At 42.3% G+C, this 49313-nt stretch carries 44 protein-coding genes and 4 pseudogenes (1 of these 48 only partly in view); 36 read left to right on the top strand and 12 right to left on the bottom strand.

Going from position 1 to position 49313, the window contains the following annotated elements; all coding sequences use genetic code 11:
- From dxs to argR, 4 genes are all read left to right on the top strand, one after another.
- Nucleotides 1–1804 carry the 3' portion of a 1-deoxy-D-xylulose-5-phosphate synthase gene (gene dxs, locus I2D69_RS07355; protein WP_173715645.1) on the top strand. Its footprint begins 80 nt before the window's first position, so the window shows 1804 of its 1884 coding nt (coding positions 81–1884); its start codon lies off the left edge, out of view; it ends in the stop codon at nt 1802–1804.
- A complete protein-coding gene (locus I2D69_RS07360; protein WP_118581011.1) occupies nt 1801–2625 on the top strand; it encodes a TlyA family RNA methyltransferase in 825 nt (274 codons plus the stop codon). The genes dxs and I2D69_RS07360 overlap by 4 nt, the downstream gene beginning before the upstream one ends.
- 56 nt (nt 2626–2681) lie before the next feature.
- Nucleotides 2682–3560, top strand: a complete 879-nt coding sequence (locus tag I2D69_RS07365) for an NAD(+)/NADH kinase (protein WP_148462519.1) — start codon at nt 2682–2684, stop codon at nt 3558–3560.
- Between the two features lie 191 nt (nt 3561–3751).
- Nucleotides 3752–4207, top strand: coding sequence for an arginine repressor (gene argR, locus I2D69_RS07370; RefSeq protein ID WP_118581008.1), 456 nt, complete (start codon nt 3752–3754; stop codon nt 4205–4207).
- 144 nt (nt 4208–4351) lie between these two features.
- Here the strand turns inward: argR and I2D69_RS20905 are convergent.
- Nucleotides 4352–4459 (bottom strand): annotated as a pseudogene (locus tag I2D69_RS20905) (DUF6783 domain-containing protein); the annotation flags it as partial.
- Between I2D69_RS20905 and I2D69_RS20910 the strand changes: the two are divergent.
- Nucleotides 4409–4561, top strand: a complete 153-nt coding sequence (locus tag I2D69_RS20910; protein WP_347708387.1) for a DUF6783 domain-containing protein — start codon at nt 4409–4411, stop codon at nt 4559–4561. The pseudogene I2D69_RS20905 and the gene I2D69_RS20910 sit on opposite strands and share 51 nt — an antisense overlap.
- 46 nt (nt 4562–4607) lie before the next feature.
- Nucleotides 4608–6284 carry a DNA repair protein RecN gene (gene recN / locus I2D69_RS07375; protein ID WP_195379676.1) on the top strand — a complete coding sequence of 559 codons (1677 nt, stop codon included), beginning with the start codon at nt 4608–4610 and terminating at the stop codon, nt 6282–6284.
- 30 nt (nt 6285–6314) lie between these two features.
- Here recN and I2D69_RS20915 read toward each other — a convergent pair.
- Nucleotides 6315–6497: pseudogene (locus tag I2D69_RS20915) on the bottom strand (DUF6783 domain-containing protein); the annotation flags it as partial.
- On the opposite strand from I2D69_RS20915, the pseudogene I2D69_RS20920 reads away from it, so the two are divergent.
- A pseudogene (locus I2D69_RS20920) lies at nt 6474–6524 on the top strand (DUF6783 domain-containing protein); the annotation flags it as partial. The pseudogenes I2D69_RS20915 and I2D69_RS20920 sit on opposite strands and share 24 nt — an antisense overlap.
- A gap of 29 nt (nt 6525–6553) precedes the next feature.
- On the opposite strand, the gene I2D69_RS07380 reads toward I2D69_RS20920, so the two are convergent.
- A complete protein-coding gene (locus tag I2D69_RS07380; RefSeq protein ID WP_195379677.1) occupies nt 6554–7885 on the bottom strand; it encodes a SpoIVB peptidase S55 domain-containing protein in 1332 nt (443 codons plus the stop codon).
- 572 nt (nt 7886–8457) lie between these two features.
- On the opposite strand from I2D69_RS07380, the gene spo0A reads away from it, so the two are divergent.
- From spo0A to xerD, 9 genes are all read left to right on the top strand, one after another.
- The gene (spo0A, locus tag I2D69_RS07385) at nt 8458–9264 is read left to right on the top strand and encodes a sporulation transcription factor Spo0A (RefSeq protein WP_118580999.1); all 807 of its coding nucleotides are present in this window, start codon (nt 8458–8460) and stop codon (nt 9262–9264) included.
- Nucleotides 9265–9355: 91 nt separating this feature from the next.
- Nucleotides 9356–10801: a glycogen synthase GlgA gene (gene glgA / locus I2D69_RS07390; protein WP_118580996.1), complete on the top strand. Its 1446-nt coding sequence runs from the start codon at nt 9356–9358 to the stop codon at nt 10799–10801.
- Nucleotides 10802–11195: 394 nt separating this feature from the next.
- On the top strand, nt 11196–11381 hold the full coding sequence (locus I2D69_RS07395; protein ID WP_148462515.1) for a hypothetical protein: 186 nt from the start codon (nt 11196–11198) through the stop codon (nt 11379–11381).
- A 12-nt stretch (nt 11382–11393) separates the two neighbouring features.
- Complete coding sequence (locus I2D69_RS07400; RefSeq protein WP_118580993.1) at nt 11394–11642, top strand: spore coat protein; 249 nt, start codon at nt 11394–11396, stop codon at nt 11640–11642.
- A 654-nt stretch (nt 11643–12296) separates the two neighbouring features.
- Nucleotides 12297–13373 (top strand): recombinase RecA, encoded by a 1077-nt coding sequence (gene recA / locus I2D69_RS07405; RefSeq protein WP_195379678.1) that lies wholly within the window; start codon nt 12297–12299, stop codon nt 13371–13373.
- A gap of 3 nt (nt 13374–13376) precedes the next feature.
- Nucleotides 13377–13865, top strand: coding sequence for a regulatory protein RecX (locus I2D69_RS07410; protein ID WP_195379679.1), 489 nt, complete (start codon nt 13377–13379; stop codon nt 13863–13865).
- Between the two features lie 190 nt (nt 13866–14055).
- On the top strand, nt 14056–15612 hold the full coding sequence (gene rny, locus I2D69_RS07415; protein WP_118580984.1) for a ribonuclease Y: 1557 nt from the start codon (nt 14056–14058) through the stop codon (nt 15610–15612).
- A gap of 215 nt (nt 15613–15827) precedes the next feature.
- The gene (locus tag I2D69_RS07420) at nt 15828–16430 is read left to right on the top strand and encodes a stage II sporulation protein M (protein WP_173773253.1); all 603 of its coding nucleotides are present in this window, start codon (nt 15828–15830) and stop codon (nt 16428–16430) included.
- A gap of 381 nt (nt 16431–16811) precedes the next feature.
- Entirely contained in the window at nt 16812–17693 is an 882-nt protein-coding gene (gene xerD / locus I2D69_RS07425; RefSeq protein WP_173718393.1) for a site-specific tyrosine recombinase XerD, read from the top strand.
- Nucleotides 17694–18087: 394 nt separating this feature from the next.
- Here the strand turns inward: xerD and I2D69_RS07430 are convergent, their stop codons facing one another.
- Both I2D69_RS07430 and I2D69_RS07435 read right to left on the bottom strand, forming a co-directional pair.
- On the bottom strand, nt 18088–19119 hold the full coding sequence (locus I2D69_RS07430) for a 3-deoxy-7-phosphoheptulonate synthase (protein ID WP_173718394.1): 1032 nt from the start codon (nt 19117–19119) through the stop codon (nt 18088–18090).
- 96 nt (nt 19120–19215) lie between these two features.
- Nucleotides 19216–20652, bottom strand: coding sequence for an MATE family efflux transporter (locus I2D69_RS07435; RefSeq protein WP_195379680.1), 1437 nt, complete (start codon nt 20650–20652; stop codon nt 19216–19218).
- A gap of 203 nt (nt 20653–20855) precedes the next feature.
- On the opposite strand from I2D69_RS07435, the gene nifS reads away from it, so the two are divergent.
- From nifS to I2D69_RS07450, 3 genes are all read left to right on the top strand, one after another.
- Nucleotides 20856–22037: a cysteine desulfurase NifS gene (nifS, locus tag I2D69_RS07440; protein WP_195379681.1), complete on the top strand. Its 1182-nt coding sequence runs from the start codon at nt 20856–20858 to the stop codon at nt 22035–22037.
- A gap of 186 nt (nt 22038–22223) precedes the next feature.
- Entirely contained in the window at nt 22224–22670 is a 447-nt protein-coding gene (gene nifU / locus I2D69_RS07445; protein WP_118580961.1) for a Fe-S cluster assembly scaffold protein NifU, read from the top strand.
- Nucleotides 22671–22958: 288 nt separating this feature from the next.
- On the top strand, nt 22959–25565 hold the full coding sequence (locus tag I2D69_RS07450; protein ID WP_187565774.1) for a cation-translocating P-type ATPase: 2607 nt from the start codon (nt 22959–22961) through the stop codon (nt 25563–25565).
- Nucleotides 25566–25730: 165 nt separating this feature from the next.
- Here I2D69_RS07450 and I2D69_RS07455 read toward each other — a convergent pair whose 3' ends face one another.
- The gene (locus I2D69_RS07455; protein ID WP_195379682.1) at nt 25731–26564 is read right to left on the bottom strand and encodes a histidinol-phosphatase HisJ family protein; all 834 of its coding nucleotides are present in this window, start codon (nt 26562–26564) and stop codon (nt 25731–25733) included.
- Nucleotides 26565–26933: 369 nt separating this feature from the next.
- On the opposite strand from I2D69_RS07455, the gene gap reads away from it, so the two are divergent.
- The 3 genes from gap to tpiA all read left to right on the top strand — a co-directional run bounded on the left by gap (nt 26934) and on the right by tpiA (nt 30231).
- Nucleotides 26934–27953 carry a type I glyceraldehyde-3-phosphate dehydrogenase gene (gene gap / locus I2D69_RS07460; protein ID WP_117851616.1) on the top strand — a complete coding sequence of 340 codons (1020 nt, stop codon included), beginning with the start codon at nt 26934–26936 and terminating at the stop codon, nt 27951–27953.
- A gap of 143 nt (nt 27954–28096) precedes the next feature.
- Nucleotides 28097–29290, top strand: a complete 1194-nt coding sequence (locus I2D69_RS07465) for a phosphoglycerate kinase (RefSeq protein ID WP_118580955.1) — start codon at nt 28097–28099, stop codon at nt 29288–29290.
- Between the two features lie 188 nt (nt 29291–29478).
- Nucleotides 29479–30231, top strand: a complete 753-nt coding sequence (gene tpiA, locus I2D69_RS07470; RefSeq protein ID WP_118580952.1) for a triose-phosphate isomerase — start codon at nt 29479–29481, stop codon at nt 30229–30231.
- A 597-nt stretch (nt 30232–30828) separates the two neighbouring features.
- Here the strand turns inward: tpiA and I2D69_RS07475 are convergent.
- Nucleotides 30829–31278: an Rrf2 family transcriptional regulator gene (locus I2D69_RS07475; RefSeq protein ID WP_118580949.1), complete on the bottom strand. Its 450-nt coding sequence runs from the start codon at nt 31276–31278 to the stop codon at nt 30829–30831.
- A gap of 228 nt (nt 31279–31506) precedes the next feature.
- On the opposite strand from I2D69_RS07475, the gene I2D69_RS07480 reads away from it, so the two are divergent.
- Complete coding sequence (locus I2D69_RS07480) at nt 31507–31839, top strand: nitrous oxide-stimulated promoter (RefSeq protein ID WP_118580946.1); 333 nt, start codon at nt 31507–31509, stop codon at nt 31837–31839.
- Between the two features lie 40 nt (nt 31840–31879).
- Nucleotides 31880–32506 carry a DUF3786 domain-containing protein gene (locus I2D69_RS07485; RefSeq protein ID WP_173771571.1) on the top strand — a complete coding sequence of 209 codons (627 nt, stop codon included), beginning with the start codon at nt 31880–31882 and terminating at the stop codon, nt 32504–32506.
- Here the strand turns inward: I2D69_RS07485 and I2D69_RS07490 are convergent.
- Nucleotides 32428–33075 carry a TetR/AcrR family transcriptional regulator gene (locus I2D69_RS07490; protein ID WP_173771572.1) on the bottom strand — a complete coding sequence of 216 codons (648 nt, stop codon included), beginning with the start codon at nt 33073–33075 and terminating at the stop codon, nt 32428–32430. The genes I2D69_RS07485 and I2D69_RS07490 overlap by 79 nt on opposite strands.
- A gap of 168 nt (nt 33076–33243) precedes the next feature.
- Here I2D69_RS07490 and I2D69_RS07495 point away from each other — a divergent pair, with 168 nt between their 5' ends.
- From I2D69_RS07495 to I2D69_RS07520, 6 genes are all read left to right on the top strand, one after another.
- Nucleotides 33244–34014, top strand: coding sequence for an AAA family ATPase (locus I2D69_RS07495; RefSeq protein WP_195379683.1), 771 nt, complete (start codon nt 33244–33246; stop codon nt 34012–34014).
- 17 nt (nt 34015–34031) lie between these two features.
- Nucleotides 34032–34808, top strand: coding sequence for an ATP-binding protein (locus I2D69_RS07500; protein WP_195379684.1), 777 nt, complete (start codon nt 34032–34034; stop codon nt 34806–34808).
- Between the two features lie 20 nt (nt 34809–34828).
- Nucleotides 34829–35587, top strand: a complete 759-nt coding sequence (locus I2D69_RS07505; protein WP_195379685.1) for a carbon monoxide dehydrogenase accessory protein CooC — start codon at nt 34829–34831, stop codon at nt 35585–35587.
- A 37-nt stretch (nt 35588–35624) separates the two neighbouring features.
- A complete protein-coding gene (locus I2D69_RS07510; RefSeq protein ID WP_173715635.1) occupies nt 35625–35801 on the top strand; it encodes a hypothetical protein in 177 nt (58 codons plus the stop codon).
- A 334-nt stretch (nt 35802–36135) separates the two neighbouring features.
- Entirely contained in the window at nt 36136–38997 is a 2862-nt protein-coding gene (locus I2D69_RS07515) for a glycoside hydrolase family 3 C-terminal domain-containing protein (RefSeq protein WP_195379686.1), read from the top strand.
- A gap of 53 nt (nt 38998–39050) precedes the next feature.
- Nucleotides 39051–39248 (top strand): hypothetical protein, encoded by a 198-nt coding sequence (locus I2D69_RS07520; protein WP_195379693.1) that lies wholly within the window; start codon nt 39051–39053, stop codon nt 39246–39248.
- Between the two features lie 52 nt (nt 39249–39300).
- On the opposite strand, the gene I2D69_RS07525 is transcribed toward I2D69_RS07520, so the two are convergent.
- Entirely contained in the window at nt 39301–39735 is a 435-nt protein-coding gene (locus tag I2D69_RS07525) for a transcriptional repressor (RefSeq protein ID WP_195379687.1), read from the bottom strand.
- A 227-nt stretch (nt 39736–39962) separates the two neighbouring features.
- Here I2D69_RS07525 and I2D69_RS20020 point away from each other — a divergent pair.
- The 5 genes and pseudogenes from I2D69_RS20020 to I2D69_RS07550 form a co-directional block, all read left to right on the top strand.
- Nucleotides 39963–40166: pseudogene (locus I2D69_RS20020) on the top strand (ABC transporter substrate-binding protein); the annotation flags it as partial.
- Nucleotides 40141–40305 carry a hypothetical protein gene (locus I2D69_RS07535; RefSeq protein WP_195379688.1) on the top strand — a complete coding sequence of 55 codons (165 nt, stop codon included), beginning with the start codon at nt 40141–40143 and terminating at the stop codon, nt 40303–40305. The pseudogene I2D69_RS20020 and the gene I2D69_RS07535, both read left to right, overlap by 26 nt.
- Nucleotides 40306–40743: 438 nt before the next feature.
- Nucleotides 40744–41841 carry a YibE/F family protein gene (locus I2D69_RS07540; protein ID WP_195379689.1) on the top strand — a complete coding sequence of 366 codons (1098 nt, stop codon included), beginning with the start codon at nt 40744–40746 and terminating at the stop codon, nt 41839–41841.
- Complete coding sequence (locus tag I2D69_RS07545; protein ID WP_118580916.1) at nt 41841–42620, top strand: YibE/F family protein; 780 nt, start codon at nt 41841–41843, stop codon at nt 42618–42620. Before I2D69_RS07540 ends, I2D69_RS07545 begins: the two co-directional genes overlap by 1 nt.
- Before the next feature lie 352 nt (nt 42621–42972).
- The gene (locus I2D69_RS07550) at nt 42973–44781 is read left to right on the top strand and encodes a Na/Pi cotransporter family protein (protein WP_118580913.1); all 1809 of its coding nucleotides are present in this window, start codon (nt 42973–42975) and stop codon (nt 44779–44781) included.
- A gap of 319 nt (nt 44782–45100) precedes the next feature.
- On the opposite strand, the gene I2D69_RS07555 is transcribed toward I2D69_RS07550, so the two are convergent.
- Complete coding sequence (locus I2D69_RS07555; protein ID WP_118580910.1) at nt 45101–45379, bottom strand: helix-turn-helix transcriptional regulator; 279 nt, start codon at nt 45377–45379, stop codon at nt 45101–45103.
- Nucleotides 45380–45484: 105 nt separating this feature from the next.
- Here I2D69_RS07555 and I2D69_RS07560 point away from each other — a divergent pair, with 105 nt between their 5' ends.
- Entirely contained in the window at nt 45485–45700 is a 216-nt protein-coding gene (locus I2D69_RS07560; RefSeq protein WP_118580907.1) for a hypothetical protein, read from the top strand.
- Between the two features lie 237 nt (nt 45701–45937).
- On the opposite strand, the gene gpmI is transcribed toward I2D69_RS07560, so the two are convergent.
- Complete coding sequence (gene gpmI, locus I2D69_RS07565) at nt 45938–47479, bottom strand: 2,3-bisphosphoglycerate-independent phosphoglycerate mutase (protein ID WP_118580904.1); 1542 nt, start codon at nt 47477–47479, stop codon at nt 45938–45940.
- 264 nt (nt 47480–47743) lie between these two features.
- Complete coding sequence (locus tag I2D69_RS07570; protein WP_118580901.1) at nt 47744–49045, bottom strand: homoserine dehydrogenase; 1302 nt, start codon at nt 49043–49045, stop codon at nt 47744–47746.
- Nucleotides 49046–49313 lie beyond the last annotated feature (268 nt).

Below are 49313 nucleotides of genomic sequence, written 5' to 3' on the forward strand. Positions count from 1 at the left end.
ACGAAGCTTTTTGATTGAATCCGTCAGCAGGACAGGAGGACATCTGGCATCCAATCTTGGAGTGGTAGAACTTACACTGGCACTGCATAATGTACTGGATTTTCCAGATGACAAGCTGATTTGGGATGTAGGCCATCAGGCATATACTCATAAGATCCTCACCGGACGAAAAGGTGAATTTGAGACCCTGCGCAAGGAAGGCGGACTGAGTGGTTTTCCAAAAAGAGGGGAGAGCAATTGCGACTCTTTTGACGCGGGACATAGCTCAGATTCTATTTCTGCAGGCCTTGGTTATGTGCATGCAAGGGATCTTCTTGGAGAGAATTATCATGTGGTTTCTGTGATCGGCGATGGTGCGCTTACAGGCGGTATGGCTTATGAGGCGCTGAATAATGCAGCCGAATTGGATACCAATTTTATAATTGTTTTAAATGACAATAATATGTCAATCTCTCCAAATGTAGGAGGAATGTCAAATTATCTCAGTGCGATCCGTACTGCAGAAGCATACACCGGAATGAAAATGAGCTTGAATAAGGCGGTAAAAAAGATTCCCCGTGTGGGAACCGCTATGGTGGATGCTGTGAGAAGGACGAAAAGCAGCATTAAGCAGCTTTTTATTCCGGGAATGCTCTTTGAAAATATGGGCCTGACCTATCTTGGACCGGTGGACGGGCATAATATGCGCCAGATGATGCGTCTTTTTAATGAGGCAAAGCGTGTGAAGGGACCGGTTGTGGTTCATGTTCTTACAGAAAAGGGACGTGGCTATGAACCTGCAAGACAGAATCCGGATATGTTTCATGGAATCGGACCGTTTGACATCAAGACTGGAAAGCCAACCCAGAAGAAGGTCTGTCCGGGTTATACGGATGTGTTTGCAGATGCTTTGTGCCAGGTGGCAGCAGAAGAAGAGAAGCTGGTTGCCATTACAGCTGCCATGCCTGATGGTACCGGGCTGAAAAAGTTTTCCCAGAGATTTCCAGACCGGTTCTTTGATGTGGGAATTGCAGAAGAGCATGCAGTTTCCTTTGCAGCCGGACTGGCACTTGGCGGAGTAGTCCCGGTGGTTGCCATTTATTCCTCCTTTTTGCAAAGAGCTGTGGATCAGATGCTTCACGATGTGTGCATGCAGAAGCTTCATGTGATCTTTGCAGTGGACAGGGCAGGTCTTGTTGGAGCAGATGGTGAGACACATCAGGGCAATTTTGACATTTCCTATCTCAGCATGATGCCTGGAATGACAGTGATGGCACCGAAGAATGACTGGGAGTTAAAGGAAATGCTTCGCTTTGCTGTGAAAGCGGATGGCCCGGTAGCAATCCGTTACCCAAGAGGTAATGCATATCAGGGGCTGCAGGAATATCAGACAGCTGTGGAGATGGGGAAAAGTGAAGTCCTTCACAGCGGTTGTAAGGTAGCAGTTCTGGCACTTGGAAGCATGGTGGAGATCTGTGCAGAGGTCTGCAGTGAATTACAGAAGGAAGGAATTGATTCTACCTTTGTAAATGTCAGATTTGTAAAGCCATTAGATACAGCTTTGCTGGATCAGCTGGCGCGGAATCACAGCCTGGTGGTAACAGTAGAAGAAAATGTGCAAAATGGTGGCTTTGGACAGCAGGTATGCGGTTATATGGAAGAACATCATCCTGGTATCCAGGTGCTGCCAGTGGCTATTCCGGATCGTTTTGTGCCTCATGGAGGTGTGGACAGTCTTAGGGTACAGCTGGGGCTTAGCGCCAATGCCATTGCAGAGAAGATAAAGAAAATTTCAGGTAACTATTCAGAAGGAATAAGAGAATGAAGAAACGATTGGATATGATGCTGGTGGAGCGCGCTCTTGCACCTTCCAGAGAAAAAGCAAAAGCATATATCATGGCCGGACAGGTTTATGTAGATGGTCAGAAGGAAGATAAAGCAGGCTCCATGTTTACTGAAACGGTGAAAGTGGAAGTCAGAGGAAACACCCTTCCATATGTAAGCCGCGGCGGCCTGAAGCTTGAAAAAGCAATGAATGAATTTGATGTAAGTCTTGAGGGGAAGGTGTGCATGGATGTAGGCGCCTCTACAGGCGGTTTTACAGACTGTATGCTTCAGAATGGCGGTGTGAAGGTATATTCTATTGATGTGGGATATGGCCAGCTGGACTGGAAGCTTCGCAACGACCCAAGAGTTGTGTGCATGGAGAAAACCAACATTCGCTATGTGGTACCGGAGGATATCCAGGAGAAACCTGCATTTTCCTCTATTGATGTTTCCTTTATTTCCCTGACCAAGGTACTGGGACCTGTGAGAAATCTTCTTACAGAGGATGGCGAAATCGTCTGCCTGATAAAACCCCAGTTTGAGGCTGGCAGGGAAAAGGTGGGAAAGAAAGGGGTTGTCCGTGATCCTGCTGTACACGAGGAAGTGATAGAGAAGGTGAGGGATTTCGCCATGAGTATTTCCCTCGAGCCATGCCATCTTTCTTTTTCTCCGATCAAAGGACCAGAGGGAAATATTGAATATCTTCTGCATCTGAAGAAAAGACCGGAGGGAACGGAGGTTCCGGACAGTCTTACTGTGAAAGTGGAGGATGTGGTTGCACAGGCACACGGAGCATTGGATAAACCGGCAGAAAAATAGTATGCAGTTGAATGCTGTTGCTTACAGGGGACAGTAAACAGATACAGGACTTTGGTATGAATAAGTTTTATATTATAACCAACAATGAAAAAGATAAAAATCTGGAATTTACAGACCGGGTAGTGGATTATCTTGGAAAAAGAGGCGGACACTGTGAAGTTCAGCTTGCAGGAAGACAGACTGCAGGTCCGTTCCACTATACGGATCCAAGAAAGATTCCGGAAGAAACACAGTGCATTATCGTACTTGGCGGTGATGGAACCCTTCTTCAGGCTGCCAGAGACATTCAGGCGGCTCACGATAAGAAGCGCAGTCAGATTCCCCTTCTGGGAGTCAATCTTGGAAATCTGGGCTTTCTGGCTGAGGTGGACAGGCAGTCTGTATACCAGGCTCTTGACAAGCTTACGGAGGATGTCTACGAGGTGGAAGAGAGAATGATGCTCTCCGGGACTGTTTACCGGGGAGACAGGGTCATTGGCAAGGATATTGCCTTAAACGACATTGTAATTGCAAGGGAAGGTCCCCTTCGTGTTGTAAGATTTAAAAATTTTGTCAATGACGAATATCTGAACTCTTATAACGCTGATGGAATTATTATTTCCACACCTACAGGTTCGACAGGATACAGCCTTTCTGTTGGCGGTCCTATTGTTTCACCAAGTGGAGAGATGACGATTATGACACCGATCGCGCCACACACTCTGAACAGCCGAAGCATTGTTTTCCCAGCGGAGGATGTGATCACGGTGGAAATGGGAGAGGGACGTCACCAGGATTGTGAAAAAGGACTGGCTTCTTTTGATGGGGATTCTGAAATTCCAATGATCACAGGAGATAAGATTGTGATCCGAAAGGCAGAGGTGAAAACCAGGATTTTGAAGCTGAATCATCTTAGTTTTGTTGAAGTGTTGAGACAAAAAATGAGGGATAGCTGATTCTTATTAATGTATCAGAATACAAATATTATTATAAGTATTGATTATAGTATGGGAATTTTATTGATAATATCATTTTCAGAATGCGTTGCAAAGGTTCATTCAGAGCTTGTTTGAAAAAGGGGTATTGTAAGTGACAGCCTTTTTTAACAGACTTCAGGGCAGAAAATCTTTGCAGGGGAGGTTAAGAAGTGAAATTAGCAAGACATGAGAAAATTATCGAACTGATAAAAGAATATGACATAGATACACAGGAAGAGCTTGCAGCCAGATTGAATGAAGCCGGTTTTAAGGTGACACAGGCTACGGTTTCACGAGATATCCGTGCACTGAAAATGACCAAGGTTGCAGGAAAAGACGGGAAATCCCGCTATGCCATCCTGCAGGATACACAGCCAGGGCTTGGGGACCAGTATACAAGAGTGTTAAATGATGCGGTTGTGTCCATTGAGGTTGGACAGAATCTGGTAGTGATCAAAACAGTTACCGGAATGGCAATGGGAGTTGCCACAGCTCTGGATGCCTTGAAATGGCCGGAAATCCTGGGCTGTATTGCAGGAGATGACACGATTATGTGTGCCTGCAAAAGCTCTGAGCTGGCGGAGGGTGTCATGGAGAAGCTGGGCAGTATTTTGAACAGAAGATAAAAATGGAAACAGTTTGCATGACCGGAATTTTCAATCGGGTTTCAGAGCTGACTGAGAACATAAAGTGGATCGGGCAGGAATTTCCTGCTCGATTGTTACTATCTGAAGGGCATGTGTGGCTTTGAAGCATAGCGTTGCCTGACATTACATATGGGCTTTAGAGCGTGTTTGAAAAAGGCTTTCTGCAAGATGTGCGTCACAATTTGTGGGAGATTTCGCCCGGATGAGGGCGCCGTAGTGGGCTACGGCAACCGAATTCGGGTGAAATCTCCCGCAAAGTGGGGCGTGCAGATTGCGGGAATGATTTTTCAAACACGCTCTAGGCCTGTTTATAAGGGTATGAGAAAAGAGTAAGGAGTTACTGTCCATTTGAATATACAGTAACGTAAGGAGGTCAACCTTGTTAGTACATTTACACGTAAAAAACCTTGCACTCATAGATGAAATTGAAGTGGAATTCGGACCAGGGCTGAATATCCTCACCGGTGAGACTGGTGCCGGTAAGTCCATTCTTCTCGGTTCCATGCAGCTGATCCTGGGAGGAAAGACATCCAGAAGCATGATCAGGGAAAATGCGCCCTATGCACTGGTAGAGCTTTTATTTCAGGTTGAAAATACGAAAGCAAAAGAAGCACTTGCCGCACTTGATATTTATCCGGAGGACGGACAGATCCTCATGTCAAGAAAAATCATGGACGGCAGGAGCATTAATAAGATAAATGGGGAGACAAGCACTGTCAGCCAGATGAAGGCCGCTGCAGCCTGTCTTCTTGACATTCACGGGCAGCATGAGCACCAGTCCCTTCTCTATGAGGAGAAACAGCTGGAAATCCTGGACGCTTATGGCCGTGAGAAAATCTTTCCGGAAAAAGAGAAGGTGAAAGCTGCCTATCAGGAATATAAGAAATGTCAGGCAGAACTGAAATCCCTTGATATGGACGAAGAGCAGAAGAATCGGGAAATGGCTTTTCTGGAATTTGAGATCAATGAGATTGAGAAAGCATCTCTGGTTCCAGGAGAAGACGAAGAATTGGAAAAGCAGTATCGAAAGCTCTCCAATGGACGCAGAATTATCGATTCCCTGCAAAGTGCCCATGCCCTTACCGGATATGACGGACAGGGAGCCGGGGAAGCAGTGGGAGAGGCTCTTCGGGAGCTTTCCAGAGTGACAGAGTACGATGAACAGCTGGAATCCCTTTCCCAGACCTTAAGCGAAGTGGACGGACTTCTCAATGATTTTAACAGGGAGCTGTCCTCCTATATGGATGACATGACTTTTGATGAATCCGTATTTTATGAGACAGAGCGCCGCCTGGATCTGCTCAATGGTCTGAAAGCCAAATACGGTCAGCGTATCGAAGAAATCCAGGAATACCAGAAAAAACAGCAGGAAAAGCTGAACAAACTTCAGAAGTATGAAGAAATTTTTGAGGATGCCAGGGAAGAACTGAAAAAGGCAGAGAAAAAGCTGGAAACAGCCTGCAGCCGTCTTTCGGAAATTCGTAAAGAATACAGCCATCAGCTGGAGGAAAAGGTAATTCAGGGATTAAAAGACTTAAATTTCCTGGATGTACAGTTTGCCATCACGTTTTCCAGAAGAAGCAGTTTTACAGAGAATGGTTATGATGAAATTCAGTATGAAATTTCTACAAATCCGGGAGAAAGTCTGAAGCCCCTTGGTAAAATCGTATCCGGCGGTGAGCTTTCCAGAATTATGCTTGCACTGAAGGCAATCCTGGCAGACCGTGACCAGATCGAAACATTGATTTTTGATGAAATAGATACGGGAATCAGTGGACGTACTGCTCAGAAGGTTTCTGAGAAAATGGCAGTGATCGGGCATCATCATCAGGTGCTCTGCATTACCCATCTTCCCCAGATCGCAGCCATGGCAGATTCCCATTTTGAGATCGAGAAGCAGGTTGAAGGCACCAAGACCACCACTCAGATCCATCCCCTTGATGAAGAAGCCTCCATCCGCGAACTGGCCCGTCTTCTTGGGGGTGCCCAGATCACTGGCGCTGTGCTGGAAAATGCAAGGGAGATGAAAAAACTGGCCAGGGAGTGCAAGGCATAATTCCTTTTTGTAGATTGAGAAAATGAGTTTTCAAACATGTAAGTTGAAATCCTCTGTGAGACAGGCTCCTGTCTGACAGGGGATTTCTGAGTATATCAGAAGCTTTTTCAGGCAGGCTCCGGAGCGAGTCTGAAAAATCATTCCCGCAATCTGCACGCTCCACTTTGCGGTATATTTTGCCCGAATTCAGTTGCCGTAGTCCGCTACGGCGCCCTCATCCGGGCAAAATCTCCCACAAATTGTGACGCACATCTTGCAGAAAGCCTTTTTCAGACACGCTCCAGCATGTTTTCAATAAAAATTCCATACCCACTTGCCGCATCCTGGACAAAAACGTGGGTTACCGCACCGATTACTTTTCCATTTTGCAGGATGGGACTGCCTGACATGCCCTGGACAATGCCGCCGGTGGTGTTAAGAAGCCGCTGATCGGTGATATGGATGACGAAACTTTTGTTAGTGTCCTCGTGGTTCATGTCGATTCTGGTGATTTCTGCATCGTATTCTTTTACTCCATTACCTACATCACACAGAATGGAAGCCGGACCGGTCTGTACTTCCTGTTTGTAGCCGATTTTCATCTGGCGGAGGGAAATTGGCAGAGAATCATTTTCGGAAAAACTGTCTGCAAAATCCCAGAAAGAAGTTTTGGACTGGTTAAAGCTTTCAGAAGCATTGACCGTATCATCTGAAGCAGAAGCTGCGGCCTGGAGCTCTGTAATATTATTGCCAGAACTGCTGGTGAAACTGCCGTAAATTCCATTTGAACTATTTACACGAATCTGTCCGATCACATTGTCATTTCTGTAACGGATCAGCCCGGAAAGTTCTCCGGGACTTCCTTTTTCTCCTTTTTGCACTCCGAGGATCTGGGCACAGTAAAGATTTCCTCCCTTTATTGACAAAAGATTTCCTGTGTCGATATCGCTGATTCCATGGCCAAGAGCACCGAAATTTCCGTCTTTTGTTACATAGGTAAGGGTTCCGATTCCCTGGGTGTCATCCCGGACCCAGATTCCAAGCTTGTACTTTCCGGAAGCATCCTGTGCCGGGGAGAGAGAGACCGGAATGGTACTGTTATTTCTTCGCACGCTTACCGTAACAGGCTTTCCATCAATAGTTTCCAGATCGTTAATTAAATCCTGCTTGCAGGATATTTTCTGCTCATTTAGTGCAACAATATAATCGCCAGGCTTTAAAATATTTTTTGCCGGATCCTGCATCTGCCCATTTTTAGAAAGGATTTCTCCGGTGTCGATCACAAGAACTCCGTCTGTTTCCATGTAAATCCCCACTGTGCTGCCGCTGACCAGAATGGTGTCTGCCTCTGTTGGTTTCACTTTAATATTCTTGAAAGCTATTTTTCCAAAAAGTCTGCAAGGCAGTTGGTAGCTGCCTTCCCCGGAAGCAGTGATTGTATCTCCGAAAGATACAAAAGGAAGATTGGAAATCTGGGAAAGGTCAAGTCCTGAATTTTTGTCAATGTGTATTTCATCCGGAATTTTCCGGTCCAGATAACGATATCCCAGAAATACCATTGTCAGAAGGTCAAGGACAAGACAGAGCAGGATAAAATGTTTGTATTTTCGTTTCTGGTACATGTTTTCACATCCTTTTCTTTTGTTTTTCACTGTGCTGGTACAGCAAATATTAAGTAACCGCTATAGTGACTTGTCTGATTTTTCATATACTGTGTCAATATAGCAGAAACTTAATTTTCACTGTACTAGTATGGAGAAAAATCATGATTTCACTCTTGTATTTTTATGAACCTGTTCCATATCTTTCAATCATAAAACGCGAAAAAAATAAACTGTGTTAAATTGAGAGTCGGTGTAAAACGCTGTCTTAATATAAAAATCCCCTCAGAAAAAATGAAATTATTGTCGTTAAAAGACGCAAAAAAGCTCGAAACTAATCGAACGAAAATGCAGTAAAAACGGCAGTTTCGGCTTGATTTCCCCATGGCAGTTCCACTATAATAGACGTTGTTACAGCAAAGGAAAATTTTTCTGAAAAATGTGCAAGAGCAAACAGGGCCCTGCTGTTTTGTACAGGTGATAGGAAGATATTGGGAAGAAAAACGCGTTTGCTTCCTGATATCAGAAATATAGCAACTTTCCGGCTGTGGATTGCCGGAGAATTTTCAAAATAGTAGAAGGAGAATGGCCTCATGGAAAAATTGAATGTGGCAATTGCGGACGATAATGAGAAAATGGTGGAGGTACTGAGTAAGATCATTGATCAGGACGAAGAACTGAAACTGGTTGGAAAAGCACATAATGGAGAAGAAATCTGTAACATCATAAAGGAAAAACAGCCTGACGTGGTTGTACTGGATATTATCATGCCAAAAGTAGACGGACTTTCAGTGATGGAGCGCTTCAGTCACGATGAAAATTTGAAAAAAGTGCCGTCATTTATTGTGGTTTCGGCAGTGGGACAGGAGCGGATCACAGAGGACGCTTTTGATCTTGGAGCAGATTATTTTATGCTGAAGCCTTTTGACAACAAAATGCTGCTGAACCGAATCAAACACATCCGCCGGGCGGGAGAGAGACGCGTCAGGGAAATGAACCGTCCAAGACAAAAGGAAGAGGAAAATACTTACAATTCAGGAAATCTGGAAACGGATGTGACAGATATCATACATGAAATCGGAGTACCTGCACATATTAAAGGTTATCAGTATCTGCGGGATGCTATTATTTTATCCGTAAATGACATGGAAATGCTGAATTCTATTACAAAAATTTTATACCCAACCATAGCCAAACGCCATCAGACAACGCCAAGCCGCGTGGAGCGGGCTATCCGACATGCCATTGAAGTTGCATGGAGCCGTGGAAAAATGGATACCATTGACCAGCTGTTTGGCTATACAGTGAGCAATGGGAAAGGAAAACCTACCAATTCCGAGTTTATTGCACTGATTGCTGACAAAATCAGACTGGAATATAAAAATCGTTCTTTCCAATGAGCCGAATTTGGGGTATAATAAAAGACAGAAGCAGGTTACTGGCATTAAGTGGCAGTAACGCTATTTGCTATTACTAAGGAGGGTTTTTTGAATGAAAAGAATTCTTTTTGCAACATCAGAGGCAGTGCCTTTTATTAAGACCGGAGGATTGGCTGATGTAGCCGGCTCACTGCCGAAATGCTTTGATAAACGTTATTTTGATATTCGCGTGATCTTACCGAAATATGCCTGCATGAAGCAGGAATGGAAAGATAAAATGGAATATGTCACACACTTCTACATGGATCTTGGATACAAGAACTGTTATGTAGGTATTCTTCAGATGGAGTATGATGGCATTAAGTTCTACTTTATAGATAATGAGTATTATTTCAGTGGACCGAAGCCATATGACAGTGCTCCGTGGGATCTGGAGAAATTTGCATTCTTCTCCAAGGCAGTGCTTTCCGTACTTCCGGTAATTGATTTCCGCCCGGACATTATTCACTGCCATGACTGGCAGACAGGTCTTGTTCCGGTTTATCTGCACGACAGCTTCCAGCAGAATCAGTTCTTCTGGGGAATTAAGACCATCATGACCATACATAACCTGAAATTCCAGGGTGTATATGATGTGAAGACGATCAAGGAGCTTACAGGACTTTCCGATTACTATTTTACACCGGATAAGCTGGAAGCATACAAGGATGGCAACTTCCTGAAGGGTGGTATTGTATTTGCAGATGCTGTTACTACAGTAAGTAATACATATGCAGATGAGATCAAGACACCGTTCTATGGCGAAGGTCTGGACGGACTGCTCCGTGCACGCTCCAACAGTCTGCGTGGTATTGTAAATGGTATTGATTATAATGATTTTAATCCGGAGACAGATATTAATCTGTCAGCTCGTTATAATGCTACCACTTTCCGTAAGGAGAAGGTTAAGAATAAGATCCAGCTACAGAAAGATTTAGGACTTGAGCAGGATCCGAAGGCTATGATGATCGGTATTGTTTCCCGTCTGACAGATCAGAAGGGATTTGACCTGATCGCTTATATCATGGACGAGCTTTGTCAGGATAGTGTACAGATTGTAGCTCTTGGCACAGGAGATGAGCGCTATGAGAATATGTTCCGTCACTTTGACTGGAAATATCATGGCAAGGTTTCTGCACAGATTTATTACGATGAGAGCATGTCTCACAGAATCTATGCAGCTTCTGATGCATTTCTGATGCCGTCATTGTTTGAGCCATGCGGTCTGAGCCAGCTGATGAGCCTTCGTTATGGTACTCTTCCAATCGTCAGAGAGACAGGTGGTCTGAAGGATACGGTAGAGCCTTACAATGAATTCGAAGGAACCGGAACCGGATTTTCATTCAGCAATTACAATGCACATGAGATGCTTTCCACGATCCGCTATGCAGAGCACATTTACTATGACAAGAAGCGCGAATGGAATAAGATGGTAGACCGGGCTATGGCAAAGGATTTCTCATGGAGTAATTCCGCACGTCAGTATGAAGAGATGTACAACTGGCTGATCGGGGAATAAGGATTCTGTAAGAAATATGCCATTTAAAGTACGGATATAGATATATATGGTACATAATATATACGGTACATAATAAGATGAAATTCGGACATACTACTTTCTGTAAAGTGTCCGCCTCAGGATACAGGAGAGATTAATTTTCTCCTGTATTTTGTATATATGGACATTTGAAGGCTGTCGAAAACAAAGGTTCCATACTGTTGGTTTTCGCTACAGAAATATTTTAGTTACTGTTCACTGGTAACATTCCGCGAGGTGTTTTTTGTGAACGTAGTTCACAGAAAACCCGAGAAGTGCGGCGAGAAATCATGCAAATGCATGATTTCTGTGCATCGCGAAGCGCGTTGCTGTGAACGGAGTGAACAGTAACATATTTTAACAGGAGGCAGGTTATATGAACCAAATTTCAGAACTGGATCTACAGAATTTACGTCACCTGATCGGCGGATTTGACACCACCCATTGTAAAATGGAGGAGTATGCAAGTAAGGCTACAGATGCCCAGGTAAAACAGTTTTTCCAGAAGTCTGCTCAGTCGGCAGTGGACTGCAAAAATCAGCTTATGCAGTATTTACAGTAGGAGGTGCCGCAGATGAATGAAAAAGTGATGGTAGCAGATACCCTTGCCGGAATTAACGGTGAACTGACCCGTTATGGGGAGATGATCCCTCAGACAGAGAATCCTCAGCTGAAACAAACCTTAAAACAGATGAGAAATCAGTGCGAGATGTCCCAGGAGGAGATTTACCAGATTGCCCGTGCAAGAGGCTATTATGTGCCGGCAGCTCAGGCAACAAGGGAAGAAGTGGATCATGTCAGAAGCGTGCTTAGCCAGGGATAAGAGGGGCTAGTGTTACTGGTCACGGAGTGAACAGTAATGGGATAGTAAATAACATCCGGGTTGCAGGAAATAATTCTTGTAATTCCGGATGTTTTGCTATATAGTAGAATTACTGACAGGAAAACGACAATATAAAAGTCGTATACGATTCATTTCAAATTTACCGGAGTTTTGTCTGTCTCCGGGTATACAAGAATTTCACACCCGTATTCCGGGATGATTCCACCGGTGAAAATAACTTTACAGTTCGTTTGGCTTAACGTGAAAAATAAAATTATTATATGGCGAGTAGGGGCTTGACAAGTGAACTGATTTAAGATAGTATGTACTACAGAGAAACGAACATAGGTTCGTATTTGCGCAAGCAAGAAGATCCTGGCTGCTGTTCACTGGTAATGTTCCGCGAGGTGTTTTTGTGAACAAAGTTCACAGAAAACCCGAGAATTGCGGCGCGAAATCATGCTTTGCATGATTTCTGTGCATCGCGAAGCGCGTTACTGTGAACGGAGTGAACAGTAACAGATCCTGGCTGCTGTTCACGGATAAGGTTCTGCCAGGTGCCTTTTGTGAATGGTAACAGGTTATACAGTCCGGTTAATGATTACAGAAATTACTACGGACTTGTCTGATTATTAAGAATAGGAGATCGGAATAATGATAAATGAAGAGAAGAAGAAAGCGCTGGAAGCGGCTCTTGGACATATTGAGAAGCAATATGGCAAGGGCTCTGTAATGAAACTGGGTGAGTCCAGTGCCAATATGCAGGTGGAGACTGTTCCTACCGGTTCCCTGAGCCTTGACATTGCACTTGGGGTAGGCGGTGTGCCGAAGGGACGTATTATAGAAATCTACGGACCAGAGTCCAGTGGTAAGACCACTGTTGCATTACATATGGTAGCCGAGGTTCAGAAAAGAGGCGGAATTGCCGGTTTTATCGATGCCGAGCATGCTCTTGACCCTGTATATGCGAAGAACATCGGCGTAGATATTGATAATCTTTACATTTCCCAGCCGGATAATGGTGAGCAGGCTCTGGAGATTACAGAGACCATGGTTCGTTCCGGTGCAGTTGACATTATCATCGTGGATTCCGTTGCAGCTCTGGTTCCCAAGGCAGAGATTGATGGTGACATGGGAGACAGTCATGTAGGTTTGCAGGCACGTCTGATGTCACAGGCACTTCGTAAGCTGACCGCTATTATCAGTAAGTCTAACTGCGTTGTGATCTTTATCAACCAGCTCCGTGAGAAGGTTGGTGTTATGTTTGGTAACCCGGAGACAACTACTGGTGGACGTGCCCTTAAGTTCTATTCATCCATACGTCTTGATGTACGCCGTGTAGAGACATTGAAGCAGGGCGGCGAGATGGTTGGAAACCACACCAGGATCAAGGTTGTTAAGAATAAGGTTGCTCCGCCATTTAAGCAGGCTGAGTTTGATATTATGTTTGGTACCGGCATCTCCAAGGAAGGGGATATCCTTGATCTTGCTGCTGAGAATTCCATTGTGAATAAGAGCGGTGCATGGTATGCATACGAAGGAAATAAGATCGGCCAGGGACGTGAGAATGCCAAGCTGTTCCTGAAAGAGCATCCGGACATCTGCGATGAGATTGAACGCAAGGTTCGTATCCATTATCACCTTCTTCCAGGTGAGGAGGAAGAGCAGCTGGATGTGAAGCAAGAAGAAACTACACCAGAATCTGACGCTCCGGCAGCAGAAGAGGAATAAAATATGGCGGTTACACCTGAAGAGCAAAAGAATGCCAGAAGAAAGGCAATGCTTCTTCTGGAGCATATGGACCGTACAGAGAAAGGCCTGTCTGACCGGCTGCGTCAGGCAGGCTTTTCAGCAGAAGCCACAGAGGATGCCATGAACTATGTGCGTTCCTATGGGTATCTGAACGATTACCGCTATGCCATGAATTATATTTCCTTCCGCATGGGAACCAAGAGCCGTCAGAAGATTCTCCAGGAGCTTTCAGGGAAAGGAATTGACCGCGAGACTGCCCTTGCAGCCTGGGAAGAGGCAGCAGAGATTGAAGAGCCAGATGAACTGGCCATTCTCCGAACTACAGTAGAGAAAAAGTGTCAGCCTGGTACTGCCCTGGACGAGAAGGGGATGCGCCGCCTCCAGGGATTTCTTCTTCGAAGAGGTTTTTCCTATGGAGATATTTCCCACGTGCTGGAAGACATGAATATTACCTGTGAGAGAAGCTATTGATAAATTGCCGGATTCTTTCTGTGCATCGCGAAGCGTGTTACTGGTCGCGGAGTGAACAGTAACGCTAGACGTTTCTTTGGAAATTTAAATTTTGTTTTTGTGTAGAAAAACTTGACATAATTCTAAAAAAAAGATAAACTTGTATTGTTGTGATTGCACAATGAAAACTAAATATTGAGGAGGTGCTCCTGTGACAACAATTATTGTTGCAGTTGTCGCTGTAGTAGCCACTCTACTGATTGCAGTTCCTATTACTAGTAAAGTTTCTGTGGATAACAAAGTTAAGAAAGACGCAGAAACGATTGGGTCAGCTGAAGAAAAGGCCAGAGGCATCATTGATGAAGCCTTAAAAGCGGCCGAAACAAAGAAACGTGAAACTTTATTGGAAGTAAAGGAAGAATCTCTCCGTACAAAGAACGAACTGGAGAAGGAAACCAAGGAACGTAGAAACGAACTGCAGAAATATGAGAAGCGTGTCTTATCGAAGGAAGAAACCGTTGATAAGAAAGCTGAAGCAGTTGAGAAGCGCGAGGCAGAGTGCACAGCGAGATTTGCTGAATTGCAGAAGAAAGAAAAGAGAGTAGATGAACTCGAGCTGAAAGGAGTACAGGAACTGGAACGTGTTTCCGGTCTGACCTCCGAACAGGCAAAAGAAGAATTGCTCAGATCTGTGGAAGACGATGTTAAAGTTGATGTTGCCAGACTTTACAAGGAACTTGAGAGCCAGGCGAAGGAAGAGGCAGGAAAGAAAGCCAAGGAATATGTGGTAAATGCCATTCAGAAATGTGCGGTAGACCATGTTGCCGAGACTACTATTTCCGTAGTGCAGCTTCCAAGCGATGAGATGAAGGGACGTATTATCGGACGTGAGGGACGTAATATCCGTACTATGGAGACCCTGACAGGTGTAGACCTTATCATTGATGATACTCCTGAGGCAGTAGTTCTCTCATCATTTGATCCTATCAGACGTGAAGTGGCAAGAGTAGCACTTGAGAAACTGATCGTAGATGGACGTATCCATCCGGCCAGAATCGAGGAAATGGTTGAGAAGGCACAGAAAGAAGTTGAAACTCAGATCCGCGAGGATGGCGAGAATGCAGCTATGGATGTTGGAGTTCATGGTATTCATCCAGAGCTTCTGAAACTTCTTGGACGTATGAAATTCCGTTCAAGTTATGGACAGAATGCGCTGAAGCATTCTATTGAAGTAGCACAGCTTTCCGGTCTGCTTGCCGGTGAAATTGGTGTAGACGTGCGCATGGCGAAACGTGCCGGTCTGCTTCATGATATCGGTAAATCTATTGACCATGAAGTTGAGGGATCCCATATTGAGATTGGTGTAAACCTTTGTAAGAAATATAAGGAATCACCTATTGTGATCAATGCGGTAGCAGCACACCACGGTGATGTGGAGCCAGAGAGCCTTATTGCCTGTATCGTGCAGGCAGCAGATGCGATTTCCGCGGCGCGTCCAGGTGCCAGAAGAGAGACACTGGAGACTTATACCAACAGACTGAAGCAGCTTGAGGATATTACCAATCAGTTCAAGGGGGTTGAGAAATCCTTTGCAATCCAGGCTGGTAGAGAAATCCGTGTTATGGTAGTTCCTGAGCATGTGAATGATTCTGAGATGGTACTTCTCGCAAGAGACATAGCGAAGCAGATTGAGGCTGAGCTTGAGTATCCGGGTCAGATCAAAGTCAATGTGATCCGCGAGAGCAGAGCTGTTGATTATGCCAAATAATCGGAGTTAATTTACATTAAGAAATATTAAGAAACCGCTTCCGCATTTTTCATACTATATGAAGGATGCGGAGGCGGTTTTTATTATGAAAGTCCCGGACGGCAGCCATGAACGAGCTATGCTTGCATGGGCTGATTCATGGAAAATCAAAAAGAATTTTTTTATGTAATTCATAATCAAATCATCGCTTGCGTACAATGGTACAGGGTGAATATATGGAAAATTTACTCAGTATCAAAAAGAAAAGTTTTTTTCCAGGACTGACTTTGCTGCTTGCAGGATTTCTTGCAGGAATGCTGATCCCGAACTTTATATACCGTTTTTCCTGGAAGCAGCAGGCATTTTCCGCAGTGTACCTTTTGGAAACCTATGGGAAAACAGAAGCAGGAGGAATCGATTATCTTTTGCAGATTCTCTGGATGCGCGGTGGGATTTTTTTCCTTTCTCTAATCTGTGGTTTTACTGTATTTGGAGTCCCTATGGCAATTATGGCGATGCTTTTTACCGGAATTGGACTGGGAATCGTATTTTCCATGTCTATTCTGCAGTTCGGACTTACCGGAGGCGCAGTTGCCGTAGCACTTCTTTTTCCGCATTATCTGATCTATCTGCCATTATGGGATTCGGTGTATCAGATGGTCTACAGGGAATCTATGGGAATCTGGCGCAATCATGGAATTTTTCCACAGAAAGTAAGCGCTTATCTCCTGAAAGTGCTCTTATATACAGCTTTATACGGTGTGGGAATTCTTTTGGAATGGCGTGTAAATCCATGGATTTTAAACAAAATTCTGGATTTTTCGAAATTTTTTGAATGAGAATAATATGAAAAATACAAGATATAGTATTGGTTACCATAAAAGCGACGCTATTTTGTAAAATGGGCAAAAAAAGCTTGTTTTTATACGATTTTTGGCCGAAAAAAAGGTTTGATTTTATGTCAATTACAAAGTATAATACAAATACATTTTAAGATCAGTTATTGTGGGGAGGTAGCCCGTTCCTGCAATAAAGCGTGAAAGAGCAAATGCAATGGACAATAGGAATTCCGGGCGAAATCTCCCACAAATTGTGACGCACATCTTACAGAAAGCCTTTTTCAAACACGCTCCAGAATCTTTTTCAAACATGGTCTAAAGCAGTATGATCATGGACTATATGAAATGAATTTATAACAAAAGAGACAGGAAGTAAACAATATGGAACAGGAAATACGCGAGTTTATTGAATACTTACATAATACGAAAAAAACATCCCAGAATACAGAGGTTTCCTATCAGCGGGATCTGAACAAGATGGCTGCATACCTGGAAATGAAGGGGATTATGAAAGCGGAAGATGTCCGTGAATTTGATCTTATGGGATACATGGATTATATGGAGAAAGAGAACTTCGCGTCATCCACTATTTCAAGAAGTGTTGCTTCCATGCGTGCTTTTTTTCAACACATGTTTGCACTTAGGAAGATGGAAGAGAACCCCACAGATAATCTGAAATCTCCAAAGGTAGAGAAGAAGCTTCCGGAGATTCTCAGTATTCAGGAAGTTGACGATCTTTTGAAGCAGCCAGATCTGACTACGCCTAAGGGAATTCGGGATAAGGCTATGTTAGAGCTTTTATATGCCACTGGTATGCGTGTCAGCGAACTGATCCATCTGGAGACCACAGATGTAAACCTTCAGCTTGGCTATGTGGTTTGCCAGGAGAATAAAGAGCGTATCATTCCGATTGGAAATGTAAGCAAGGAAGCGTTGAATCTTTATCTTGAAGAGGGACGTAAGGTATTTGTGAAAGATGATTCAGAGCATGCGCTGTTCACAAATTGCTCCGGTAAGGCCATGAGCCGTCAGGGATTCTGGAAAATGCTGAAAGGCTATGCCCAGGAGGCTGGAATTCACAGAGATATTACGCCACATACATTGAGACATTCTTTTGCAGTACATATGCTGCAGAATGGAGCAGACATCCGAAGCGTCCAGGAAATGCTGGGACATTCCGATATTTCTACGACTCAGGTATATTTAAGCATGAATATTAACCGGATGCGAGATGTGTATATGAAAGCACATCCAAGACATTGAGAAGATCGAATAAGATGATAACTGTCCATGGGAGAGACCTGTGGGCAGTTTTTTATGTAATAGGAAATTCCGTTGGAATTTCCTATTACATAAAAAGCCCTACCGGGCAGGATCGCACTGCGGCGGAAAGGTAGTTGTCGCTCGAGGCGACCCGCCGCAGGCGGAGAAGCCTGCAAGCAGGATTCTTTTTTATGTAATGAAAATTCTGCAAAGTAAGATTCTTTCTTGTATTATAAAAATGTTTGACCGAAAATTCTATCGAAAGATATTAGAGCGTGTCTGAAAAATCTCCCGCATTCCGAAATCAGAATACAGGAGATAAATAAATTTTATTTTTGAAAATATACCGCAAAGTGGGGCGTGTAGATTGCGGAAATGATTTTTCAAACAGGCGCTAGCACATCTCAGCGATTGTATAAAGCAGCTTCTCAGATTCTTCCCATCCAAGACAAGCATCTGTAATGGATTTACCATATACATGGTTTGGTCCGATCTTCTGATTGCCTGGCTCAATGTAGCTTTCGATCATAAGACCCTTTACCAGCCCACGAACATCAGAATCAACCTGACGGCTGTGAAGAACTTCTTTGGCAATACGGATCTGCTGCTCATACTGCTTGTTGGAGTTGGAATGGTTGGTATCCACGATGGTAGCCATGTTCTTCAGGTTCTTAGCGGAATATTTCTCGAAAAGAAGACGAAGATCTTCGTAATGGTAGTTCGGAATAGCCTCTCCGTGTTTGTTTACAGCACCACGAAGAATGGTATGTGTCAACTCATTTCCAGTAGTTACAACTTCCCATCCTCTGTAGATAAATGTATGGCTGCCCTGAGCTGCAACAACAGAGTTCAGCATAACACTGAAGTCACCACTTGTAGGATTCTTCATTCCCGCCGGAACATCCATACCGCTGACAGTGAGACGGTGCTGCTGATCCTCAACAGAACGTGCTCCTACAGCAACATAGGAAAGAAGATCGGAAAGGTAACGCCAGTTCTCTGGGTAAAGCATCTCGTCTGCACAGGTAAATCCGCTTTCCTCAATAGCGTGGATGTGCATTTTACGGATGGCAACAAGACCGGCAAGCATATTAGGTTTTTTCTCCGGATCTGGCTGGTGAACCATTCCTTTATAACCCTCTCCGGTAGTACGGGGTTTATTTGTATAAACACGAGGAATGATTAAAACTTTATCCGCGATCTTGTCCTGAACTTTACGAAGTCTCAGCAGATAGTCGCATACAGCATCTTCATTATCTGCAGAACAGGGACCAATGATTGCAAGAAATTTATCGGATTTTCCGGTGAATACGTCACGGATTTCCTGATCACGTTTCTCTTTCAGTGCCTTGATCTTTGCATCAATGGGATATTGATTGCGGATCTCGTCGGGGGTTGGAAGCTTTTTGATGAATTCAAATCCCATGGTATTTTCTCCTTTTATCGGCCAAATTTGCTTTCGATTCACTATTATAGACCATGATGGAAAAAATGTCGATAGGCAAATTGCGGGAAGCCTTTTTCAAACATGTTCTAGCCTGTTTAGATAAATGAAATGAAGCAAGGTGAGAATCAGTTGGGAAAGGAGCATTCCGTAAAAATATCCACGGATTCCAAGCACAGGAATGGAAAAGAAAACAAATCCAATTCGGATACACACTCCTGCAATATTGTGAAAAAGGCAGGCATCCGGGCGTCCGAGACCGTTCAGAATACTTTCCAGTGCAGTATTTGTATAAAGAAAAGGGCAGATAAAAGCCAACGTCCTTATGTAAATCCCCGCAGTTTCACTGTGAAAAAGAAAATTTCCCAGTGATTTTCCGAAAATAAAGAAAAAGAATGTACAGAAGCCTCCGAAGAAAAAGCAGTTTTCGCAGGTGCGGCGGATCATATGACGGATTTTTTTTTCATGACCGAGGGCCTGTAAACCAGCCACAGAAGGCATCAGCATAACAGAGGCAGAATTTGTCAGTGTTGCCGGGAAAAGAATCAGCGGCAGCGCCATTCCGGTAAAAATCCCGTAAACAGACAGGGAATCAGTCTGATTTATTCCAGAAAGAAGCAGTCTTTGGGGAATAAGAACCATCTCAATGCCAGAGAGCAAGGTAAGCAGCAGCCGGTTTACAGAGCAGGGAACTGCAATCTGGGCGATTTCTTTTATAAGAGAATTTAAGGAAGTGGCAGTATTGTTTTTGACAAAAGCTGGTTGTATATGTGAAATATATTTTACAGCAGAAGGTGAATCTCTGTGAGCACCTTTGCTCATACAGAAAAATACTCGTAAAATACGTCGAAACAGTCCGGTGACTGGTTTGTAATTTTCTCTGGAAAAATCCAGTCCAAGCGCCAGCATACATGCTGCAGTGGCTGTAAGCTCACTGAAAAGTGCGCCTCCGGCCGCTATTACAGGGGTAATCTCTTTTTTCTGGGAAATCAGAATCAGGTAGATCACGTAAGTGCTGCCGATCCGGGAGGTCTGCTCAAGAAGCAGGATAAAAGCTGGAATTCCAGTCGTTTTTCTGGCATAATAAAAGCTGTTTACGCATGAATGCAAGGCTGAAAAAGGAAAACTAAAGGCAAGAATACGAAGCAGAACCGCAGTACGCGGCTCTTTTAACAAAACAGAAGCCACAAAATCTGCATTCCAATAGACCAGAAAAGATAAAAGTCCGCAAAGTGCCATCGAAAGAAATGTTCCAAGAAGCAACGCATCTCTGGACTCTTTTTCTTTTCCAAGGGCAGTGAAAGAGGCACACAGCCTGGAAATAGCAGCCTGAATGCCCATACAGCAGGCTGCCAGTACGATTGCGTGAACCGGAAGCGTAAGCTGGTAAATTCCCACTCCCTGTGCACCAATAGTATGAGATAAGAATATTCTATAGAAGAAACCCATCAGGCGGCTGACAAGGCCGGTAAGAGTAAGAATCAGGGTTCCTCTGATAAAAAGTTTGTCAGACATAAGAATCCGCCTATCCTCTTCATCCTTTTAATTAGTTTATGCTGTAAATGTGCCTTGACAGAACTGTTATTATCTGGTAAAGTGGGATAGAAATCCAAGCGAAATACTAGGAAATAGAAAAGTACCTAAGGAGATAGATGAAATAACCCTTTCCCGGGAGTCTTTCATATCGAATTGATACCAATAAACCAGGAGGAAGAAAAATGGGAAAAATGATATATCTGGATAATGCGGCTACTACCAAGACCGCTCCGGAAGTAGTAGAAGCAATGCTTCCTTATTTTACCGAAATGTATGGAAATCCATCCAGCATTTACGACTTCGCATCCAAGAGCAAAGAAGGCGTCAGCAAGGCAAGAGGCCAGATCGCAGATGTACTTGGTGCCAAGAAAGAAGAAATCTATTTCACAGCTGGCGGTTCAGAGTCTGATAACTGGGCACTGAAAGCCACCTTTGAAGCATATAAATCCAAAGGAAACCACATCATCACAACCAAGATCGAGCATCATGCAATCCTTCACACCTGCGAATATCTTGAGAAAGAGCGCGGAGCGAAGATCACTTATCTGGATGTAGATGAGAATGGTATTGTGAAGCTTGACGAGCTTGAGAAAGCTATTACACCAGAGACGATTCTGATTTCTGTTATGTTTGCGAACAATGAGATCGGATCTATCCAGCCGATCAAGGAAATCGGTGCAATTGCCAAAGAGCATGGCATCCTTTTCCACACAGATGCAGTACAGGCTTTTGGACAGGTGCCGATCAATGTAGATGAGTTAGGAATTGATATGCTCAGCTCCAGTGGACATAAGCTGAATGGACCGAAGGGAATCGGTTTCCTTTATATCCGCAAGGGTGTTAAGATACGTTCCTTTGTACATGGTGGAGCGCAGGAGAGAAAGCGCCGCGCAGGTACAGAGAATGTTCCTGGAATCGTAGGTTACGGCGTTGCTGCAGATCGTGCAGTCCGCACTATGAAAGAACGTACAGACAAAGAGATTCAGGTAAGAGATCATTTCATTGAAAGAATCCTGAAAGAGATTCCGTATGTGAAATTAAATGGTGACCGCACCAAACGTCTTCCGAATAATGTAAATGTAAGCTTCCAGTTCATCGAAGGAGAGTCCATGTTGCTTATGCTTGACAATTATGGCATCTGTGCATCCAGCGGTTCCGCCTGCACATCAGGCTCCCTGGATCCGTCCCATGTACTTCTGGCTATCGGACTCCCACATGAGATTGCACATGGTTCCCTGCGTATGACCTTAAGCGAGGAGACTACCATGGAAGATGCTGATTTTGTAGTAGATAAGCTGAAAGAAATCGTAGCTTACCTGCGATCAATGTCTCCATTATATGAAGATTTTATAAAAAAACAGTAACTGTTCAGTACCTTCACAGTTACACGTTTCGCGATGCACAGAAATCATGCTTTGCATGATTTCGCGCCGACATTCTCGGGTTTTCTGTGAACTACGTTCACAAAAAACACCTCGCGGAATAGTGCCTGCTGAATAGTTAAAAAAAATAAAAAATTTGATTAAAACACTTGCCAGGAGGAAAAAAAGATGTATAGTGAGAAAGTAATGGATCATTTCCAGCATCCACGTAATGTTGGAGAAATAGAGAATGCAAGCGGTGTCGGTACAGTAGGAAATGCCAAATGCGGCGATATTATGAGAATTTTCCTGGATATCGATGACGAGACACATATTATCAGAGACTGCAAATTCAAAACCTTCGGCTGCGGTGCCGCAGTAGCAACCAGCAGTATGGCTACTGAGATGGTAAAAGGTAAAACTATTGAGGAAGCCATGAAGCTTACCAACAAGGCTGTTATGGAGGCTCTTGACGGACTTCCGCCAGTGAAAGTACACTGTTCTCTTCTTGCAGAGGAGGCTGTACATGCTGCACTGTGGGATTACGCACAGAAGCATCACATTGAGATCGAAGGTCTGAAGAAACCGAAGTCTGACATTCACGAGGGTGAAGAGGCAGAGGAAGAAGAGTATTAATAGTTACTGCGAACTGCAGTAATTATAAAGTGTCGTCATCGATACAAAAGAATAATATTTTTTACAGGAAACCGAATCCTTAAGCAGATTTATTTCGTTACAGATAAATAGGTGGTAAAGATGAGGCAGACCGTAAAGAGAATTCATCAGGGCGGATGTTATCATCTGCCCTATTTTAATACAATGGCACGAACGGTTTTTTGACCTTTTGACACTGGTATCATACAATGGGAAAAAGAGTAAAACGGAAACATCCTTAAATAAAACATAAGAATGAAGGAAGTAACGATGACAGGACTGACAAACGAACAGGTACAACAAAGAATTGAAGAGGGGAAAATCAATGTCAATGAGAATCCCAACACAAGGAGCTATAAGCAGATCGTAAGGGAGAATGTGCTTACATTTTTCAACTTTCTGAACCTGGCTCTGATGATTATGGTATTGCTGGTTGGTTCCTATAAGAACTCCATGTTCATGGGAATTATTGTGATCAATACGGTGATCGGAATCATCCAGGAAGTGCGTGCGAAAAAGACGCTGGATAAGCTGGCTATCCTTACAGAGAGCAAGGCAGTGGTCTTGCGTGAAGGGAAAAAATGGTCCATTTCCACGGAGAAGCTGGTTCTGGATGATATCCTTTTTCTGAAAACAGGAGATCAGGTGCCCGCAGATGCCAGGGTGCTTGAGGGCAGTATTGAGGTCAATGAATCCCTGCTGACAGGAGAATCTGACAATCTTCAGAAAAATGAAGGGGACGAGCTTTTTTCTGGAAGTTTTGTTACATCCGGAGAGGCCTGCTGTCAGGTTATCCATGTAGGTAAGGACAATTATGCTTCCCAGATCACCAGCGAGGCAAAGGAATTTAAACGTCATAATTCCGAGTTGCGCAACTCTCTGAATGCGATTTTGAAGACCATCAGTGTGATCATAGTTCCTATGGGAATGCTGCTGTTTTATAAGCAGTATTATATTGCTGGAAACGGAATCAGAGATGCAGTAGTTAATATGGTAGCAGCTGTCCTCGGAATGATCCCGGAGGGACTGGTGCTCCTTACCAGCGTGGCGCTGACGCTTGGTGCGCTGACGTTAACCCGTAAGAATACCCTGGTGCAGGAATTGTATTGTATTGAGACTCTGGCGAGAGTGGATACCCTCTGTCTGGATAAAACCGGAACCATCACAGCCGGTACTATGTGCGTGGAACAGGTACAGCCCTATGTGGAAGGGATGGAGATCAAGGCTCCGGAAGCAGAAAATGAGAATATAAGCGAAAGTACAATAAATGGAACAGCGAATCAAGCTCAGAAAGTTCCAGAAATGGCAGCTGCAGAGGCGCAGTCTGAAGTATCCGTGGTTGCGGCACAATTGCAGATAGGAGTTGTTATGGGAACTACTGAACAGCTGTCAGCACAAGATTCACAGGGCAATGTCAATACTGATTTAGCCATCAGCGGCGCCCAGCCAGAATTGACCATGGGTGAGATCGAACGTGTCATGGCAAACATGATGTCCGTTTTAAAGGACAAGAACGCCACCGCAGATGCACTCCACAAACGCTTCTCCAGAAGAACGGACATGCCGGTAGATCATTGCATTCCGTTTTCCTCAGATCGCAAATACAGCGGTGTAGCCTTTAAAACAGAAGGAACTTATCTGATGGGTGCTGCCCAGTTCCTTTTCCCGGATGGAAATGAAAACTTGATCAAGCAGTGTGCTGCTTATGGAAAAGAAGGCTTACGTGTTCTGGTGTTGGCGCATAGCCCAAACCTGAATCGGGAGAATGAGCTTCCGGAAGGGTTAAAGCCGGTTGCGTTATTTATGCTTACTGACATTATCAGGGATAATGCCCCTGAAACTCTGGCATTTTTCAAAGACCAGGGCGTAGATCTGAAAGTGATCTCCGGTGATGATCCTGTGACTGTTTCTGCCATTGCAAAAAAAGCAGGCCTGGAGAATGCAGATAAATATATTGATGCCACCACTATCACCACACCGGAGGATATGGAGCGTGCCGTTGCAGAGTGTTCCGTATTCGGCCGTGTAACTCCGCAGCAGAAGAAAGAGATGGTGCTTGCCCTTCAGAAACAGAAGCATACAGTTGCCATGACCGGTGACGGTGTGAACGATGTTTTGGCACTGAAAGAGGCAGACTGCAGCGTGGTTATGGCAGAGGGAAGTGATGCTGCCAAGAACATTGCAAATGTAGTGCTCATGGATTCCAATTTTGCCGCTATGCCGGAAATTGTGAACCAGGGACGCCGTGTGGTGAACAACATCCGTACCGCAGCCTCCATGTTCCTGATCAAAACTATTTTCTCTGTGCTGCTGTGTCTGATCACTATTTTCTGGGGCGATAGCTATCCGTTTGAGCCAATTCAGATGTCCCTGATCAGTGCCTGCGCAGTGGGTATCCCAACCTTCCTGCTCGCCCAGGAAAACAACTTCAACAAGATTGAGAGTGGTTTTCTGCGTTATGTATTTATGAATGCATTCCCAGCAGCAGTCACCATTACGGGATGTGTATTTACCATTATGCTGGTCTGCCAGAACGTTTACCATAGCAATGTAATGCTGAGTACAGCCTGTTTCCTGGTAACCGGATGGAACTACATGGCAGCTTTGAAGACGGTATACGCGCCTCTAAGCAGGTACAGGAAAATCATTATTTATGGTATGCAGTTCATTTTTTTCTTCGCAGCCGTATGTGTGCAGAACCTGCTGGCACTTGGCTCCCTGGAATTCGGAATGATCATCCTGGTATTTATCCTGATGACCTTCTCTCCGGTTGTAATCGAAGTTATCACAGAATGGTGCAGATCTTTGTATAACAAGGCACATGAGAAGGAAAAGAAAGGAATTATTTCTCTGTTTTTGGAGAAAGTGCAGAAATAATGACTGACCTGATCTTGAGTGGCAATCAAAAATAATACCTCAAGCTGAATTTGAAAAGAAACGCAAAAAATGCTTCATCGCTTGTTATGACGATGAGGCATTTTTTTAACATGCTCTAAAAGCCGGGCTGATTTCTTCTGCCGGGTATGGAAAAACAGGGCTTCGTTATAACTTTACAAAGTTTGGTTTCCGATCTTTAAATACTGTATAATATTCAAATCCACATTCTTTCAGCACCTGCGCAGCCCTATCAAAAGCGTATCCTATTTTATCCGGTGTATGCGCGTCAGCACCAATGGTGATGATTTCGCCCCCTAGTTCTTTATAACGCCGGATGATATCCGTACATGGGTTTGGCTCTCCAAGACCGTAGTGATAACCGCCGGTGTTGACTTCCAGTCCTACATTTGTGTCTGCCAGTTTTTTCAGAATCGCATCCAGAATGTTCCGATATTTTTTATAAGAATAAAACTGGTTTTTGTTTGGACCGTAGCGGACAATATAATCCAGATGTCCATAAGTGTCCATTTCATGAAATGCATCCAGATTCTCCAGAATGGATTCGAAATATTCAAGGTAGGCCTGTTCCTCGTTCCTGCTCTGGAAAAATTCCGGGTAGTAGGGGTCGGCACCGTGGACTACGTGAGAAGAACCAATCACGAAATCGAAAGGATATTCTTTTAAAAGATTGTGAAAATATTGTTTAAGATGAAGCTGCAAACCGATCTCAATACCGAAATGGATGTGAATCTGATTCTTGTAAGTCTCTTTCAGTTCGTTGAGTTTAGTGTAATAGGCGGGAATATCCAGGGCAAATTCCAGGTCATCCGGAGTTGGTGGATAGTCTGGATCCAGATGCTCTGTAAAGCAGATTCCCTTAAACCCCAGTGCAATGGCCTGGCGGATCATATCCGCAGTGGGAGTGCCGGAATCTGCGGAAAATTCAGAATGCATGTGGCAGTCCCACAAAACTCCGGGAGAGTTGGAAAGTATTTTCATAATAACCTCCTTATAAGTTATAAACCAAGCAAAGTATTTTAAAAATATATTTTCTGTAAATATAAAGATATATTTTATGGATAAGTGTACAGCGAAGGAACATGTGAAAAAAATTCTTCCTACACGAAAAAGAAAGGAAAAAACGTGCATAAATGCTGCCGCTGTGTCATAAAAGGGACTTAACGGTCTCATTTGAGAGCAGTATATCATATCAGAGAATATTTGTGGTAATTTGCCTGTTATTTTTTTGAAAATAGGCTTGAATTTTTGTTCGGAATTAGGTACAATACGCTATAGGTTGATGTTTCTTTCACAAAGATTGAAGCACTCACATAATTTTTACCATTTAATTCATAGGAGGAATTTATCATGGCAGTAAAAGTTGCAATTAATGGTTTTGGACGTATTGGTCGTCTTGCATTCCGTCAGATGTTCGGTGCAGAAGGATTTGAAATCGTTGCTATCAACGACTTAACATCTCCTAAAATGCTCGCTCACTTATTAAAATATGACTCAACTCAGGGAAGATATGCTCTTGCAGATACAGTAGTAGCTGGAGAGGATTCCATCACAGTTGACGGAAAAGAAATCAAAATTTATGCAAAAGCTAACGCTGCTGAGCTTCCATGGGGAGAGATCGGTGTAGACGTAGTTCTTGAGTGTACTGGATTCTATACATCCAAAGACAAAGCTCAGGCTCATATCGATGCAGGTGCTAAACACGTTATCATTTCCGCTCCGGCTGGAAACGACCTTAAGACAATCGTTTACAATGTAAATCATGAGACTCTTACAAAAGAGGATCACATCATTTCCGCAGCTTCCTGTACAACAAACTGCTTAGCTCCAATGGCTAAAGCACTTAATGACCTTGCTGCAATCAAATCCGGTATCATGTGCACAATCCACGCTTACACAGGCGATCAGATGACACTTGACGGACCGCAGAGAAAAGGCGATCTGAGAAGATCCCGTGCAGCTGCAGTTAACATCGTTCCGAACAGCACAGGTGCTGCTAAAGCAATCGGTCTTGTTATTCCAGAACTGAACGGCAAACTGATCGGTTCCGCACAGCGTGTTCCAACCCCAACAGGTTCTACTACAATCCTTACAGCAGTTGTTGAAGGAAATGTAACTAAAGAGCAGATCAACGCAGCTATGAAAGCAGCTTCTAACGAGTCCTTCGGATACAACGAAGATGAGATCGTTTCCAGCGATATCGTTGGTATGAGATTTGGTTCCCTGTTCGATGCTACTCAGACAATGGTTCTTCCACTTGAGAATGGCACAACAGAGGTTCAGGTTGTTTCCTGGTATGATAATGAGAACTCCTACACAAGCCAGATGGTTCGTACAATCAAACACTTTGGTAAACTGCTTAACGCTTAATCAGAAGCAGAGTAGGGTTTTCAAATGCTGACAAGCCATGGCCTGACAGCATATGAATAAGACTCAGAGAAGGGTCCGGTCTGAATAGGACCGGACCCTTTTGTCTGTATAAAAAGTTAAATTTTATAAGGAGGCATAACAAGATGCTGAATAAGAAATCTGTTGATGACATCAACGTAAAAGGCAAAAGAGTCCTCGTAAGATGTGACTTCAATGTACCTCTGCAGGACGGTAAGATTACAGATGAGAACCGTCTGGTAGCAGCTCTTCCTACAATCAAGAAGCTTGTTGCAGATGGTGGAAAGATTATCCTTTGCTCTCACCTTGGAAAACCGAAAGGAGAGCCGAAACCGGAGCTTTCTCTTGCACCTGTTGCTAAACGTCTCACAGAGCTTCTCGGACAGGAAGTGAAATTCGTTCCAAGCCCGGTTGTTGTAGATGACACTGTAAAAGCAGCAGTAGCTGACATGAAAGACGGCGAGATCATTCTTCTTGAGAATACCCGTTATCGTGCAGAAGAGACTAAGAACGGTGATGAATTCAGCAAGGAACTTGCTTCTCTTTGCGATGTATTTGTAAACGATGCATTTGGTACCGCTCACAGAGCACACTGCTCTAACGTTGGTGTTACCAAATATGTAGATACAGCTGTTGTTGGATATCTGATGCAGAAAGAAATCGATTTCCTCGGAAACGCTGTAAACAATCCTGATAGACCATTCGTAGCAATCCTTGGCGGTGCTAAGGTTTCCAGCAAGATCTCTGTTATCAACAACCTTCTTGACAAGGTGGATACTCTGATCATTGGTGGTGGAATGTCCTATACATTCTCCAAGGCTATGGGCGGACACATTGGTGTTTCCCTTTGCGAGGATGATTATCTTCAGTATGCATTAGACATGATGAAGAAGGCAGAAGAAAAAGGCGTTAAGCTTCTTCTTCCGGTTGATAACAGAATTGGTGATTCCTTCTCCAATGATTGCAATATCCAGGTTGTAAAACGTGGTGAGATTCCGGATGGATGGGAAGGAATGGACATCGGACCAGAGACAGAGAAACTTTTCGCTGACGCTGTAAAAGATGCCAAGACAGTTGTTTGGAACGGACCGATGGGCTGTTTCGAAATGCCGAACTTCGCTCATGGCACAGAGGCTGTTGCCAAAGCTCTTGCTGATACAGATGCTACAACTATCATCGGTGGTGGTGATTCCGCAGCAGCTGTTAACATCCTCGGCTATGGTGACAAGATGACACACATCTCCACAGGTGGCGGTGCGTCTCTTGAATTCCTTGAAGGAAAAGAGTTACCTGGTGTAGCAGCAGCTAACGATAAATAAATAGAGCACTTAATGAAAGCAAGCTGTAAGCGCAGCTTGAATTATGTGCGAATTTGGTTCGAAGGAACTTAATGAGAGCAGGCTAACGGCGCAGACCAGCTGACTTTCATATATGGTGATGCCGCCTGCCGGCGACATGTCCGTTTAGTGAATCGAACTTCCTTATCATACAAAAGGAGATATATAAAATGTCTAGAAAGAAAATTATTGCCGGAAACTGGAAAATGAACATGACTCCAAGTGAGGCAGTTAAATTAGTAGAAACTTTAAAACCATTAGTAGCAAACGATGACGTTGACGTAGTATTCTGCGTACCGGCTATCGATATTCTTCCTGTAGTTGAGGCTGCAAAAGGCTCCAACATCCAGGTAGGTGCTGAGAACATGTACTTCGAGGAGAAAGGTGCTTTCACAGGCGAGATTTCCCCGAACATGCTTACAGACGCTGGTGTTAAATACGTAGTTCTCGGACACTCTGAGAGAAGAGAGTACTTCGCTGAGACAAGCGAAACTGTAAACAAGAAAATGCTCAAAGCATTTGAGCACGGAATCACTCCAATTATGTGCTGTGGAGAGACTCTTGATCAGAGAGAGCAGGGTGTAACTATGGACTTTATCCGTCAGCAGGTTAAAGTTGGTTTCCAGAACGTTACAGCTGATCAGGCTAAAACAGCCGTTATCGCTTACGAGCCGATCTGGGCTATCGGAACTGGCAAAACAGCTACAACTGAGCAGGCTCAGGAAGTTTGCGCAGGAATCCGTGCTTGCATCGCTGAGATCTATGATGAGGCAACTGCAGCAGCAATCCGCATCCAGTACGGCGGATCTGTAAACGCTAAGACAGCTCCGGAGTTATTTGCTCAGGCAGACATCGACGGAGGTCTTGTAGGCGGTGCATCCCTGAAACCAGAGTTCGGCGATATCGTAAACTATAACAAATAATAAAATAATAGCTAATTTTTAGCTAATGTGTCCAAGCGAGAAGTAATTAAACGCCCCTAAACACAAGGATGATTGGTAAATATTACCAATTGAATTGTGGGTAGGGGCGTTTTATAATTTACCTACTATCACCTTTTGGTATCACTTTTGGAAGGAAAAATCACTGTCATTCAAATAAGCAGAAATAATGAAATTAGGTATCGTTATTACGAGGCCGATTTCATAAATGTCCATATAAGTTGTTAAATGCCTTTAGACGCTGATAGCTAGAGCATTTAGCGGATTTCCGACTTGGATAAAACTCTATATAAATTCATGTAATTTTTTGAAAAATGGCCCACTTTGTGGCCTACTAACTTTTGATCGAAGTCCTAATATGGTAAGAAGAAGCGCCTGTAGGAACGCTTCTTTTTTTCTGTACAGGAAAGACCGCCTGTGGTGCGCTGCTGAATTTAAAAATGCCCGCACGGAGGCGGGCATGATAACAAGAAAATCCCTGGATTAGAAAATATAAAAATTTTACTCGCCAAATCGTTATCAGATTCTTCATCATTTAGAAGATAATCCATATCTGGAAGTCCATTCTCGTTTCTCCTGCTATATAATATTTTGTAAATCATTTTGCATGGATGTTCGCTGATAATAAGTATTTATGATATCCTGTAAAGTAATTGTATTCATCTTTTCTTCAGTGTTTTTTTGAATTTCATTATAGAATCCCTGCAAGGACAACTGAATATTAATGCCAACGCCACAATCAGGGTTGGTATGAGTATCTAAATGAAGTAGCGGTTTCTCGCCCTCCACTGCTTTATAAATATCCAGCAACGTAATCTGGTCTGCTGGTTTTGAAAGAGAAGGACGGGCATGTCCGGCTACACTGGTCATAAGTTCGGCCTTTTTTAGTTTTAACATGAGCTGGCGTACAAAGCCGGGATTTGTATGGACACTTTCTGCAATTGAGGCACTGGAGAGTGAGTTTTCCTGGTTGATAGCAATCAGAACCATTACATGGACAGTATCGCTTAATTTCGTTGAGTATTTCATGATAAGAAACTCCTTGTAGTATGATATAATGATTTTGGTTTCACGTTTTTGAGGCGAAAATATTTCTGGTTTGTCAAAAACATCCCAAGTTCTCAACAGCTCTTTTTAATGTGTTGAGAAATTGTACATATTTTTTATTTTGATGATTGTAAATAATATAATTACAACTATAATGAAATTTAAAGGAAAAGTCAACATAGTAATAAAACTTACGGAGGATTGTATAATATGCTGATTGTGGACAAATTAAAAGGAAATTTATATACCAGAATCAAAAAACATATGACTAAAAAAATGTATCACCTTTATTATCGTGAAAACAGGGAAGCTTCACAGTCTAAAGAAGAATATGAAGCAAATTTATTAAGAGCATATCGACATTTAGACGCATGCAGATTCAAAAATAAGGGATGGCCATGTCCAACATGCCCAAGTTGCTGTTTTTGTGGAAAAGATTATGAAACTATGACTGAGGTAATGGATTTTGTCCAGGAATGGATAAAAGAGAATCCGGATAAAGCCAGATTTATGAAAATACCAAAATCCTTGCATAAACATTGATTATTATATGATGCGATAAAATATCAACAAAGGAGAACTTATGGAATACAAAAATCAAACAGAAAATCGTGCATTTCAGGAAATGTTGCAGGCAGCAGTAAAACGGCTGCAAAATCGCTCCGGAGAGGATCTTGCTGCAAAAAGTGGGGCTGTTTTTCAAAGCAGCCGAAATGTGCTTGAAGTACAGAGCTTTTACGAAAAGATTGAAATTCAACTCCCTGAGTTTCGTATTAACTCAGACATGGACGAATGGCATTATCTGACATTGCTGCATTATCTGGATATGGCCGATGGAACAGAAGGTTCACAGAAGCTCATTACTTTTGGTAACCTGAAAGATGGATTGATTCGAGGAACCAAGTTTGACCGGACCGCAGAGCAGAAACTGGAAAAGCTTTTGCGGGATAAAGATCCTGAGAAAATTCAGAAAGCATGTAAAAACCTGGGTGCAGAATTTACAGAGACAAAGGCGGATTTGTGTGCTGTTTTTCCAGTTCTGCCAAGATATCCGGTAACTTTAAAGATATGGTTTGCAGATGAAGAATTTCCTGTATCTGGCAAAATATTTCTTCAGGATCATGCCGATCATTATCTAAGTGTAGAAGATGCGGTAACAGTTGGAGAAATTTTGCTGCAAAAATTATCGGAAGCATTTTCTTCCCTCTGATCATGAATCAGAAAACTTTCCAGTCCGGCTTTGATAAATTTGTCAATTGTTGTCTGGATCTGTTTCCAGTCATTACAGTGATTGCGAAGCATCAGTCTGTTGATGGAAAGGCAGCCATTCATTTGAAAATAAAAAACCGATTCTGCCTGTTCAAAGGTTAGGAGGCTGTGTGACATGAGCCAGGTCACATAGCCTTCTTTTGTATTTTCTGCTAATTTTTCCAGAAGAATAGGGGCAATTGCATCATCCAGAAACAGTGCCCTGTATTGTGATTCCATCTGTATTATCTGACAGAACGGATAGGAACAACTTTTTTGATTTAGACAGAATAAATGTTCTACAGTTGTTAACATATCCTGAGTCATATCATTAAAAATATCTGATAATACATCATGGATATCGTAGTAATGAAGATAAAAAGTGCCACGGTTGATTTCAGCATTTTGGCAGATTTCTGTAACTGAAATTTTCGTAAAACTTTTCTGCTTTAACAATTCTAAGAACGTATCTTTTATGGTTTGCCTGGTATAGCGGGTACGGCGATCTTGTTTTCTCGTTTTTTCTGACATTATATACTCCTATATTATTTGGTATCATATGATTCCTCAACAATTTTTCTGATGTGTTGAGTAGCCATACAAATCTCATAGATTGATTATTGTAATTTATATAGTAACAACTATAATGGGATTTAAAGAAAAAGTCAACAGATTGTTCAGAATTTTAGGAGGAAAAACATGGGACATGTAATTGCTGTATCAGGAAAAGGCGGTGTAGGGAAAACAACCCTTTGTGGATTGTTGATTCAATATTTATGTGAAAATAGAAAACATCCGGTTTTAGCTGTAGATGCAGATGCAAATGCGAATTTGAATGAAGTGCTCGGCGTTGAACCTGAGATTACACTCGGAGAACTGAGAGAAGAGATTGAACGTGCAGGAGTTGATCCACGATATCAGATTCCGGCAGGAATGACAAAACAGGCTTATCTGGAAATGCGTCTTTCCGATGCAATTGCAGAAGAAGACGATTATGATTTGATGGTAATGGGGCGAACCCAGGGACAGGGCTGCTATTGTTTTGTAAATGGTCTTGTGCAGACCCAGGTTCAGAAACTGCAAAGCCATTATCCATATATTGTGGTTGATAACGAAGCAGGTATGGAACATATCAGCAGAGGAATCCTGCCAATGATGGAAGTTGCGATTCTTGTAAGTGACTGTTCCAGAAGAGGTGTTCAGGCAGCCGGACGTATTGCAAAGCTGATGAAGGAATTAAACTTTAAACCACAGAAAACCGGATTAATCGTGAATCGTGTTCCAGATGGAAAACTGGATGCCGGAACTCTGGAAGAAATCCGAAATCAGGGACTGGAACTGTTAGGGGTTGTACCACATGATGACCAGGTATATCAGTATGACTGTGCTGGAAAACCAATCATACGGCTTCCGAAAGATTCTCCTGTAAGAAGTGCACTGGGAGAAATTGTAAAGAAGATAGGATTGTGAGTTGGAGGATTGAAAGTTTGAAGATTACAGTATGTGGCAAGGGTGGCTGTGGAAAAAGTACAGTATCAGCGCTGCTTGCCAAAGAATTTGAACGAATGGGAAAGACTGTTCTTGTAGCTGATTCTGATGAATCAAATTATGGACTGCATCGCCAACTTGGTGTAAAGCTTCCAAGGGATTTTACAGAGTATTTTGGTGGTAAGGAGAAAGCTTTTAAAACAATGATGGCAGGAGAGATTCTTGATACTGTGAAGTTGTCTGCATTTGCAAAAAAGTTCTATTCGGAACCATTTACATTGAATGAGATACCCAAAGAATATATTTCACGAAACAATGGCGTGATGCTTATTTCCAGTGGAAAAATACATCAGGCAAATGAAGGCTGTGCCTGCACAATGAATAGTATTTTAAAGCAATTTATCAAACATCTGACGGTAGGAGAAAATGAAGTTGTATTGTTGGATATGGAAGCTGGCGTAGAGCATTTTGGACGTGGTGTAGATAACAGTGTGGATTTAATCTTAATGATCGTAGATCCTTCTTTTGAATCATTGAAATTGACGAAAAAAATCCAACAGCTAGGGGACAGCATTGGGAAAACTGTATTTTTTGTGTTAAATAAAGTAAATGAATTGGTTTTGCCAACAATGTTGGAGTCTATTGACGATCAGAGTAAGGTGTTGGCAGTTATTTCAACAGATACAGAAATCGCAAGAAAGGGATTGGTTGGAGATGAACTAATGATGGAAATTCCGGAAATTCATATGCTTGCAAGGAAAATTTTGAAGCAATAAATGAGAGGAAGTAATAAGAAATGAAAATAGCCGTAACAGGAAAAGGTGGTGTAGGAAAGACCACAATCGCTGCAACTCTTGCAAGATTATATGCAGATGAAGGAAAAACAGTGTATGAAGCGGATGCAGATCCGGATGCGAATCTGGGACTGGCACTAGGTTTTTCAGAGGAAGAACTGGCAGAGATTATACCAGTCAGCAAAATGAGAAAGCTGGTGGAAGAACGGACCGGAGCGGATAAAAGCAATACATTTTACAAAATCAATCCAAAAGTTGACGATATTCCGGAGAGATATTCGAAATTTCGTAATGGTGTCAGATTATTGATTCTTGGAACAGTAGAAACAGCCGGAAGCGGCTGTGTCTGCCCGGAAAATGTAATGCTTAAACGGATCATCAACAATCTTATTCTGCACAGAGAGGATGTTGTGCTGCTGGATATGGAAGCAGGTTTGGAACATCTTGGAAGAGGGACAACAGAAGGCATGGATCAGTTTATCGTTGTGATAGAGCCAGGAGCCAGAAGTGTTCAGACTTATAGAAACGTAAAGCGTCTGGCAGAAGAACTGGGGGTAAAGAAAGTAAGAGTTGTTGCAAATAAAATCAGGGATGTAAGTGATGAAGCATTTGTGAAAGACAGAATACCGGAAAGTGATTTGCTGGGATTTGTTCATTATAATCCGGAAATTATGAATGCAGACAGAGAGGGAGTTTCTCCTTATGATTTCAGCCAGACAGCAGTAGATGAGATAAAAAAAATAAAAGAAAAATTAGGTTAAGAAAATAATAGAATATATACAGGAAAAAGGTGAAAAAATGGGATTTTTTTCAGGATGTATGGATGCCAGAAGCATGACTTCAATTAAAGAAGTTAAATGTCCGAAATGTAGTGCAGATATAGAAGTATTTGTGAGAGATGGAAAAACAGTTGGCGAAAGTGTATGCGATAACTGCGGATATATGATAAAAGAAAACCAGATTGCACAGCTGTAATTTGTAATATTACATCCACTTAACGCAAGAAAGAAGCAGTGATATACTGAAATAAAAGTTATTTATAAAATAATAATAAAAATCTGGAACAATATTGTGTGATTGAACAGTTGCAAAGAATGCAATTGTGGAAGATGAAGAAATTTACGTAAAACAATTAACAGAGTATATCTGGAAATATCAAACGGAAAGGGGAAGATCAATAAAGGTTACGGTATTTGGTATTTGCTGCATCTCGTGCCAAAAACGGTACGAAATAATAACCATGTTATAGTAATGACAACAGGAAATGATACTTTAAAAAGACGAGAGAGTCAAAGGAGGGAAAAAGAGAATGATCAGTGTTGAAATGGAAGATGTTCTGGCGGTATTACAATTATGCAAACCGTATATTATCGGTATTGCTGCCGCACTTGTAATTGGAATCGTAATTATGATCGCATGCCGCAGAATGTCCAGGGACAAAAGATTTCTGATAAGAGGGGAAGCTGCGATCGCAATGGTTCTTGCAGTTGCTGTCTGCGTAAATATGATCTGTTTTGGACCAATGGCTACGTTGATCGGACTGGCAACGGGAAATGGAACTTTAAGTGATGAAACAAATGAAGAAGCTGCAGGAGTAGCAGAAGAGATAATGGAAGACGGAATTGTTCTTCTGAAAAATGAAAGCCTGCTTCCTTTAAATGAAACAAAAAAACTGAATATTTTTGGATGGGAATCTATTAATCCGGCTTACGGAGGAGCAGGTTCCGGTGGAATTAATGATCTGTATGATATTGTCAGTCTGAATCAGGGACTTGAAAATGCCGGATTTTCTATTAACCAGGAACTGGTTGATTTTTATAACAATTATGGTGCAGATAATCCGGAAATGTCTATCCAGAAACAGAGCTGGACATTACCGGAGCCACCTGTAGATACTTACAGTGATGAGCTTATTAAAAGTGCGAAAGAGTATTCTGATGTGGCAGTTGTGGTTCTTTCCAGAAAAGCAGGTGAAGGTCATAATGATATTCCTATGGATGTAAGAAAAGCAGCATATGATAATAATTCTGATGAATATGATGATTTTCCTGAGGGAGAGCATTATTTACAGCTTTCACAAACTGAGAGAGATATGGTGGATATGGTTTGCTCAAACTTTGATAATGTCATTGTAATTTATAATGGAGCAAATCAGTTTGAACTTGGTTTCGCAGATGAATATCCTCAGATTAAATCTGTTGTATGGTGCCCAGGAACGGGAAATGTGGGATTTAATGCACTTGGTAAAGTATTTTCAGGTGAAGTCAATCCTTCCGGAAAAACACCGGATACATTTATTTATGATATGACGACTGCTCCGTGGTGGAATAATGCAGAAAAAACAGAGTATACAAATCTGGCAGATATGGCTGTTGAAGGAATGAACGCAGGAACTGCGCAGGTGTATGCTCCGGCATTTACCAATTATGTGGAAGGCATTTATGTAGGATACAAGTACTATGAAACAGCTGCACAGGAAGGTGCGATTGATTACGACAAGACTGTACAGTATCCATTTGGATATGGCCTGAGTTACACAGAATTTGAACAGAAAATGGGTGAACTGGAGGAAAAAGACGGACAGATTTCTGTAGATGTAGAAGTAACCAACTCCGGAGATGTTGCCGGAAAAGATGTAGTAGAAGTGTATTATAAACCGCCATATACAAATGGAGGAATTGAGAAATCTTCTGCAAATCTGATCGAGTTTGCAAAAACAGATCTGCTTCAGCCGGGAGAATCTCAGACCGTTACAGTTACATTCAGTATAGAAGATATGGCCTCTTATGATGAGAATAATGCAAAAGCGTATGTTCTTGAAAAAGGCGATTATGTGATCTCTATCAACAGCGATTCACACACTGTGCTGGATCAGAAAACTTATACTGCAGATACTGATGTAGTATATGAGGAAGAAAATAAAAGAGTATCAGATGATACTGCAGCAACAAATGTATTTGAAGATGCAAAAGGCGATGTGACATATCTGTCACGTGCAGATCATTTTGCAAATTATAAAGAGGCTACAGCAGAACCGGCATCTGCAGAGCTGGGTGAGCCATATGCTTCTGAATATCATCTGAACAGTAATTTTGATAAGACTACATATCTTAATGATGAGGATGTAATGCCGACAACGGGAGCAGATAACGGACTTACATTAGAGGATATGCGAGATGCTGATTATGACGACCCTCGTTGGGAAAAACTTCTGGATCAGCTTTCTGTTGATGAAATGGCAAATATGATTGCAATGGCTGGTTATCAGACAGCAGCCATGGATTCTGTGGGAAAAGTGGCTACACTTGATTTCGATGGACCGGCAGCAATTAATAACAACTTTACAGGGGTTGGTTCTATTGGATTTCCGATTGAAGTTGTGATTGCTTCCACATGGAATAAGGAACTTGCACAAACCTGGGGTGAATGCATGGGCAAGATCAGTCAGGAAATGGGTGCAGAGGGCTGGTATGCACCAGGAATGAATACTCATAGAACCGCATTTGGTGCAAGAAACTATGAATATTTCTCAGAAGATGGAATTCTTTCAGGAAATATGGGAGCAAAAGCAGTAGAAGGAGCAAGAAAATACGGAGTTTATTCTTACATTAAACATTTTGCTATGTATGAAGGTAATGCCAAAATGGTAAGTGTCTGGTCGAATGAGCAGGCAATCCGGGAAATCTATCTGAAACCATTCGAGATTTCTGTAAAACAAGGTGGAGCAAATGCGGTTATGGTTTCCTGGAGTTTCCTTGGAGATAAATGGACTGGAGAATGCAGTAACCTTATGAATACAGTTCTCAGAGATGAATGGGGATTCAGGGGAATGGCGCTTACAGACTTCTTCCGAAACAATGGTCATGGATTTATGAATGCAGATGCAGCTTTGGCGAATGGAGTAGATGTAATGTTGTCTACATTCAATGGAGAAGAGAACAATGTAGCCAATCCAGAGCATCCAACATCTGTACTTCAGATGAGAAATGCCTGCAAAAATGTCATGTATACAGTTGTAAGCAGTTGGGCTTATGATGGAGAACACGAAGAAACAGGTATGGAAAACTGGAAAAAAGCAGGAATTGGTATCGACATTGTAATAGCACTTTTCATGGCAGGAATGGAAGTACTGGTAATTAGAGGATATAAGAAAAGAAAGAATGCTGAATAAGGATGAAAGTGGGATGGAAAACAATTATGAAACAGTAAAAATTGGTTGAAAAGATGACAATAGAAGAAAAGGCAGCGATCCTCAGTGGAAAAACTGTCTGGCAGACCAGAGAAATTGACAGGTTTTCCATCTCGTGTTGTGCTGCTGAAACAAAGGAAAATGACCGTCTGATTATGAGTGCTGAGGATGTATGGAATGTTTCGCTGACAGCACCAGAGGCGAATATTCTCTTGTGTGCCATTTTTCTGTGAAAAAGAAGGTTTTCCTATGTGCAGAACCGGCAATACACTCAGGAAAAGATAGTCAGCTCTGTGGATAAGAAATTTTTTTGTTTTCACAGTCCTGACAGATGCCATGAAGCATATCTCCGCTGCAATGCAGCCGGAAGCCATGATCTTTATACAAATGCTCTTTAAATTCATCCATAAAGTCACAGTCAAGATGCACAACCTTGCCACATCTGATGCATTTCAGATGTAGGTGTTCTGTGCATTTTTTTTCTTCTCCTGCAAACTGAAACACAGCTTTATCACTGTTCAGATCCGGATATTTGATTACAATATGCTCGGCGCAAAGCTTGTCAAGATATCGGTATACAGTTGTTGTATTTACCTTAATTCCTTCAGTTTTTAAATATTTTTCAATATCAGCCACACTGACAGTGACAGCCTTCTGGGACTTCAAATACTCCAGAATAATCTGTCTTGTTTTTGTAGTATAGGGTTTTCGCTCAGCCATTTTCTTTATTCCTTTCATATGTGCTTTTTTCTATTGTATCTTTTTATTTCTCCTAAGTCAATTATGCTCCAAAAATGCAAATAGTTTGCAAATATTATTGACAGCTGATATTCTATGCGTTATTTTAATAAACGCAAACGATTTGCATTTGTTTTAAGCGGATGAGATAATATGCTTTTGAAATTTTATTTTTAGGCACATCAGGTTTGTGCAGAAAGGATTTTATTATGAGAAAAAAATTATTAACTAGAACAGCACTTGCAGCTACAATAGCACTTGGCATTGGTTCTTTTAATCTGGCATATGCAGCAGAAACTGAGGATACTTCTTCTGGAAAAAAACTAAATGTTATGGCAAGCTTTTATCCTATGTATGATTTTGCAACAAAGGTTGGAGGGGATAAGATTGAGGTTACCAATATGGTACCTGCCTTCTGATTTGACGCAGGATGCATGGATAAATGTAACAGGTACATATCACTATGACAAACATAAAGGGATGGAAATTACTGTCACTGATATAGAAGACGCAGAGCCGTCAGAAGAGGAATATGTTTATCCTGCTTATTAAACAGAGATAGCTTGATTCAAGAAAACTATTTATAAGGTATATATTTTGCTCCATCAGAATGTTTGAAACAGAGCTTTGGGGCCTTTTATCTATCATTTATTAACTCCGGAAATAGAAAATAATTTTGTGTAAATGCAAACTATTTGTATTATAGATGCTGGCGCGGGACAGAAAAAAATGCCGTTACTGTTCACTCCGTTCACAGTAACGCGCTTCGCGATGCACAGAAATCATGCTTTGCATGATTTCGCGCTGCAACTCTCGGGTTTTCTGTGAACTTTGTTCACAAAAAACACCTCGCGGAACGTTACCAGTGAACAGTATCAAAATGCCAACAATATTTGCAAATAATCTGCAATTTACATTGACCAACATCGAATAAAAGCGTACAATGCGATATTGGCAGAAATATTAATCTGGAAGGAGAAAATAAATTCAATGAAATTTTGTCTATCTCATAAAAAATATCTTTTAGCTGGCATTTATATTATCTGTGTTATATTTACCTGTTTTAATGCCAGATTCTATCACACTCCTCTGGCAAAAATATGTTTTGTATCAGAAATGGAAACCATGAGCAGAGAAGGAACCAGAGGTGCAGAAGAACACTATTATACTCAGAAAATTACAGCCCGGATATTGAACGGTGCATATAAAGGTAAAGAAATTACACTTTCTAACGAATACACTTCTTCACAGGTTCAGACGCAGAAATACCATAAAGGAGATACGGTACTTCTGAATGGGTCAAAAGACAGACCTGGAAAAACTATACGTTCTGTAAAACGTGACATCTATCTGGTCGTACTGGTGGGTGGTCTGATTATTCTTCTGATCTATATTACGAGAAAACAGGGGGGTTATACGATCGTATCAGTGATACTGAATACATTGATTTTTGCGTACGGATTTCAACTGTTGGGAGATGGAAAGAATATTCTGAGAATATGTAATGTAATTGCACTTCTTTTTTCGTTGACTACATTGATCTGTCTGAATGGAATTCACAGGAAAACATGGGCTGCTGTTCTTTCGACTTTATGTGTTCTTTTCCTGATTATGATGCTGTTTGATTTTTCTATTCACAGGTATGGAGATTTAGATTATTCTAATCTGGAATACCTTGGAAGCATGAGTAATTCAGCCGACATATTCTGGACAGATATTATGCTGACAGGGCTTGGAGCGATTATGGATGTAACAGTCACTATAAGTGCAGCAACTGGTGAAATTGTTCGCAAAAATCCATCAGTTTCTATAAGAAAGCTGATACATTCGGGAAGGGAAATCGGATATGATATTATGGGAACCATGATAAATGTACTGCTATTTGTTCTTGTAAGTGGCATGATTCCAATGTTTATTCTTAAAATGAATAATGAGATCAGATTTATAACGCTTGTAAGATATCACATTCCATATGATATCTGTCGCTTTCTGATAGAAAGTATTGGAATAGTGTTGGCAATACCAGTATCTGTTTTAATTGCTTCGATTATTATGAAAATACCATCACTGAAAAGGAGTGGAAAATAATGATTCTTTTTCTTACATTAGTGCTGCTTTTTTTGATGATTACAATTGGAGGAGAACGTGGAGCTGTTTCAATCATGGCACTGGCAGGTAATATTATTATTCTGTTTTTTTCGGTTATATTGATGTCAGCTGGTTTTCCCGCACTGCTTCTGATACTGGCGGCAGGAGCAGGTGTCTGTTATAATTCTCTGTTTTATCAGAATGGAAATAATGTCAAAACGCGAGCTGCCTTTCTGGCTACACTGTTTGTAATGCTGATTCTGTTTATTCCGATTTTTGCTATTACGTGGAGAACAGGAAGCTATGGCTTAAATGAACTTCAGATTTCAGAAGAGGATTTTATGTACTATTACAACACAGATATCAGTATTAATATGCTTCATGTGGCTGTTTTTGTAAGTGTTTTCAGCACTCTGGGAGCTGTCATTGATACTGCACTGTCTGTGACGTCATCTGTGTATGAAGTCTGGACTCATAAAAACAGTCTGGTAGAGAAAGAACTTACTTCAACAGGGTATCAGGTGGGAAAAGAAATTATAGGCACAACAGTAAACACGTTGCTTTTTGCATATCTTGGAGGGAGTATTTTATTGTTTTCCTATGTGCAGACACAAAAATATAGTCTGGAAATCATTCTCAATTCCAGATTCCTCTTTCAGGATGTTGCGATTATGCTATTTGGTGCTATTGCCTGTCTTGTTGCAGTTCCAGTATCAATTAAATGCATTATCTGGCAGATCAGACATATTAATCCAGATAAAAAGCAATTAAACGCTTAAATTACATGGTAATCAGAAGATGGGAATTTCATATATAGTGATGTCACTGATAAGAGAGATGCCGGTTGTGTGTAAGATTCTTGCATAATGGTATCTACTTATCGTCAGTAAGCTGAATAGAAATAAAAATTACCATATATTTCGTCAGATTATACAGAAAAATGGAAATTTTGAACCGCAAAAAATTACAATTTGAAATTAATCAAATATTGTAATCAGCCTATGATTATGGCATAATGATTAAGGATATGTAAAAATTGAGAAAAATCCACGTTAACAAAAGAAAATACTTTGAAAAGAAAGGTCGCCTCTGCAGAATTGGCAGAGGGAAACGACAACAGAGGATTAGAACATGGCAATTTTTTCAATGGTTTTATCTTTGCTGTGCGGAGTATCATTTTTCCTTTTTGGAATGTCGCTGATGGGAGACGGACTGAAATCCGTTGCTGGTAATAAGCTGGAAGCATTCCTTTACAAAATGACCAATACCCCGCTGAAGGGAGTAGCACTTGGAACAGGTGTTACCAGTGTAATCCAGTCATCATCCGCCACTACCGTTATGGTAATCGGTTTTGTAAACTCCGGTATGATGAAGCTGAAACAGGCAATTGGTATTATCATGGGCGCAAATATCGGAACCAGTATTACAGGATGGATTCTGTGTCTGTCTTATATCCAGGGCTCCGGTGGAATTGCAAGTATTCTTTCTACAGCCACTATTTCAGCAGTAGTTGCTGTAATCGGTATCATGCTTCGTATGGTCTGTAAGAGATCTGTATACCGAAATATTGGAAACATTATGCTGGGTTTTGCCATTTTGATGAATGGTATGCAGATGATGAGTGGAGCAGTTTCTCCTCTTCGTGAAAGTCCTGTATTCATTGATATGCTGACAATGTTTTCCAACCCAATTGCAGGTATCCTGGTAGGTATTGCATTTACCGCAGTGCTTCAGAGTGCATCTGCAACAGTTGGTGTGCTGCAGGCTCTTTCCGTAACCGGAATCCTCACCTTTGCAAGTGCATTTCCAATTGTTCTTGGTATCGGTGTTGGTGCTGCATGTCCGGTACTGATCTCTGCAGTTGGAGCGAATAAGAACGGTAAGAGAACAGCTCTTGTATATTTGCTGAATGACTTATTCGGTCTGATCCTGTGGTCCATTGTATTCTATACCTTGAATGCGTTCATTCATTTTGGATTTTTGGATATGATCATGACTCCGGTATCCATCGCATTTTTGAACACCATTTTCCGTGTGGCTACCGTTGTGGTGCTTTTCCCGTTTATTTCCAAGCTGGAGAAACTGGTTTGCTATCTGGTTAAGGACAGCGCAGAGGAGCTGGAGGACGAGGCAGACTTCGATCTTCTGGAAGAGCGTCTGTTAAATTATCCTGCACTTGCAATTGGACAGTGTCATCGTGCTATGAATGGTATGGCCAAGAAGCTTCGTAAGAATGTAAACAGAGCTATGAACCTTCTGAATGATTATCAGCAGGATAAATATGATAAGGTACAGCGTAAGGAAGACCTGATCGACAAATATGAGAGCCGTCTTGGAGAGTATCTGATCCAGCTCACCAAACGTGAGATGAACACCGCCCAGACGCGCCAGACCTCCCTTTATCTGCACACAATCAATGACTTTGAGAGAATTGGCGATCACGCTTCCTACATCGCACATATGTCCAACGAAATGCATGACAACCACACGAACTTCTCTCAGACAGCATGGGATGAGCTGAATGTAGTCATGGATGCAGTCCGTGAGGAAATCAATGTGACCTGCAATGCATTTATGAACGATGACAGAGAAGCCGCACAGCGTGTTGCACCACTTGGCGTGGTAATCACCAGACTTTGTGATGAACTGAAGATGCGCCATGCAGAGCGCCTCAGCCAGGGCAAATGCGGACTGGAAGAGGGAACTGTGTTCAGCGATATTCTGAACAGCTTTGGACGTATTGCTTCCCACTGTGCAAGTGCCATGACAGCACTTATGAAAAGTGGGGAAGAGACAACCGATATCCACATTCACAACTCCAGGATTTATCCTACAGATAGTCTGGAATATTACACTTATTTTAAGGAATACAGACAGAAGTATGATATTGGCACAGAAGTGGAGCATAAGCTGAGTATGGAGCCGGAAGAGGTTGAATAAATAATTTTTAAGATAAAAACACCGTCAGATGAAAATTCGCAGATAAAATGCGAAAGTCACCTGGCGGTGTTTTTTATGCAGCAGGGTTCTTTATGGAAAAATTAATACCCTGGATTAACTAAAAAACAATATAAAAAAGAACAAAATGCTCTAAAAATAATTCCAGACTCTCTCCACTCAGCCGAAACAAAGAATTAGGCATCCGTGCAAAAAAATAAAAATGTAAGTATTTTTATTCTTTTTCAAAAAAACGTGTTTATCAGAGCTGAGACACGTATAGTTTATGTATGGTTTATACTGTGGGAGTCTGAAGCACCAGTTATTTCGATGGAGTGTGAACAGGATGTGATGCGGCTGCCTCTTTTTGGGCTGTTTTCGCATCCTCAATGATATCAGGGTTATTGGGTACGTATTCTACTATATCATCCAGATCACAGTTAAGAACAGTGCATATTCGGTCTAATGAAAAGATTTCTACATTTTCATTGTCCCGAAGTCTGCGCAATAACCTTTTTTCGATTCCACACTCATTAATGAGATAGTACTGTGAAATATGGCGTTTTTTCAATGTCTCCCAGAATCTGTCGTATTTTATCATCACTCAAATTCCTGTCCATTTTGTTCTTGCCATATCTCTATTATGGGTTTAAAATGAAAAACATAACAGGGTGATTATAGTCACCCTATCTGGGAGGACTAAGATATGCGAAAAGGATTAAAAATAGCAGGTTCCACTGTATTTGCAGCTGCATTGTCTTCGTGTCTGTTTTACTGTATGGTAGCAGGGGCGAAATCTGGCGCTGTGGTATATGTGGTCATGGCTGCACTGTTGTCTGTTATTATTTCGGTAACTCTGTGTGCAGGGTTTCATTATATCCGCCATCTTCAGAAGCTTTTGAAGGAGCTCAGTGAGAAGTAGTTTTTATATAAGAAGTAGTAAACAGTGGAAGTACGATTTAGATCGTGTTGTTGTATAAGGGAAACAATAATTCAGAAAGAGCTGGCGACAATAGGTATCAGGAATAATAGAACAGCTGTGATGGATGGAAAATCTGTCAGAGCTGTTCTTTTTGTGCCATAATAAAAAAGGACATAATAAAAAAGGCGCTGGCATTTAAGCCAGCACCCTTTAAAGCAACAGAGATGTATAAGCGGATTATTTCTCCACCAGAAGTGATTTACCAGTCATCTCAGCTGGCTGCTCCATGCCCATAAGCTGGATCAGAGTCGGGATGATGTCTGCCAGGCAGCCGTTCTCACGAAGAGTATATTTCGGGTCTGCATTAACCAGAATGAACGGTACCGGATTGGTGGTATGAGCAGTATATGGCTCGCCTGTCTCATAGTCTACAAGCTGCTCTGCGTTACCGTGGTCAGCACAGATGAACATCTGTCCGTCAACCTCCTTCAGAGCCTCTACAGCCTTTCCTACGCACTCATCAACAGCCTCAACAGCTTTGATAGCTGCAGCTTCAACACCTGTATGACCAACCATATCCGGGTTGGCGAAGTTGATGATGATCACATCATATTTCTCAGATTTGATTGCTGCAACAAGCTTCTCGCAAACTTCCGGAGCGCTCATCTCTGGCTGCAGGTCGTAAGTCGGAACCTTCGGGGACTTCACAAGGATTCTGTCCTCGCCCTTGTTTGGCTCCTCAACGCCACCGTTGAAGAAGAAGGTTACGTGAGCATATTTCTCTGTCTCAGCGATACGTGCCTGAGTCATGTTGTGAGCTGCAAGGTACTCGCCGAATGTGTTGTGAAGCTGAACCTTGTGGAATGCAACCAGCTTATTTCCAATGGTGTCATCGTAATCTGTGAAGCATACATATGTGAGGTCAAGGCGTTTCTCTCTTGCGAAACCTGTAAATTCGTCATCGCAGAATGCTCTTGTGATCTCACGTGCACGGTCAGGACGGAAGTTGAAAAATACAACAGAATCTTTATCAGAAACAACGGCAACTGGTTTGCCATCTTTCTCAATGACTGTTGGAAGAACGAATTCGTCTGTCTTGCCGTCGTCATAGGATGCCTGTACAGCCTCAGCTGCGTCGGTTCCCTTAACACCCTCGCCCTTGGTAAGTGCGTTGTAAGCAAGCTCAACACGATCCCAGCGGTTGTCACGGTCCATTGCGTAATAACGTCCGGAAACAACACCAATCTCACCTACGCCAAGCTCATCCATCTTCGCCTGGAGCTGCTGGATATATCCTTTTCCGGAAGCCGGAGGGGTGTCACGGCCGTCCAGGAAGCAGTGTACATAAACTTTATTAAGTCCCTCTTTCTTAGCCATTTCAAGAAGACCAAAAAGGTGAGTAATGTGGCTGTGAACACCACCATCAGAAAGAAGACCCATGAAGTGGATCGCGGAATCATTTTCTTTGGCATTCTTCATAGCTGCAAGAAGTGCTTCATTTTTGAAAAAGTCTCCGTCCTGAATTTCTTTGGTGATTCTGGTAAGCTCCTGGTATACGATACGGCCTGCACCCATATTCATATGACCAACCTCGGAGTTACCCATCTGGCCGTCCGGAAGACCTACAGCCAGTCCGCTTGCATTACCTTTTACAAAAGGATATTCAGCCATCAGCTTGTCCATGACAGGTGTGTTCGCTTCGTATACAGCGTTTGCGTCATGTCTTTCATTCAGGCCATATCCGTCAAGAATCATTAAAACCGTTGGTTTTTTGCTCATAATGTGCTCCTTTATATGATAAAATTTCCCTTTTGTTGTTCCTTATATATAGTATCAAAAATCTGGGATTTTTCAATCACAATTTTTTTTATTTCTGGAAACTATTTTTAGCAGTATTTACTATGGGAGTTCTGATGAGAAAGAATTCTGCCTTGGCAGGCTTTTTATATAACAGCTTATTACATAAAAAAGGCACGAACGAATCGTGCCTTTGACTGTATGCTTAAGATAAACATATGTACAATATAAATTTGATTTTTCTAATTACTTCCTATAAACTCGGATAGTCTTTGAAATACGCTTTACCGAAGACTTATTGGAAAGCTCCTGTACCGCTGTCTTAAAGTCACCCTCACGAACCTTGGAAGTGATCACAACAACCTCTGCAAGATGGTCGTCCTGATTCTGGCTGTCTTTCTGGATGATCTGGGCAATGCTTACGTGATATTTGGCGAAAACCTCCGTCATTTCAGCAAGTACACCACAGCGGTCTTCTACATGAAGGCGAAGGAAGTAACGGTTGTAGGTATCTTCCATTTTTTTCACAGGAAGCTGTTTATAGCAGGTGCATCCGATACGGCCGCAGCACCCTGCTTCCATATTGCGCACAATATCAAAAATATCTCCAACTACGGCGCTTGCAGTAGGAAGCTCACCTGCACCCCGTCCGAAGAACATGGCGTCCTCTACAGCATCTCCATGGACAAAGACCGCATTATAGGAATCATTAACGGTTGCAAGAGGATGATCATTTGGAATCAGCATCGGGCAGACGTAAGCTTCTACACCGGACTCAGTATTGCGGGCAACACCAAGAAGCTTGATGGCACAGCCCATCTCTTTTGCATAGCGGATGTCCTTGGCGGAAATTTTTGTGATTCCTTCGATATAAACATCATCAAATACCACTCTGGAATTAAAAGCAACGCTGGCGAGAATAGCCACCTTGCGTCCTGCATCAAGTCCATCAATATCCGCAGTAGGATCCGCTTCTGCATAGCCAAGCTCTGTGGCAAGTGCCAGTGCATCTTTAAATTCCATATTCTCCTGGGACATTTTTGTGAGGATGAAGTTGGTAGTACCGTTTACAATACCCATAACCTCGCTCATGTGGTTGCCTGCCAGGCACTGCTTCAAAGGACGGATAATAGGTATTCCGCCTGCTACAGCTGCTTCAAAGAGAAAATCCACATGGGAAGCTCTGGCTGTGTCCATAAGTTCTTTTCCGTGGACGGCAATCAGATCTTTGTTTGCTGTTACTACGTGCTTGCCTGCGTGAAGAGCATCCAAAATATAGGTTCTGGCAGGTTCGATTCCGCCGATCAGTTCGATTATAATGTCAATGGAAGGATCTGCTTTAATATCCTCCCAGCTATTGGTAAGGACAGCCGGATCATCTACCTTGCCAGCTGCCTTTTCCAGGTTGCGGACAAGTATTTTGCGTATTTTAACCTTGCAGCCGATCTTGGCTGTCATTTCTTCTTCCTGGTTCTTCAGAACCTTGTAAACACCGGTTCCAACTGTTCCAAGCCCAAGCAGGGCTGCGTTTATAACTTTTTCTCCCATGGGGAACTCCCTTCTTAAAAATAGTAGTGCTGCCGTTTGATCGTGGTTCCCGTTCATAGTCTTGCAGCAGATATAAACGTAAGCGCGAAAAAGACAGATGTCTTTCACACGTTAACATTTCGTTATGTGGTTCTTATAGTATGGCAGAAAATGGTTTTTGTCAAGCGCTTAAAATAATACAATCCTATGGATATGAACCATTTATGATAATGTCCTAATATACCATAAAGGAAAATGTCCCAATGTAGTATAATGCTTCCATCAACAG

The sequence above is a fragment of the Ruminococcus sp. D54t1_190329_F1 genome (genome assembly GCF_015551645.1).
Taxonomy (GTDB): Bacteria; Bacillota; Clostridia; order Lachnospirales; family Lachnospiraceae; genus Blautia_A; species Blautia_A faecis.

Bases quoted from the DNA above. Each gene is read 5' to 3' on its own strand.
- I2D69_RS07360 (WP_118581011.1), top strand. From the start codon at position 1,801: ATGAAGAAACGATTGGATATGATGCTGGTGGAGCGCGCTCTTGCACCT.
- I2D69_RS07365 (WP_148462519.1), top strand. From the start codon at position 2,682: ATGAATAAGTTTTATATTATAACCAACAATGAAAAAGATAAAAATCTG.
- I2D69_RS07380 (WP_195379677.1), bottom strand. From the start codon at position 7,885: ATGTACCAGAAACGAAAATACAAACATTTTATCCTGCTCTGTCTTGTC.
- spo0A (WP_118580999.1), top strand. From the start codon at position 8,458: ATGGAAAAATTGAATGTGGCAATTGCGGACGATAATGAGAAAATGGTG.
- glgA (WP_118580996.1), top strand. From the start codon at position 9,356: ATGAAAAGAATTCTTTTTGCAACATCAGAGGCAGTGCCTTTTATTAAG.
- I2D69_RS07395 (WP_148462515.1), top strand. From the start codon at position 11,196: ATGAACCAAATTTCAGAACTGGATCTACAGAATTTACGTCACCTGATC.
- I2D69_RS07400 (WP_118580993.1), top strand. From the start codon at position 11,394: ATGAATGAAAAAGTGATGGTAGCAGATACCCTTGCCGGAATTAACGGT.
- recA (WP_195379678.1), top strand. From the start codon at position 12,297: ATGATAAATGAAGAGAAGAAGAAAGCGCTGGAAGCGGCTCTTGGACAT.
- I2D69_RS07410 (WP_195379679.1), top strand. From the start codon at position 13,377: ATGGCGGTTACACCTGAAGAGCAAAAGAATGCCAGAAGAAAGGCAATG.
- I2D69_RS07420 (WP_173773253.1), top strand. From the start codon at position 15,828: ATGGAAAATTTACTCAGTATCAAAAAGAAAAGTTTTTTTCCAGGACTG.
- xerD (WP_173718393.1), top strand. From the start codon at position 16,812: ATGGAACAGGAAATACGCGAGTTTATTGAATACTTACATAATACGAAA.
- I2D69_RS07430 (WP_173718394.1), bottom strand. From the start codon at position 19,119: ATGGGATTTGAATTCATCAAAAAGCTTCCAACCCCCGACGAGATCCGC.
- I2D69_RS07435 (WP_195379680.1), bottom strand. From the start codon at position 20,652: ATGTCTGACAAACTTTTTATCAGAGGAACCCTGATTCTTACTCTTACC.
- nifS (WP_195379681.1), top strand. From the start codon at position 20,856: ATGGGAAAAATGATATATCTGGATAATGCGGCTACTACCAAGACCGCT.
- nifU (WP_118580961.1), top strand. From the start codon at position 22,224: ATGTATAGTGAGAAAGTAATGGATCATTTCCAGCATCCACGTAATGTT.
- I2D69_RS07450 (WP_187565774.1), top strand. From the start codon at position 22,959: ATGACAGGACTGACAAACGAACAGGTACAACAAAGAATTGAAGAGGGG.
- I2D69_RS07455 (WP_195379682.1), bottom strand. From the start codon at position 26,564: ATGAAAATACTTTCCAACTCTCCCGGAGTTTTGTGGGACTGCCACATG.
- gap (WP_117851616.1), top strand. From the start codon at position 26,934: ATGGCAGTAAAAGTTGCAATTAATGGTTTTGGACGTATTGGTCGTCTT.
- I2D69_RS07465 (WP_118580955.1), top strand. From the start codon at position 28,097: ATGCTGAATAAGAAATCTGTTGATGACATCAACGTAAAAGGCAAAAGA.
- tpiA (WP_118580952.1), top strand. From the start codon at position 29,479: ATGTCTAGAAAGAAAATTATTGCCGGAAACTGGAAAATGAACATGACT.
- I2D69_RS07475 (WP_118580949.1), bottom strand. From the start codon at position 31,278: ATGAAATACTCAACGAAATTAAGCGATACTGTCCATGTAATGGTTCTG.
- I2D69_RS07480 (WP_118580946.1), top strand. From the start codon at position 31,507: ATGCTGATTGTGGACAAATTAAAAGGAAATTTATATACCAGAATCAAA.
- I2D69_RS07485 (WP_173771571.1), top strand. From the start codon at position 31,880: ATGGAATACAAAAATCAAACAGAAAATCGTGCATTTCAGGAAATGTTG.
- I2D69_RS07490 (WP_173771572.1), bottom strand. From the start codon at position 33,075: ATGTCAGAAAAAACGAGAAAACAAGATCGCCGTACCCGCTATACCAGG.
- I2D69_RS07495 (WP_195379683.1), top strand. From the start codon at position 33,244: ATGGGACATGTAATTGCTGTATCAGGAAAAGGCGGTGTAGGGAAAACA.
- I2D69_RS07505 (WP_195379685.1), top strand. From the start codon at position 34,829: ATGAAAATAGCCGTAACAGGAAAAGGTGGTGTAGGAAAGACCACAATC.
- I2D69_RS07510 (WP_173715635.1), top strand. From the start codon at position 35,625: ATGGGATTTTTTTCAGGATGTATGGATGCCAGAAGCATGACTTCAATT.
- I2D69_RS07515 (WP_195379686.1), top strand. From the start codon at position 36,136: ATGATCAGTGTTGAAATGGAAGATGTTCTGGCGGTATTACAATTATGC.
- I2D69_RS07520 (WP_195379693.1), top strand. From the start codon at position 39,051: ATGACAATAGAAGAAAAGGCAGCGATCCTCAGTGGAAAAACTGTCTGG.
- I2D69_RS07525 (WP_195379687.1), bottom strand. From the start codon at position 39,735: ATGGCTGAGCGAAAACCCTATACTACAAAAACAAGACAGATTATTCTG.
- I2D69_RS07540 (WP_195379689.1), top strand. From the start codon at position 40,744: ATGAAATTTTGTCTATCTCATAAAAAATATCTTTTAGCTGGCATTTAT.
- I2D69_RS07545 (WP_118580916.1), top strand. From the start codon at position 41,841: ATGATTCTTTTTCTTACATTAGTGCTGCTTTTTTTGATGATTACAATT.
- I2D69_RS07550 (WP_118580913.1), top strand. From the start codon at position 42,973: ATGGCAATTTTTTCAATGGTTTTATCTTTGCTGTGCGGAGTATCATTT.
- I2D69_RS07555 (WP_118580910.1), bottom strand. From the start codon at position 45,379: ATGATAAAATACGACAGATTCTGGGAGACATTGAAAAAACGCCATATT.
- I2D69_RS07560 (WP_118580907.1), top strand. From the start codon at position 45,485: ATGCGAAAAGGATTAAAAATAGCAGGTTCCACTGTATTTGCAGCTGCA.
- gpmI (WP_118580904.1), bottom strand. From the start codon at position 47,479: ATGAGCAAAAAACCAACGGTTTTAATGATTCTTGACGGATATGGCCTG.
- I2D69_RS07570 (WP_118580901.1), bottom strand. From the start codon at position 49,045: ATGGGAGAAAAAGTTATAAACGCAGCCCTGCTTGGGCTTGGAACAGTT.